Below are 55,172 nucleotides of genomic sequence, written 5' to 3' on the forward strand. Positions count from 1 at the left end.
ATCGACATCGCGCGCGAGCGCGGCATCGGTGTAGTCGTCCAGGACATCCCGCGCGATCGCCGCGAGGTCGACTTCACGCATCTCCAGCGCCACCTCGGCGGAAGCCTCGGAGCGGTTGAGCATGAGGATCTGGTGGGTCACGTGGCGCAGCCGGGTCACCCCGTCGAGGACATGGGCGAGCGCCGCGTCGCGCGCATGGCCCTCGGGTTCGCGCATGCTGCGTTCGAGCTGCACCTGCAGGGCGGCCAGCGGCGTGCGCAGCTGGTGCGCGGCGTTCGCGACGAAACGCTGCTGCGCATCCTGTGCGGCCGCCAGACGTGCGACGAGATCATTAAGCGCGTGCGCGAGCGGCCACAGCTCGCGCGGGCTGTCGCCGAGCACGTCCACCGGAACCAGCCGACTCGCGTCGTGCTCGGCCAGGCGGCGCGCGGCGCGGTTCGCCGCACGCACGCCGGCGCCGACACCGGACCACACGAGCGCGCCGGCGATCACGAGCACGAGCAGCTGCAGCGGGATGCTCGACACGAGCAGTTGCCCGGCGAGCGCCTCGCGCTTGCGCAGGGTCTCGGCCACGCGCACGGTCACCGCTTCCTGCGCCGCATCGCCACGCGCCACGGCGACCTGCACGATGCGCGCACGCTCGCCGTCGACGACCGCGTCGTAGAACACGCGCGCGTCCTCGTCCGCGTCGACGCGCGTGGGCGGCGGTATCTCCACGCTGCCGAACAGCGTCCCGCCCGCGGATTCCACCGTGCCGTGGATGCGGTCGATCGTGTCCCATTCGAACATGCGCAGGGTCGGCGGCGCGATCTCGAGATGGGCGCGTCCCGCATCGTCGTGGTGCACGAGCGTGGCCAGCGACATCGCCGAGTCCCACAGCCAGCGGTCGTAGACCTTCTCGGCGTAGTGGCGTGCGAGCGCGTAGGATGCGATCGCGCTCGCCACCATCAACAGCAGCAGCGGCAACCACAGCCGCCGCAGCAGCAGGCCGCGCAGGCTCGGTACGCGCTCAGGCGTCATCGCGAGCCTCGATGCGGTAGCCGAGGCCACGCAGCGCGCGCACGCCTACGCCGGCGCGAAGCCCCTCGAGCTTGCGCCGCAAGCGGCTGACGTGCACCTCGATCACCGACAGGTTGGCGCCGGCCTCCCAGGTGTAGACGGCATCGAACAGCTGCTGCTTGGAGACGATGCGCCCTGGCCGGCGCAGCAGCGCCTCGAGCAGCGCGAGTTCGCGCGCGGTGAGTTCGAGGACCTCCCCGTCGACGCTGGCCGTGCGCGTCGCCACGTCGAACGCGAGCCTGCCGATCTGCAACGCGTCGCCACCCGAGCCGGCGCGACGCAGCAACGCGCGGATGCGCGCCTCGAGTTCGCCGAGCGCGAAAGGCTTGGCGAGGTAGTCGTCGCCGCCGCTGTCGAGGCCGCGGATGCGGTCACCGACACCGTCACGCGCGGTCAGGATCAGAACGGGCGCGGTACAGCGCGCGCGTCGCAACGCCGCGAGCAGGTCGAGGCCGTCGACATCGGGGAGGCCGAGATCGAGCACGACGAGATCGTAGGACGTCGCCGCGACGGCAGCCAGCGCCGCACGGCCGTCGGCAGCGTGATCGCAGGCGTGCCCCGACTGGGCGAGTGCGTGCACGAGGCCGTCGGCGAGTTCGCTGTCGTCTTCGATGAGCAGGAGGCGCATGGCAAGGTTCGCGCAAGCTTCGGGCAAGTGAACGGCAAGCCGGGCACCATAACGTGCCGCGCATGGAACTGTCTCGCACGGCGCCCTCGCGCGCGCACCTCGTCATCGTCCTCGGCCTGCTCGTTGTCGGCGCCTCGCCCGCCCTGCACGCCCTAACGCTGGCCGAGGCGGAACACGCGCTCGCGCTGCGCGATCCCGACATCATCGCCGCGGCGATCGAGGTGCGCGGCAGCGCTGGCGACGCACTCGCCGCGACGCGACGCACACCGGTCGAACTCGGCCTCAGCGCATCGAAGATCAGCACGCGCGAAGGCATCGGTTCCGGCCCGCTGACCGGCAAGCGCATCGACGCGACGCTCGGCGCGACCTGGACCTGGGAGCGCGGCGGCAAACGTCGCGCACGCATGCGCCAGGCCGACGATCTCGCGCGCGCCTCGCGACTCGACCTCGAAGACGCGCTGCGCGTGCGCGGTGTCGCGTTGCACGAAGCCTATTACGGCCTCAAGGCCGCGCAGGAGCACGTCGCCGTCGCGCAGGCGATGCACGACCTCGCCGGGCAAGGCCTCGCCGCGGCCGACCGTCTGGTCGCACTCGGCCAGCTCGCGAAGATCGAGCGCGAACGCCTCGCGGTCGAAGCCTTGCGTGTCGAGGAACATCTGCGCGACGCCGAGCTCGAACACCTCGACGCCCGGCACCATCTCGCACGCCTGATCGGGCGCGACGAGGATGCCGAAAGCCTCGATGCCGACGACGACTGGCCGGCACGCGACATCACCGTCCCCAGCCTGCCGAGCGATGCCTCGGCACGTCCCGACCAGCGCGCCGCCACGGCACGCGTGGACGCCGCCGACGCCGCACGCGACCTCGCGCATGCACTGCGCCGACGCGACATCGGCCTCGGTCTGGAGGTCGAGCGCGAACCGACCGATATCGCCGGCGTGACCTGGGGCGTCTCGGTCAGCGTGCCGCTGACGGGTCCGCGCCATCATGACGGTGCGATCGCGCGCGCCGAAGCCGATTACGACGCCGCCGTCCTCGCACGCGAGCGCGCACGCACGGAAGCACGCCTCGAGATGGCCCGCGCACGCGCCTGGCTCGATGCGGCCCGGCACCGCCGCAGGGCACTCGAGGACGAGCTCGCACCGGCCGCACGGCGCGCCCTCGACGGCGTCGAACTCGCCTATCGGCGCGGCGCAGCCGGGCTTACCGACCTGCTCGATGCGCGCCGCAGCTGGCGCGACGTCGAGTCCGACCTCATCGACGCGCGTGCCGCGCACGCGACCGCGCTCGCCGCGTGGCGTGCCGCGACGCCAGCCGACACCTCTCCCGACCGGATGCCGACGCCATGATCACGACGCGCCCCGACGCGCCCCGCCGAACCCGTTCGACCGCTTCAGGACACGTGCTGCTCGCGCTCGCACTCGCTGCCACGCTCGCCGCGTGCGCGCCGACCGCAGCCGTCGATGCGCCGCCGTCGGCGGGTGTCGACGGCATGACCATCCGCTTCCCTTCCGGCAGCCGCCAGCTCGACGTGCTGCGCAGCGTGGCGGTCGAGGCCGCGGTCGACGACGTCCTGAGCCTGCCGGCGCGCCTGGACTGGGACGCCACGCGTACCGGGCGCGTGCGTGCGCCGGTGGCCGGCCAGGTCACGGCGATCCGCGCCGACGTCGGCCATCGCGTCGCGGCAGGCGACACTCTCGCCTTCGTCGACTCGCCGGCGTTCGGGGAACTGCAGGCGGAACGCCGCAAGAGCACGATCGCGTTGCAGCAGGCGCAACGCCAGCTCGAGCGCAACCGCGAGCTGCACGAAGCCGGTGTCGTCTCGGCGCGTGACTTCGAGGACGCCCTCGCGATGCGTGATGCCGCCGCATCCGACGACGCGCGCATGCGCGCGAGTGCACGCCTCTACGGCGGTTCGGACACGGTCGACCAGCGCCTGCCGCTGCGCGCACCGCTCGACGGCGTCGTGGTCGAGCGGCGCATCGGTCCGGGCCAGAGCGTGGGGCCTGACCAGGACGACGGTGCGCTCTTCACGATCAGCGATCCCGCGAACCTGTGGCTTCTCGTCGACGTGCCCGAGCACCTCGCGGGCCGCATCGAGGCCGGCCTCCGTGTCGAGGTCGAGCTGCCCGGCGGCACACGCCTCGGGAGCCGCATCGACCATGTCGCCGACTTCGTCGCACCCGACACGCGCGTCGTCGCCGCGCGTGCGCGCATCGACAACACCTCGCGCACGCTCAAGGCCGGTGCCTACGTGCGCGCGGCCGTGCACGCGACGTCCTCGCCGGGCGTCGACGTGCCGGATTCCGGCGTCCTGCTGATCGACCACGAGCGCCACGTGTTCGTCGACGAGGGCGACGGCGTCTACTCGCGCCGGCGCGTGTCGGGCGAGGACCTCGGCAATCGCCACGTGCGCGTACGCGAAGGGATCGATCCCGGCACGCGCGTGGTCGTCGCGGGCGCGCTGTTCCTGCAGCAGCTCGTCGACAACGCCTCGACCGCCGCGCAGGTGGCCGCGCGATGATCGAGCGCCTCGTCGGCTACAGCCTGCGCCAGCCGCTCATGGTGATCATGGGCCTCGTGCTCTTCATCGGCGCGGCGGCGATCGCATTCCGGCAGTTGCCGGTCGAAGCGTTCCCCGACGTCTCCGACACCCAGGTCACGGTGGTCACGCTGCATCCCGGACGTGCGGCCGAGGAAGTCGAACGCAAGGTCACCATGCCGCTCGAGATCGCATTGTCGGGCATCCCGCATGCGGTGCGCGTGTTCTCGCACACGCAGTTCGGACTCTCGATGGTCATCGTGACATTCGACGACCGCGCCGACGACTACTTCGCGCGTGCCCAGGTGCTCGAGCGCCTGCAGGACGTCGACCTTCCCGACGGCGTGACGCCCGGACTCGAGGCGATGAGTTCGGCGATCAGCGAGATCTACCGCTACGTGCTGCGCGGCAGCGGCCATTCGCCGACCGAACTGCGCACGCTGCAGGAATGGATCATGGAGAAGCGCCTGCGCACGGTGCCGGGCGTGGCGAACGTGGTGAGCTTCGGCGGCCACCTGCGCACGTGGCAGGTCGAACCCGATCTCGACAAACTGCGCGACCGCGGCGTCAGCCTCGACATGTTCGCCGACGCGCTCGAACGCGGCAGTGCGAACGCCGGCGGCGGCTACGTCGAGCAAGGCCAGCAGCAGTACCTGATCCGCGGCGTCGGCCTCATGCGCTCGGCGGACGACATCGGCAAGGTCGTGGTCGACGTCCGCGACGGCACACCGATCCTCGTCGGCGATCTCGCGCGTGTCACCGAGACCGGCCTGCCGCGTCAGGGCCTCGTCGGGCAGGACGACGACGACGACGTGGTGTTCGGCCTCGTGCTCATGCGCAAGGGCGAGAACCCCTCGGACGTGCTCGCGGCGCTGCACGAGCGCCTCGACGAGGTGCAGGCCAAGCACCTGCCGGCCGGCGTCACCATCGAACCGTTCTACGACCGCTCCTGGCTCGTCGCGACGACCCTGCGCACGGTGTTCACGAACCTGCTCGAGGGTGCGGTGCTCGTGCTCGCCGTGCTGTGGCTGTTCCTCTACAACCTGCGCGCGGCGCTGATCGTCGCGGCGATGATGCCGCTCGCACTATTGGCGACGTTCCTCGGCCTGCACCTGTGGGGCGTGCCGGCGAACCTGCTGTCCCTCGGCGCGATGGACTTCGGCATCATCATCGACGGTGCCGTCATCGTGACCGAGCACATCGTCGCGCGGCTCGCACGCCTGCCCGCCGACGCCAGCCGCGCCGAACGCCGCGCCACCGTGCTGTCGGCCACGCTCGAGGTCGGGCGGCCGACGTTCTTCTCGATGCTCATCATCATCGCCGCGCACATCCCGATCTTCACGCTGCAGCGGCACGAGGGGCGCATTTTCGCGCCGATGGCCTACTCGGTGACCTCGGCCCTGACCGGCGCGCTGATCCTCGCGCTCACCCTCGTCCCGCTGCTGTGCCTGTGGTGCCTGCGCCGCACCGGGCGCTCCGAGCGCAACCCGCTCATGGAGGCGTTGCAGCGCCGCTACCGGCCCGTGCTCGAGCGCGTCATCGCGCGGCCGCGCATGGTCGTGCTCGGCGCCGTCGGCGTGCTCGCGGTGACGCTGGCGATGGGGTCGCGACTCGGCACCGAATTCCTCCCCGAGCTCGACGAAGGCTCGATCTGGCTGACCGCGACGCTCGATCCGAGCGTGAGCCTCGGCGAGGCGCAGGCACAGTCCAGGCGCATCCGCGACCTCGTGCGCAGCCTGCCCGAAGTGTCGACGATCGTGGCCAAGCTCGGCCGGCCCGAGGACGGCTCGGACGCCAAGGGCGCGAACCAGATCGAATCGCTGGTCGCGCTGCGGCCCGAGCGCGAGTGGACGCGCGGCCTCGGCAAGCGCGCCATCATCGCCGAGATGCAGGCGCTGCTCGAGTCGCGCATCCCGGGCACCGAGTTCTCGGTGTCGCAACCCGTGCGCGACAACATCCTCGAGAGCATCTCGCAGATCAAGGGCCAGATCGTGGTCAAGGTCGCCGGTGACGACCTCGACGAGCTCAACCGCACGGCGCAGGCGATCCTCGCGCAGGTGCGTGGCGTCGAGGGCGTCGAGAGCGCGTTCATCGACCGCGACGGCAGCCTGCCCCAGTTGCGCATCGACATCGACCGCGAACGCGCGGCGCGGCACGGCCTCAACGTGCGCGACATCGACGACGTCATCGAGACAGCGATCGGCGGTCGCGAGGTCGGCGAGATCTGGGAGGGCGAACGCCGCTTCCCGGTGACGCTGCGGCTGGCCGAGCCCGATCGCGAGCTGCATCGCCTGCGCAACGTCCCGATGGCCACGCCGACCGGCGCGACCGTCACGCTCGGCGACCTCGCGACGTTCTCGATGGCGAGCGGCGCGATCAACATCTCGCGCGAGGACGCACGACGCGTCAAGGCGATCAGCGTGTTCATCGCCGGTCGCGACATGGGCAGCATCGTCGCCGACATGCGCGAGCGCGTCGGCGCCAACGTGACCCTCGCACCGGGCTACGAGCTCGCCTGGTCCGGCGAGTTCGAGAACCAGGAGCGCGCGATGAACCGCCTCGCGTGGGTCGTGCCGCTGTCGGTGCTGATCATCTTCGTGCTGCTGTTCGACGCGTTCAAGAACGTCGGCAATGCCGTGCTCATCATCGCCAACGTGCCGTTCGCGCTGATCGGCGGCATCCTCGCGCTGCTGCTCACCGGCATTCCGCTGTCGGTCTCGGCGGCGATCGGCTTCATCGCGCTGTTCGGCCAGGCCGTGCTCAATGGCGTGGTCATGCTGAGCTGCTTCGCGCAGCTGCGCGAACGCGGCGCCAGCCTGTACGAAGCGGTCGTGGAAGGTTCGCTGCAGCGCCTGCGCACGGTGCTCATGACCGCGCTGCTCGCGATGCTCGGCCTGCTGCCGATGGCCTTGTCGAAGGCGATCGGCGCGGAGGCGCAGAAGCCGCTCGCCGTGGTCGTGATCGGCGGCCTGATCTCGGCGACCGTGCTGACGCTGATCGTGCTGCCGTCGCTCTACGTGTGGATGCACCGCCGGCGCGAGGCTGTCACGCCCGCGATGCCAGGCAAGGCTTGAGCGGTTCCAGTGCGTGGGCGGCCGTGCAGCCGTGCAGACGCTTCACTCGCCCGCGGCGGGCTCGCGCATCCACTCGAGGATCCGCGCGTAGACGCGGGCGTCCCAGAGCAGGCCGAGATGGCCCGTGCCGTAGGCGATCCATTGGCGCGAGGCCGGGATGCGCAGGGCGCGCGAGCGCTCGGACACGTAGCCGAGTGCGCTGTCGAGCGGTACGAGGCCATCACCGAGCACGCGCCCACCGAGGCTGTCCGGACGGCGCGCTAGCGAGCCTGCGATCGCGTAGCAGCGCACCGTGCGCGGCATCGACACGCGCGGGCGCCGGCCGTTGCCGCGCGATGCACGGTCGCTGGCCATCCAGTCGGTATCGAGCAAGGCCGCATCGCGCAAGTCGGTGATGCCGACGCTGCGCACGCGGCCGATGCGCGACAGCGCCGAGGTGTAGGGACTCGCGGCGAGCATCGCATCGAGGCGGCTGCCGCTGCGTTCGAGCGGCGAACCCGCGTGCGGCGTGCCGAGGAACACGATGCGGCGCAGGTGCGCCAGCCACGGGCGACGCGCACGACGCGCGTGCTCGCAGGCGCTGCGTGCGACGAGGCCGCCCATGCTGTAGCCGATGATCGCGAGCTCCTCGACCGGCACAGGCCACGCCGCCACGAGTTCGTCGAGCATCTCGGCGAGGCGCGCGCCGTTGCTCGAGATATGCAGGCCGCTGTTGTAATGCAGATAGACCGGTGTGAAGCCCGCGTCGGCCGCGAGCGCGGCGCCGTGGTCGTGATCGCCGCGGCGCCATTGCAGGTCGTTCATGCACAGGCCGTGCGCGAGCAGCACGATGCGCCCGCTCGGCGCGACGAGGTCGCGCGCGAGCGACGCGCGATCGAGCACGAGGCTGCGCCCTTCGCGACGCAGCGCCATGTCGATCTGCAGCGGATTGGCCGTGGAGGCGAGATGGTCGCCGATGACGCCGTTGATCGCGCCGACCAGCGCCTCGCGGCTCTGCGAGAGCGGCACTTCGCCATCGGCCGGCAGGTGGGCGAGCACGCGATCGACGCCGAAACCGACGCCGCGCGTCACGCGGCGGATGCTCCGATAGACGAACCCGGTCACTCCGCGCGCCGGCTCCTCGACCGGCGTGCCGAGCACGCGTGGAAGGCGCGACACGTTGTGCTGCATGTTCTCGCAGAGGTCGGCGAAGCCGAGCGTCGCATCGACGGCGAGGCGGCCGTAGGCACGCAGGTCGCCGAATCGGAACGGCAGCCGGGCCATCGGCAGGCGCGGGCGCAGGGATCGCAGTCTGAGCATCCGTGACAACTACCATCGCGGCGTCGAGTCCTTGCTCTAAACCGGCGATCCGGCAGGTGGATTCGAGGCCGACATGCGACGACTACTCTGGCCACGGCGGATTCCGCTGCGCGGGATCCGCCCTACGCGAAGCCCGCTCCGGCAGGGCGGAACCACCGCAGGCGATTCCGCCGACGACGTCCGATCGCACCCTACTGCAAGCACACGACCGGCGGACGGTCGCCACGGGCCACGGTGGATTCCGCTGCGCGGTATCCGCCCTACGCGAAGCCCGCTCACGTAGGGCGGAACCGCCGAAGGCGATTCCGCCGCCATGACTCACAGCGCCGCGGCGAGCTCCGCCGGCGTGTCGACGACAACGTCCGCGCCGGCCGCGACGAGTTCGTCGCGCGAGCCGAAGCCCCAGGTCACACCGATCGCGCGTACGCCGTTGGCACGCGCACCGTCGATGTCGAAATGACGGTCGCCGATCATCGTGGTCTCGGCCCGCGTCGCGCCGAAATCGGCGAGCGCCTGCGCGATCATGCCGGCCTTCTCGCTGACGCGGCTGCCGGGTTCGGGACCGTAGAGCCGCGTGAACGCGCTCCCGAACGGCAGCGCCGCGACGATGCGGCGTGCCTGCACGGCGACCTTGGTCGTGACGACGGCGAGGCGCTCCCCGCGCGCCGCGAGCGCCTCGACGAGCGCGGCCATGCCCGGGTAGACCTCGTGCTCGGCCCAGCCGGTCGAATCGAAACGCTCGCGGTAGTGGCCGACCGCACGCTCGATGCGCTCCGGATCGTCGCCGAGCACCTGCGGGAACGACGCGCGCAGCGGCGGACCGATCCAGCCGCGCAGCACCTCGCGCGGCGGCAGTGGTTCGCCGAGCTGCGCGAACACGTGCTCGAGCGAGCCGACGATGCCCTTCTCGGAATCGATCAGCGTGCCGTCGAGGTCGAACAGGATCAGCGCCATGCGCGAGCGTCCGCGTCGTGGTCCACGATCAGCCTCGTGCCTCGAGCGCGGCCACGGCCGGCAGCGTCTTGCCTTCGAGGAACTCGAGGAACGCTCCGCCGCCGGTCGAGATGTAGGACACCTCGTCGGCGATGCCGTACTTGTCGACCGCCGCGAGCGTGTCGCCGCCGCCCGCGATCGAGAAGCCGGGCGATGCCGCGATCGCACGCGCGAGCGCCTCGGTGCCCTTGCCGAACGCATCGAACTCGAACACACCGACCGGGCCGTTCCAGACGATGGTGCCGGCACCCGCGAGCAGCGCCGCGTAGCGCGCAGCCGTGTCCGGGCCGATGTCGAGGATCATGTCGCCCTCGGCGACGTCAGCGACCGCCTTGACCGTCGCCGGCGCATCGGCCGAGAACGCGGGCGCGACGACCACGTCGGTCGGCAGCGGCACGTCGGCGCCACGCGCCTTCGCGGCCGCGGCGATGCGCGTGGCGGTCTCGACGAGATCGGCCTCGTGCAGCGACTTGCCGACCGGGTGCCCGGCCGCGGCGAGGAATGTGTTGGCGATGCCGCCTCCGACGATGAGCTGGTCGACCTTGTCGACGAGGCTTTCGAGCAGGGCGAGCTTGGTCGACACCTTGGAACCCGCGACGATCGCGACCAGCGGGCGCGCCGGCGCGCCGAGCGCGCGCGCGAGCGCGTCGAGCTCGGCCATGAGCAGCGGACCGCCCACGGCGACCGGTGCGAAGCGGATCACGCCGTGCGTCGAGGCCTGCGCGCGGTGCGCGGTGCCGAACGCGTCCATGACGAACACGTCGCACAGCGCCGCGTACTTGCGCGCGAGCGCCTCGTCGTCCTTGCCCTCGCCGACATTCATGCGGCAGTTCTCGAGCAGCACGATGCCGCCGGCCGGCACCTCGACGCCGTCGACCCAGTCGCGCACGAGCGGCACGTCGCGGCCGAGCAGCTCGCCGAGGCGCGCGGCGACGGGCGCCAGCGAATCCTCGGCGCTCCACTGGCCTTCCTTCGGACGGCCCAGGTGCGAGGTGACGAGCACCGTGGCGCCCTTGTCGAGTGCGAGCTTCAGCGTCGGCAGCGACGCCGTGATGCGCTGCTCGGAGGTGATGCGGCCGTCCTCGATCGGCACGTTGAGGTCCTGGCGGATCAGGACGCGCTTGCCGGCGAGATCGAGGTCGCTCATGCGAATGACGGGCATCGGGGGTTTCCTCGCGAAGGATGGGAAGGTCGGCGGCCGCGGCGGCGGCGCGAGCGCGCGGTTGTAGTCGTTTGGTTGACCAGGATCAAGTCGCGCCGCGGCGGGCACCGGCACGATGCCGCCATGCCCGTGACCCGCCTGCCCGCTTCGCTCATCGACCGCTCGGCGATCTTCGACCCCGACCTCGTCGCGCGTCACGACGTCTCCGGGCCGCGCTACACCTCGTACCCGACCGCCCCGCAGTTCCGCACGGACTTCGGCGCCGCCGAGCTGCGCCGCATGGCACACGCCTCCAACGGGGACCCGATCCCGCGGGCGCTGTCGATCTACGTGCACGTGCCGTTCTGCTTCAGTCCGTGCTTCTACTGTGGCTGCAACCGCGTCATCACGCGCGACACGCGCCGCGCCGACGTCTACCTCGAACACCTCGCGCACGAGATCGCGCTGACCGCACCGCTGTTCGACCGCGACCGCGAGGTCGTGCAGCTGCACCTCGGCGGCGGTACGCCGAACTTCCTCGACGCGCGACAAATGACCGCACTGATGGACGCGCTGCGATCGGGCTTCGCGCTCGGTGGCGGCGACGGCCGCGAGTTCGGCATCGAGGTGGATCCGCGCTACGCCGACGCGGCGACGATCCGCATGCTCGCCGGGCTCGGCTTCAACCGCCTGTCGGTCGGCATCCAGGATTTCGACCCGCGCGTGCAGCAGGCCGTCAATCGGGTTCAGAGCGAGGAACAGACGCGCATCGTCATCGACGCGGCGCGCGAGCACGGCTTCCGCTCGGTCAGCGTCGACCTCATCCTCGGCCTGCCGCGGCAGACCACCGAACGCTTCGCACGCACGCTCGATGCGGTGCTCGCGCTCGCGCCGGACCGCATCGCCACCTACGCCTACGCCCACCTTCCGGAACGCTTCCGCGCGCAGCGCCAGATCGACGCGACCGAACTGCCCGATGCAGCCGCGCGCCTCGCCCTGCTCGGCCAGTGCACGCGCGCGCTCGGCGACGCGGGCTACCGCTACATCGGCATGGACCATTTCGCCCTGCCCGGCGACGACCTCGCCGTCGCGCAGCGCGCAGGCACCCTTCACCGCAACTTCCAGGGCTACTCGACGCATGCCGACTGCGACCTCGTCGGCCTCGGCGTGAGCTCGATCGGCCATGTCGGCCGCAGCTTCCACCAGAACGCGCGCGAGCTGCCCGACTACTACGCCGCCCTCGATGCCGGCCTGCTGCCCGTGCAGCGCGGCCTCGTGCTCGCCGACGAGGACCTCGTGCGCGGCGACGCGATCCAGCGCCTCATGTGCCACGGGCGCCTCGACATCGCCGCCTTCGAGCACCACCACGGCATCGACTTCGCGCGCAGCTTCCCGGTCGAACTCGATCGCCTGCGCGCGCTCGCCGACGACGGCCTCGTCGATGTCGCCGACGACGCGATCCGCGTCACCGCGCGCGGCCGCTACCTGCTGCGCATCGTCGCGATGTGCTTCGACGCCTACCTCGACGCGCCGGACGCCGCGTCACCACGCTATTCGAGGGCCTTGTGAGCACACCGATCCCGCTGCGCCGCCCGGACGCGTCCGTGCGCGAGGCCACGACCGACACGGCATGCGACAATCCTCGCGTGAGCAAGCCGTCGACCATCGTCAACCTGCGCGAGCTTCGCCAGTCCTGCGCCGATTGCGCACTGAGCCAGCTCTGCCTGCCCGCCTCGATCGGCGGTGCCGACCTCGAACGCCTCGACGACATCGTGCGCCAGCGCATGCCGCTCGATCGCGGCGGCGTGCTGTTCCGCGAAGGCAGCGCGCATCCGTCGCTGTTCGTCGTGCGCTCGGGCTCGCTAAAGACCTTCGTCTCGCTGCCCGAAGGCGACACCCAGATCCTCGGCTTCCACATCGCCGGCGAACTGGTCGGCCTCGACGGCCTCGCCGGCAACGGCCACCAGTGCACCGCCGAAGCGCTCGAACGCTCGAGCCTCTGCGAGGTGCCGTTCGCCTCGCTCAGCGAGGTCGCCGCGAAGGTGCCTGGCCTGCAGCACCAGCTGTTCCGCGTCATGAGCCGCGAGTTCGTGCGCGAGCAGCAGCACCCGGTCATGATGGGCCGCAAGCAGGCCATGTCGCGCCTCGCGATCTTCCTGCGCAGCCTGTCCGAACGCCTGCGCGGCATCGGCCACGATCCGCTGGAGCTCAACCTCAGCATGTCGCGCCAGGAGCTCGCCAACTACCTCGGCCTCGTCATCGAGACGGTCAGCCGCCTGTTCTCGCGACTGCAGGCACAAGGCGTGCTCGCCGTCGATCGACGCATCGTGCGCATCCTCCAGCCTGCGGCCCTCGCCGCGCTCGCCGAGAAGTCGGACGACGAGGGGAAGTAGTAAGAGGTTGCTCCTGCGCCCCAACTTCGCCTCGGTCCGAGGGCTTCGAGCACATCGTCATGCGCGCACGAGGGCGTGCGCATCGATCCCGGCGACATGAAGCTTCATTCCCGGCATGAAAGCTTGCCGGGGGCGTCACGGCCACCGACACTGTTTCTACCGCACTGTTCCGCACGGGCTCCTGTTCACCCCGTCACCTGCGATACGGCGCCAACCCGGCAGCGAAGGAACGCCATGAGCCAAGCTCTCGTCCTCAACCTCCTGCTCTTGCTGGGAGGCTTCTACTTCGGCATCCGGAACGTCATCCTGTTGCGCAGCGAGGAGGCTCTTCGCGATTACATGAAGCGGAGCCACAAAGCCGTAGCCTGGGTCGACAAGTACGGCATCGATCGCGCGACCAGCATGGCGAGAGAATCACTGATCCCATTGGGACTCGTGATGGCAGCGGCCATGACCGGTGTCGGAGGATGGAATCTCTGGCGCATCTTCGCTTGAGGAACAAGAACGTGATGTGCGGTGCTCTCCAGCGGTGCACGACATGCATCTGCTCATCAGAGGAGTGCCAGACGCATGAGAATCCCCAGGAGTTCGAGCGGAAGCGATGCCGACGATGAAGCGCCCGTTGGGAGATCGCATCCTCAAGGTCAATCATGCTGGTGAACACGGCGCGATCTGCATCTACAGTGGCCAGATCGCGATGGCCCGATGGACTGCACCGGACGTCGTCGGTCAACTCCGCGAGTTCCGCGAGCACGAGCAGCGTCACCATGCGATCTTCGCCGCGGAGCTTGAACGTCGAGGATGTCGTCGATGTCGAAGCTACATGCTCTGCGGTTTCGGCGGCTGGTTTCTCGGGCTCGCGACGGGAATGCTTGGCCGCAAGGCGATCGCCGCGACGACCGCTGCGGTGGAAGAGGTCGTACTCAGGCATCTCGAACAGCAGATTCGCGATCTGGGCACGTCGGATCCACCCGCCGTCGAGGCGATCGAAAGCATCATCGACGAAGAACAGGCACACCACGATCACGGCGCTGCGCAACTGAACCACGGGGATGCGTGGCAGAAGATCCTCAAACCGATCGTCTCCTCGGCAACGGAAACCGTTATCTGGCTCGGCATGCGACTCTGACGTCGATCATGAGGCAACGGCGATGAGCTCATCAGGTTACAAAGGTTCCGCCACGCGATTGATCATGTGGCTCATCGCGGTACCGTCGCTTGCGTCGGCCGGCTCGTCCACACCCGGGCAAGCCGTCTCGGTACTGTGGAGAGCCATGTCCCACGAAGCAGGTGCCGCCGCGGACACCATCACGCTGCGTCGCCTCTTCCACGACGATGCCGTGATCTTCGGCGGCGTCTACAAGGACGGCGCACCGGCGCTGCGCGCGTCGAGCGCCGCCGAGTTCATCGCCTCGCAGGGCGCCGTCAGCGGCAAGGCCTTCCACGAATGCGAGATCGCTCGCGACGTGAAGGCCTACGACCGCTTCGCGACGGTCACGAGCGTGGTCGAGTCGCGGCGCGACAAGGCCTCCACGAAACCCGATTTCACGGGCATCAACAGCGTGCAGCTCTACCGCCTCGGCGACGACTGGAAGATCGTGTCGCTGTACTACCACGTCGAGAAGGACGGGTTGCCGATCCCGCCGGCCGGTGGCGTATCGGGGACGTGCCTGCCCTGACGGCGAGACACGAAGCGGCTGGACGCGCGTCGCGCGACGTTCGCCCGATGTGCGAGGACACCCGAAGCATTCCCGACAGATCGCCGGATGCCCCTGCATCTTTCAGCCGGCCGGCACGAGCCTCAGATGGTTGTCCCACGCGAGCGCCTCGGCGCCTTCGCGCAATGCACGCAGGCTCGACTCCGGGCCGGCCTCGACGATCGCGCCGTGGCCGTCGCTGACGAGGAAGGCGCCCTGCCCGTGCGCCGCGACGCCGCAGCCGTCGGGACGGATGATGCGTCCGAGGCTGCGGCCGCTCGCGGCATCCCAGAACGCGACCTGGCCACCGACCGGGCTCGAGGTCGCGATGACGTCGCCGCGCGTGTTCGCGGCGACCGATCCGACGTAGTTGCGCAGGTCGCGCAGCAGCTCGTCGGGGCCGGCGAACAGTTCGGGCGCGTGACCGCGGCGATGGCGTCCGACCAGTGCGGGACGGTCGGCGGCCGGGCCGGAGTATTGGCAGCCGAACCAGACCGCGCCGTCGCCCGCGAGTGCGAGGTGGCGGATCGACAGCTGGTGCAGGGATGGCGCGAGCGCGACCTGTGCGAGCAGGCGGCCGTCACGCGCATCGAGGTAAGCCAGCGACGGTGCCATCGTGTCGAGGTTGAGCTCGAGCTTGCCGTAGTCGGGATGGGTGAGGATGCCGCCGTTGGCGACGCACAGCGTGCGGCGGTCGGGCATGAGCAGGAGTTCGTGCGCACCGATGCCACCGCAGTCGAATTCGCCGACGCGGCGCCAGCCGGTACCGGCTGCGGCATCGTAGACGCCGACGACGGCGCGCTCGCCTTCGAAATCGTTCTCGGTCGCGTAGAGCAGGCGTCCGTCGGCCGAGAACGCGCCATGGCCGAAGAAATGACGCCCGTCGGGCAGCGGCAGGCGCTGCGGCGGCGTGCGGCCGTCGAGGTCGAACGCGAGCGCGAAGAAGCCGGGCTGGCGACCGAACGCGACGGCACGTCCGCGCGGCGCGTCGATCGCGAAACTGTGGCCGCGATCCGGCAACGCGAACGCGTGCAGGTCGTGACCGTCGCCGTCGACGATGGCGACCTCGTGGCGGCCGTCGCGCTGGCGCGCGGCGACATAGCGCGTCGGCGTCGCGACGCTCGCGGCACGCGCGAGCCACGGCGCGGCGAGCAGCGCGCCGCCGATCGCCGTGACGAAGCCGCGCCGGTCAATCGCCATCGAACGCGTTGAAGCCGATGTTGACGCCGAGCGCCGCGGCGAGGAACTCGTCGGTGATGCTCTTCATGTTCTTGAGCACGAACAGCGCGTGCACGAGGCGCTCGCGTGCGTCGGCATCGATCACGGCGCGATCGAACGGCAACGTGACCGCGTCGATGTCCTCGAGCACGCGGCCGGCCTCGTCGCGCAGCGAGGCCGCGATCCAGCGCTGGTCGGCCGCGACGACCTCGTCGAAGCGTGCGGCGACGACGAGATCGCGCACGCCGGCGACGTTGCCGCGCAGCAGCGCCCGCGTCGCGCCGCTGCGCCACAGCGGGGCACGATGGCCACGTGCGGTTTCGTTCGTGTCGCCGATCGCCGGAGCGAGCTTGATGTCGCGCACGTACTGCAGGCTGCCCGAGATCGCCTTGAGCGTCTCGGCGGCGACTTCCTGCGGCGTGCGGTAGAACGCGCTCGCGGCATCGGGCTTCGCGAACGCACGCGCGAGCGCGCTCGCGTCCGACCATCCCGCGTCGATCTCGCGCGCGGTGGTGCCGAGCTGTGCGGCGACCGCGGTCGCGTAGGCGCAGCGGTAACGTCCAGGCTCGTCGGCTGCGGCGATCTGCGTGGCGGCCTCGCCCGCGAACAGCGCGTGTTCGAGCGCGGGGATGCCTTGCACGCCGACGCTGCGCGAGGCGAGCGCGCCGGCTTCGAGCACGGCCGGATCGGCCGCGGCGAGCAGCGCCGACACCTGGCGCTGCACGAGGCCGCGCGGATCGGGGAAGAAGAACACGCGCTCGAAGCGGTTGGCCTCGACCAGCGGGCCGAAGCGCAGCACCTCGACGTGACCCCAGGCTTCGGCGAGCGCGTCGAAGCGCGTCGCGACCGTGGCGCGCGTCGCCTCGCCGGGCTTGGCGCAGTACGCGCGCAAGGCCTCGTGGGTGGCGTCGGCGGCCTTGACGAAACCGGCCGTCGCGGGGCGGAACGTGTCGTCGCGCCAGCGCTGGCCGAGCGCCGAGAGGTCGGCAGCGTGCACGGCGGTGCCGGCGGCGGCGAGGACGAGCGCGAGGATCGCGTGCGGCAGGCGCATCAGAGGGACTCCACGAAACGGATCAGGTCGGCGCGTTGCGCCGGGGTCATGCCGACGACGCGATCGCGCGCGGCCTGCGCCTCGCCGCCGTGCCAGAGGATCGCCTCGAGCACGGTGCGTGCGCGGCCGTCGTGCAGGAAGGTGGCGCGCGCGTCGACGGTCGTGGCGAGGCCGACGCCCCACAGCGGCTGGGTGCGCCATTCGCGGCCGTTCGCGTCGCCTTCGGGGCGGTCGTCAGCGAGGCCTTCGCCCATGTCGTGCAGCAGGAAATCGCTGTACGGCCAGATCAGCTGGAAGCGGTGCGCGGGATCGGCGGCGTCGCGCCGCGTCACGTACTTGGGCACGTGGCAGCTCGCGCAACGCGCCTCGTAGAACAGCTGCTTGCCGGCGAGCACCTGCGCATCGTCGCTGCCGCGCCGCGCGGGCACGCCGAGGTGGGTCGAGTAGAACGCGACGAAATCGAGCAGGTCGCCGGGCACTTCCTCGGGCCCGAACGCGGGCTGCGCGCCGTGCGGTGCAGCGCGGCAGGCCTTCTGCTTCGTCGTGCAGTCGCCCCAGTGGTCGGGCAGCAGCGGCGTCGACAAGCCCATGTCGCCCGAGAATGCGTGCGCGGCCTGCGGCTTCACGGCGGGCTGGCCGGCCTTCCAGCCGAAGCGGCCGAGCACGAGCGCGCCGGACGCGGGATCGCGCACGTAGGACGGCTTGCCGACGATGCCGTCGGGATCGTCCTTGCGCGCAGCGTGGGCCAGGATGTCGTCCTCATGGATCGCTTCGACGAGGCCGAGGCCGATCATCGGCGCGGCGATGCGCGGCGACAGCATGACGTCCTTGCGCATCGCGCCGTAGCCGAGGTCCTCGACGCGGTAGCTCGGGCGACGCAGCGTGGCGGTCTCGCCGCCGGCGAGCGCGACCGACACCTCGGTCCAGTCGATGCGCATATGCCCCTCGGCGGCGACACCGGGCACGGCGAAGTTCTGCAGCTGCGTTCCGTAGGTCGGCTCGGGGATCGCGGCGAGGCGGCGCTCGGCGAGCGCGCGTTTCTCGGCACGCGAGCGCGGCGGCACCGACAGGCGCAGGAACAGCGACACCGCGGGCTCGTCGGCCTCGGGCACCACGCCGCGACCGTCCTTGATGTGGCAGCCCTGGCAGGAGCGCGCGTTGAACAGCGGGCCGAGGCCGTCGGAGGCCTGCGTCGACGACGGCGCCGAGACCCAGTCCTTGCGGAACAGGCCGTTGCCGACCGCGAAACGCTGGCGTGCCTCGAAATCGAGGTTCGCCGACGGGAACGAGAAGATGTCGCGCGTGACGAGCTTCTCGCGCACGGTCGAGCCGCCGCCCGGCAGCGTCTCGAACGGTTCGGGCGCGTCGAACGTGATCGCCGGCGCGGTGATGCGGCGCACGCGCGCGCGGTCCTCGTCGGTGAGGTCGGCGCGCGTGGCGTCCGTGGCGTGCACGGACACCGCGGCGAACAGGCCGGCGAGTACGAGCGAACGACGCATCGGGGCCGGCCGCGTTGTCGATTACTGGAACACGGCCTCGGGCTTGTCGAGGCTGTCGGATCCTTCGATCTCGATCGCGCCGAGCCCGAGGGCGGTGACGACGCGCTCGATCGAGCGCGTCTGCTCGATGAGGCGATCGATCGCGGCCTGCACGACCGCGTTGCCCGCGGCATTGCCCTGCCCGATCATCTGGTCGTAGGCCTCGCCGCCTTCGGCGCGCTTGACCATCGCGGTCATCGCCGCGGTGGTCGCGTCGAGCTTGGCGCGCATCTCGGCATCGAGCGCGGGATCCTTGGCCTTGACGAGATCCGACAGTGACGGGCCTTCGACGGCCTTGCCGTCGGTGCGCACGTAGCGGCCGAGGTAGGCGTTGCGGATGCCGGCCTGGTTGTAGGCGTGCGAATGGTGCGTGTTGTCGGAGAAGCAGTCGTGCTCCTCCTCGGGGTCGTGCAGGATCAGGCCGAGCTTCATGCGCTCGCCGGCGAGTTCGCCGTAGGACAGGCTGCCCATGCCGGTCAGCATCACCGACAGCCCCGCCTTGGCGCCGCCCGCGAGCACGTGCGCGCGTGCCTTGCCTCCGGGCTTCCAGTCGGCCACGGCTTCGACGAGATCGTCGACGAGCAGCGAGGTCACCGTGGTCAGGTAGGCGACGCGGCGATCGCAATGACCGCCCGTGCAGGCCTTGGTGTCGAAATCGGTCGCGGGGCGGTTGCCGGCGCCCTTGCCGGTGCCGTTGAGATCCTGGCCCCACAGCAGGAACTCGACCGCGTGATAGCCCGTGGCGACATTGGCCTCGATGCCGCCGATCTCGTGCAGCGTGTCCGAGAGCAGCTCCTTCGTGATGGTGGTCGCGTCGACGTCGCGGCCGCCGACCCTGGTCTTCGGGTTCGCGATGAGGTTGGCGGTGAACCACGCGTTGGCGTCGGATTCGCTGCCGTACGAGGCATCGACGTAGTCGATGAGGCCTTCGTCGAGCGGCCAGGCGTTGACGCGGCCTTCCCAGGCGTCGACGACCGGATTGCCGAAGCGCAGCACTTCGGTCTGCATGTACGGCACGCGGGCGTCGATCCAGGCCTTGCGCGCGGCGGCGAGCGTCGTCGCACCGGGCTTGGCGACGAGCGCGTCGACGGCCTTCTGCAGTGCCTTCGCACTCGAGAGCGCATCTTCGTAGCCGGCCAGCGCGATGTCCGCGTAGGTGGTCACGACGGCCGCCTCGGAGACGGGCTTGGCCTTGGGGTCCGCTTCGGCGGCGACGGCATCGGCCGCACCGAACACGGCGGCAAACGGGAACAGGAGCGCAAACGGCATCCGCATGGGTCATCCTCGACAGGCGATGGCGTGCGGGGCGACGGCGGCACGCGGGAAAGGGCCGCCGATTGTAGACGATCGCCCGTGTCGACCGCATGCGCGCAGGGTGGCGCGCGTGGAGCGGGACGGCTGGACGACATCGCGTGAGATCGACTGCTTGTCCCGCGCCCGCCCCCTCTCCCCAACCCCTCTCCCGCGAGGGGAGAGGGGCAGCTCGCTTACGTTCGAAGGTACGACGCCGACGAGGGGTGGCCATCGTGACAGGGTGATTTGCGCGGCAGCCCGAGTCGTGCGCGAGCGTTCATGCCGCGACCGCACACGAACACCGCGGACGGCCCGGCTATCATGGCGGCCCCTTCGCAAGGTGGCGCGCGCATGACCGGACCGGTCCATATCGAACACCGCGGCAGCACGGCATGGCTCACGCTCGATCGGGCCGACGTGCACAACGCCTTCGACGCGGCGCTGATCGCCGAACTCACGGCGATGCTTGAGCGCGTCGACAGCGACGCGAGCGTGCGCGCAGTCGTGCTGACGGGCCGTGGCAGTACGTTCTCGGCCGGCGCGGACCTGAACTGGATGCGCGGCATGGCCGCGGCCGGCGAGGACGAGAACCGCGAGGACTCGCTGCGCCTCGCGCGCCTCATGCACACGCTCAACTTCCTGTCCAAGCCGACCGTCGCGCGCGTCAACGGCTCGGCCTACGGCGGCGGTGTCGGCCTCGTCGCGTGCTGCGACATCGCGATCGGCGTCGACGGCGCCAAGTTCTCGCTGTCCGAGGCCAAGCTCGGCCTCGTGCCCGCGGTGATCTCGCCCTACGTCGTCGCCGCGATCGGGCTGCGCCAGGCGCGCCGCTATTTCGTCAGCGCCGAGGTGTTCGATGCCGCCGAGGCGCGCCGCATCGGCCTGCTGCACGACGCCGTCGCCGGCGACGCGCTCGACTAGCAGGTCGATCGCGTGCTGCACATGCTCGGCAAGTGCGGTCCGGTCGCACAGGACGAGGCCAAGCGCCTCGCACTGCGCGCGGCCGGCATCGACGCCGAAGGCGCGCACCAGCTCGACCGGGAGAACGCCGCACTGATCGCGCGGCTGCGCGTATCGCCCGAGGGCCAGGAAGGCCTCGGCGCGTTCCTCGACAAGCGTGCCCCGTCCTGGGTGCGCGCCTCGTGAGCGGGCTCGACCACGTGGGTTTCGCGGTCGTCGATGTCGCACGCAGCACCGCGTTCTATACGCAGGCGCTCGCACCGCTCGGCCTCGCCGTGGTCATGCAGGTGACGCCCGAGCAGAGCGGCGCGGGCGCGCACGTCGGCTTCGGCACCGCGCAGAAGCCGTTTTTCTGGATCGGCGACGGCGAGGCGCGCCACGGCGGCGTGCACGTCGCGTTCACGGCGCCGACGCGCGCGGCCGTCGACGCGTTCCACGCCGCGGCCCTCGCCGCGGGCGGGCGCGACAACGGTGCACCGGGCCTGCGCCCACACTACCACCCCGACTACTACGGCGCCTTCGTGCTCGATCCCGACGGGCACAACGTCGAAGCCGTCTGCCACCTTGCGGAAGGATGACGCGATGCTCTTGTTCGACACGGTCCTGATCGCCAACCGCGGCGAGATCGCCTGCCGCGTGATCCGCACCTGCCGCCGCCTCGGCATCCGCACGGTGGCGGTGTATTCCGATGCCGATGCCGACGCGCAGCACGTACGCCTCGCCGACGACGCACGCCACATCGGCGGACCGCGACCGGCCGAATCGTACCTGCGTGGCGACGCGATCCTCGACGCCGCGCGCGCCGCCGGCGCGCAGGCGATCCATCCGGGCTACGGCTTCCTTTCGGAGAACGCCGACTTCGCCGATGCGGTCGAAGCGGCCGGGCTGTGCTTCATCGGCCCGTCCGGCGCCTCGATGCGCCGCATGGGATCGAAGGCCGGCGCCAAGGACCTCATGGCCTCGCACGGCGTGCCCGTCGTGCCGGGTTACACGGGCGACGACCAGGATCCCGCACTGCTCGCGCGCGAGGCCGGGCGCATCGGCTTCCCGCTCATGATCAAGGCCGCCTACGGCGGTGGCGGCAAGGGCATGCGCATCGTGCGCGCAGCAGAGGAGTTCGGCGCCGCGCTCGAATCCTGCCAGCGCGAGGCGCGCAACGCGTTCGGCCGCGACCGCGTGCTGCTCGAACGCTACGTCGAGCGCCCGCGCCACATCGAGTTCCAGATCTTCGGCGACGCGCACGGGCATGTCGTCCACCTCAACGAGCGCGAGTGCTCCGCGCAGCGCCGCTATCAGAAGGTGCTCGAGGAAACGCCCTCGCCGTTCGTCACGCCGGAGCTGCGCGCGCGCATGGGCGAGGCCGCGATCGCTGCGGGGCGCGCGCTCGACTACGTCAACGCGGGCACGGTCGAGTTCATCGTCGGCCAGCAAGGCGATTTCTACTTCATGGAGATCAACACGCGCCTGCAGGTCGAGCATCCCGTGACCGAGCTCGTGACCGGGCTCGACCTCGTCGAACTGCAGCTGCGCGTCGCCGCGGGCGAAGCGCTGCCGCCGGCCTTGCTCGACGGCCCGGTCGCCTCGCGTGGCCACGCGATCGAGCTGCGCCTCTACGCCGAGGATCCCGACCAGGGCTTCCTGCCCGGCTCGGGCGTGCTCGAGACGCTGCGCCTGCCGCCGCCGTCCACCCACGTGCGCATCGACTCGGGCGTGGTCGAGGGCGACGCGGTGACGATCTTCTACGACCCGATGATCGCCAAGCTCATCGTGCACGACATCGACCGCGCCGCCGCGCTGCAGCGCATGCGCGACGCGCTCGCCGAGGTCGACGTGGTCGGCCCGAAATCGAACGTCGCGTTCCTCGAACGCCTCGTGCGTCACGCCGCGGTCGTCGACGGCACGATCGACACGGGCTACCTCGACCGCCATCTCGACGCGTTCGTCGGGGCCAGCGGCGACGCCGCATCCGCGTTGCCGCTCGACCTCGCCGCGGCCGTCGTCGCCACGCTGCTCGACGGCGAACGCGCCGCGATCGACGCCGCGCGCACGGGCACCGATCCGCACTCGCCGTGGGCACGCGCCGACGGCTGGCGTCTCGGCCACGCCGGCAAGCGCATCGTCGCGCTGCTGCGCGACGGCGAGCGCCTCGAAGTCGCCGCGCACGGCGCCGACGGCCGCTACCGGCTCGACCTCGGCGACGCGCACGTCGAGGTCGATGGCGCACGCCTCGTCGACGGCGGCCTCTCCGCGCGCTACGACGGTGTCGGTGCGCGCCACCGCGTGTTCGCCGATGCCAGGCGCGTCGTCGTGCACGACGGCACGCGCCGCCACGCGTTCGAACACGCGCCCGCCTTCGTGTTCGCGGCCACGTCGACGACGCAGTCCGACCGCATCGTCGCGCCGATGCCGGGCCGCATCGTCGTCGTCAAGGCCACGCCGGGCGACGTCGTCGCCGAGAACCAGGAAGTGCTCGTCATGGAAGCGATGAAGATGGAACTCACGCTGCGCGCCCCGCGCGCCGGCACGATCGCCGCGGTACAGGCCGCCGTCGGCGACTTCGTCGAAGCCGACGCGGTGCTCGTGCGGTTCGAGGCGGTAGAAGGCGCGTGAGGCTCGTTCTCGCTGCGCTGCTGTTCGTCGGGCTTGCGGCATGCCAGAGGACGCTGTTCGAGTCGTTGCCGGCAGCCGATACCCGATCGTGCGACGCGCGATGGGTCGGCACATGGCACATGGATTTGCAGGACTCACACGAGAGTGGTCGCTCCGACGACTCGATGCATGCCGTCATCCACGAGGGCTGCTCTCGAATCGACTACTTCGAGAATGGCGTGGAGCAGCACCGTTTCTCGATGGCGCTGCACGCCGCACGCATCGCCGGGTTCGATGTCGTCGCCGTCGAACTGTTCGACGACGAGGGTGAATCCATGTTCGCCGAACACGAGGCGTATCCGTTCGTGTATCTGCGCCTTGCGACGAAGCACGACCGCATCGAGCTTCATTTTGTCGACGACGAAGCCGTCTCGCGCATGCTTCGCAACGGCGAGATCGAGGGGACGGCAGTCGTCCCGCCACGTGACCGACGGTCACCGAGAAACCATCACGGCTTCGTGCAAAACGTGGTGAAGGGTGATACATCGGCCATGGCGAGGCTGGTACTGCGACCCGACATGTTCGCCGCGGATCCCGCGATCGTCCTGACCCGAGTGGACTCGATCCCGAAGTCGGATGACGGTGTCGACACGAGTGACGCGCCATGACGCCAAGCTCCCGATCCTCGCTTCATTCGGCCCAGGTCCATCGAACATCCCAAAGTGCTGAACGCCATCCCGATCAGCATGATCATGTTTCTGCACGTCAAGGCCACCCGATGACCCTTCGCCTCGCCGCGCTCGCCCTCGCCTTCCTGCTGCTCGGCGGCTGCGTCGAGACGCGTTTCGCGTCGACGCCCGGCACCGCGATCGACGCCTGCGATGCGCGATGGAAAGGCCTCTGGCTCGACGTCGATCCGGCCTCGCGCCAGGACGAGGCCGCGCCGGGCTTCCTCGTCGACAAGGACTGTCGCTTCCTGCTGCTCGAGGAACCCGAGCGCGGCGGGCCGCTCAAGCCCGTGCACATCCCGCTCAACTTCGTGCACGACCGCGGCACCGACTACGTCGTCGTCGCCGACGACCAGCTGCGCGGCGTCGCGAGCATCAAGCCGGTCGGGCACGGGCTCGCCAAGGCGTTCTTCGTCGCGCGCTATCGCATTGACGGTGCGCGGCTCGAGATCGATCTCGTAGACACCGCGCGTGTCGCGCGCCTGATCGGCGACGGCCGCCTGTCGGGCAGCGTCGACCGCGACGGCAACGAGGTGCACGCGCTCGTGCGCGGCGATCCGCAACGCGTACTGGAGATCCTGCGCAGCGAACCCATCTTCGCCGAGGGCAAGCCGCTCGTGCTCGCGCGCGATCCGCGCGACCTGCCCACCTACGAACGCGAGCGCCTCGGCGCGAAGAGGTCCCGATGAGCCAGCCTGCCAGCGTCCGCATCGTCGAGGTCGGTCCGCGCGACGGCCTGCAGAACGAGAAGGCGATCATTCCCGCGGCGACCAAGATCGAGCTGATCGATCGGCTCTCGCGCACGGGCCTGCGCACGATCGAGGCGACGAGCTTCGTGAGCCCGAAGTGGATCCCGCAGCTCGCCGACGCGGCCGAGGTGTTCGCCGGCATCACGCGCGATCCTGCGATCGCCTACCCCGTGCTCGTGCCGAACGAGAAGGGCTACGAGCGCGCACGCGAGGTCGGCGCGCAGGAAGTCGCCGTGTTCACGGCCGCCTCCGAGGCGTTCAACCGCCGCAACACGAACGCCGGCATCGACGAGTCGATCGAACGTTTTCGCCCCGTGCTCGAGCGTGCGCGCGCCGACGGCGTCAAGGTGCGCGGCTACGTCTCCACGGTGCTGGGCTGCCCTTATCAGGGCGAGGTGCCGGTCGCCGATGTCGTGCGCGTCGCGCAGCGCCTGCACGCGCTCGGCTGCTACGAGATCTCGCTCGGCGACACGATCGGCATCGGCACGCCGGCCAGGGCGCGCGCGATGCTGCACGCGGTCGCGCTCGAGGTGCCGATCGCAGCGCTCGCGGTGCATTTCCACGACACGCGCGGCCAGGCGCTCGCGAACATCCTCGCCTGCCTCGAGGAGGGCGTCGCCGTGGTCGACAGCGCGGTATCGGGCACGGGCGGCTGCCCGTACGCGAACGGCGCCACCGGCAATGTCGCCAGCGAGGACGTCGTCTACATGCTCGAAGGCCTCGGCATCGCGACCGGCGTGGACCTTCCGAAGCTCGTCGAGACCGGCCTGTGGCTGTCGGCGCAGCTCGGCCGCGAGACCTCGAGCAAGGTCGCGCGCGCCGGCGTCTGAGACGCGCCACCGCACGCTGCTAAGATCGCGAACCCCGACGGAGAGCCCGCGTGCCCGCCAAACTCGCCCCCGAACGCACCCGTGGCGCCATCATCGCCTGCGGTGAACTGCCGGCCAACCAGCGCACGCCTCCGCTGCTCGCGCGCGTCGTCGCGCCGCTCGGCGACGCGCCGCGCATCGTGCTCGTGTCCGCACCCGACACCGCCGAGGACGACGACATCGAGCTCGAGACGCTGCTGCTCGGCGCCGGCTGCACGGCGGTCAACCGCTACGTGCTCGCGACACGCGCGAACGCCGAGCAGCGCGAGCTGCTCGACGTCGTCGAGCAGGCCGATCTCGTCATGCTGCAGGCCAGCCAGCCGCTGCGCCTGAGCACGCTGATCGGCGGCACCACGCTCGCGCGCCTGCTGCGCCGTCGCAACGCCGACGGCATGGCCGTATGCGGCATCGGCGCCGCCGCCGCGGTGCTGTGCGAGCACATGCTCGCGGCCGGTGCACCGGGTCCGACCCCGCACATGGGCGGCGCCTCTCTCGCGCCGGGCCTCGGCCTGACCAACCGCGTCGTGATCGACCAGGGCGGCCACGCCAGCGACCGCCTCGGCCGCCTGCTCGCCGCGCTCGCGCTCAATCCGTTCGCGCTCGGCCTCGGCATCGACGCGGCGACGTTCGCGGTGATCGGCCCCGACAACGTGCTCGACGTGATCGGCGCAGGCGGCATCACGGTGATCGACCCGAGCGAGATGGCCGACTCCAATGCGGCCGAGCTCGACCACGGCGCGCCGATCCGCATCACCAACCTGCGCCTGCACTCGCTGACCGGCGGCGGCCGCTACGACCTCGATTTCCGCCGTCCGATCGGCTGACGCCTCAGCGCCGGCTGCGGAAGAACGCGCGCAGCATGTCGCCGCTTTCGTCGGCGCAGAGGCCCGACTCGACGATCACGCGGTGGTTGTGGCGCGTCGACACCAGCGTGTCAAACACGCTGCCGGCGGCGCCGGTCTTGGGATCGGTCGCCGCGTAGACGACGCGTGCGACGCGTGCATGCACGATCGCCATCGCGCACATCGCGCACGGCTCCAGCGTCGCGTACAGCGTCGCACCGGGAAACCGGTAGTTCGACACGCGCGCGCCGGCCTCGCGCATCGCGAGGATCTCGGCGTGCGCGCTCGGATCGTGCAGCGTGATGTTGCGGTTGCAGCCTTCGCCGAGGAGCTCCCCATCGCGCACGAGCACGGCGCCGACGGGCACCTCATCGTGGAGGTCACGCGCCTGCCCGGCGAGCGCGAGCGCACGCTGCATCCAGTGCCGGTCCGCGTCGTCGAACACAGAGGCCGGTACGGCAGGCGGGATTTCGGACTCGAACTCGGACATCGGCGCAGCGGGCGTTCGCGGGGCGCCGATGGTGCCACAGCACGCGGCAAGGATCAGGCCGTGACGTTCGCCGGCGAAGGGCGCGAGCGCGCCGGCCAGGCCGCGACCGCGGCGAGCATGACGCCGACGACGAGGTACGGCAGCGACGGCGACAGCCCGTAGAGCGACGCGCCCGCGAGCGGACCGACGACGACGCCGAGCCCCTGCGCGGCGCCGAGCGAACCCGCCGCGGCGCCCTGCTCGTGCGGCTCGACCGCATTCGCGGCGAGCGCCGAGAACGCCGGGAACACCCAGCCCATGCCGGCCGCGGCGACGAAATAGCTCGCCCACAGCATGATCGGCGAGGTCGCGAGTGCGGTGCTCGCGAATCCTAGCGCAGCGACCGCGCCACCGATGCGCACGAGCCGCGCGGGCGGCCATCCGAGCCGGCGCACGACAAGCTGCGACAGGATCAGCGCGACGCCGACCACGGTCAGCGCGATGCCGGCAATGCGCGCACCGTCGCCGGGTTCGAGGCCGAAACGATCGAGCACGAAGAAGCCGACCGTGATCTGCGCGATCGCGACACAGGCCATCGCGACGAACGCGACGACGAGCGCGTGCCTCAGACGCGGTTCGCCGAGCGGCAGCGTCGCGGGCGCGCGCGTCGACGCCGGCCGATCGCGCGGCAGGAAACGCCATGTCGCGACGAGCGCGATGATCGGCAGCACGGCCATCGCGTACAGCGGCACATGCAGACCGAACGGCGCGAGCAGCGCGGCGATGCCGGGGCCCACAACCATGCCGACCGCATTGGCGGCGCCGAGCGTGGCCATCGCGCCGGCGCGGCGTGCGGGAGCGACATGATCGGCGACGAGTGCGGTCCCCGCGGTCGGGATCGCCGCGTAGAACACGCCGATCGCGCCGCGCGCGAGCATCAGCGCCGCGAACGCGACGAGCGCGCCGGGCTGCAGCATGAGCGACACGTCGATGACCGCGGTGAGCACGAGGTAGCTGACCGCGAACCCCGCCGTGCCGGCGAGCAGCACGGCGCGCCGGCCGTGGCGATCACAGGCGCGTCCCCACGGCCGCGCGAGCAGCATCCACAGCACGCCGGCCACGGTCACGGTCGCACCGGCCTGCCACGGCGCGAGGCCGAGCATGCGCACGACCGGACCGATCATCGCGACGAACGCCATCATCGCCATCGTGCACGCCATGTAGGCGACGACCAGCGGACGCAGCGGCAAGGTGTCGATCGTCTCGGGGGATGCGGCGGCGGGCGCCGGCATGTCGGCCATGGGTCGAGCTCTGGGAAACGGATTGTCGACTCTAATGCGAATGATTCTTATTTGCTATCAATCGGATCGACGAGCAGCACGAGGTCGTCGCGATGCACGACGCTCTCGCCATAGTGGTAGCCGAGCAGCGCGTCGATCTCGTGCGAGCGACGCCCGGCGATGCGGCGTACGTCGGCGGCCGAGTACTGCGTGACGCCACGTGCGACCGTGGTGTCGCCGTTTGCGATCTCGATCATGTCGCCGCGCGCGAAATCGCCCTCGATGCCGGCGACGCCGCCGGGCAGCAGCGAGGCGCCCCTGTCGCGCAGCGCGCGCAGCGCACCGTCGTCGACGACGAGCCGGCCCGGCACCGGCGGCACGTGGCGCAGCCAGTACTTGCGCGCGGCGAGGCGCGTGCGCGAGGCCAGCAGGCGCGTACCGACGAGCCGGCCCTGCGCGAGCGCGCCGACCGTGTCGCCGCGCGTGCCGTTGAACAGCACGGTCTCGATGCCCGCAGAGGCGGCTTTCGCGGCGGCCTCGAGCTTGGTGCGCATGCCGCCCGTGCCGACCGCGCTGCCGGTGCCGCCGGCCATCGCGAACGCTTCCTGCGTGACCGCGGCGACCTCGTGCACGGGGTGCGCGGTCGGATCCGTGCGCGGATTGGCCGTGTACAGGCCGTCGATGTCGGTCGCGATGAACAGCACCTCGGCGTCGACCAGCGCGGCGACGATCGCGGCGAGGTTGTCGTTGTCGCCGAGCTTGAGCTCGTCGACCGAGACCGTGTCGTTCTCGTTGACGACCGGCAGCGTGCCGAGGCGCAGCAGCTCGTTGAGCGTCGCGCGCGCATTGAGGTAACGGCGTCGGTTGCGCAGGTCGTCGTGAGTCAGCAGCACCTGTGCGACGGGCCGCTCGAAGAAGCGCTGCCAGAGCCCGATGAGCTGGGCCTGGCCGAGCGCAGCGAGCGCCTGGCGCGCGGCCATCGGCGCGCCGGCCTCGACGACCTTCGGCACGATCGCGCGTCCCGCGGCCACCGCGCCCGACGACACGATGACGACTTCGCGCCCCGCGGCGAGGCTCGCCGAGACGAACTGCGCGAGGCCCAGCGCGTGGCGCGGACTCAGACCACCGCCGTCGGCCGCGAGCAGGCTGCTGCCGACCTTGAGCACGGCGCGCCGCCACGTCGGCAAGGCCTGCTCGGTGAACGCGGTGGTGGCGACGGGCGGCGTCATCGGATCATCCAGAGATCAGTGCGTGTGCCAGGCGTGAACGGTGAGCTCGGAGGCGTCCTCGAGCACGAGCGGATCGCGCGCGACGATCGCACGCGCGGCCTCGAGGTCGGCGACGTTGTGCAGGATGTAGGCGCCGCCGCTGCCGTCGCCGAAGCCGCCGCTGCGCTCGAGCAGGCCACGCTCGCGCAGGTCGGCGATGAAGGCGCGGTGCGGCGCGATCACCGATTCCGGGAAGTCCGGCTTGCGCATCGCGAGCACGAGGTACACGGTCACGAGGACAGGCCTTCGAGACGCGCGCGCAGCACGTCGAGCTGCAGGTCGGCCGCGGCACCGGGCGACACGCGTGCGGCGAGGCTGCCTTCCGGCGTCCTGCCCTGCCCGGCCGTGTCGGCACCGGCCGCAGCGGCCTTGTAGGCCTCGCGGAACGGCACGCCGGCGACCGCGGCCTCGACCGCGACGTCGGTCGCGTACATGCCCGAATCGATCGCCGCGCGCATGCGCTCGCTGCGCCATTCGAGGCTCGCGAGCAGCGCCGGCAGCAGTTCCAGCGCGGCGAGACCGCGGCCGAAGCCGTGGAAGATCGCGCCCTTGCTGGCCTGCAGGTCGCGGTGGTAACCCGACGGCAGCGACAGCAGCTGCTCGATCTCGATGCGCGCGGCGGCGACGCTCGCGTGCGTGGCGCGCATGAGTTCGATCACGTCGGGATTGCGCTTGTTCGGCATGATCGAACTGCCGGTCGTGTACTGCGCGGGTAGCGACACGAAACCGAACTCGGCGGCCGTGAACAGCGAGAGATCCCAGGCGAGGCGGCGCAGGTCGAGCGTCGCGCTGCCGAGTGCCTCGAGCGCGGCGAGCTCGAACTTGCCGCGCGAAAGCTGGGCGTAGATCGGCGACACCTGCAAGCGCGCGAAGCCGAGTTCGGCGGTGACATGCTCGCGCGCGAGCGGCAGGTTGACGCCGTAGCCCGCGGCGGTGCCGAGCGGATTCGCGTCGACGAGGCGCAGCGTGTCGTCGGCGCGCATCGCGTCGTCGAGGAAGGCCTCGGCCCAGCCGGCCCACCACATGCCGGCCGACGACACGACGGCGCGCTGCAGGTGCGTGTAGCCGGGGATCGGAAGGTCCTTCTCGGCCTCGGCACGTCCGAGCGCGATGCCGGCGACGATGCGCGAGAGTTCGCCGACGCGCGCGAGCTTCTCCTTGAGCCACAGGCGCGTCGCGACGAGGATCTGGTCGTTGCGGCTGCGCCCGGTGTGGATCTTGCGGCCGGCATCGCCGAGGCGCTCGGTCAGGCGCGCCTCGATCGCCGAGTGGCCGTCCTCGTAGCGCGCGTCGAGCACGAAGCTGCCGGCGCGGAAATCCTCGGCGAGCAGGTCGAGTTCGTGCGAAAGGCCCGAGAGCTCGTCGAACGAGAGGATGCCGATCTGCTGCAAGCCCTGCGCATGCGCCTTGCTCGCGGCGATGTCGTGCAGGAAGAACTCGCGGTCGAGGATGACGTCGTCACCCGCGAGGAAGGCCTGGATGCCCGCGTCGACCTCGACGCCGGGTTTCTGCCATAACAGCTCTGCCATGTCGGTTGCTCCGCGGGCCTGCCCGCGCATCGAGTGAAAGTAGGGAACGGCCCGATCAGGCCGGAATCGCGTTCAGCTCGTCGAAGCCGAATGCGAGGTTGAGGTTCTGCATCGCCTGCGTCGCCGCGCCCTTGAGCAGGTTGTCGAGCGTCGCGACGACGACGACGCGGCGGTTGCCCGGCGCCATCGTGAAAGCGCCGATCTGCACGCCGTGGCGGTTCGCGATGCGGCTGACCCACGGCACCTCGTCGATCACCTCGACGAGGCGTTCACCCGCGTAGCGCTCGCGGTAGCGCGCGATCACGGCGTCGCGCGTGATGGGCTGGCTCAGCCACAGGTTGACCGTCATCGTGATGCCGCGGAAATGCGGCGCGACATGCGGCATGAACTCGACCGGCACGCCGAGCTGCGCAGAGACCTCGCGCTCGTGCATGTGGTCGGTCAGCGCATACGGCATGAGGTTGTCGCGCAGCAGCTCCGGATCGTTCTTGTCCGACGGCGTGGTGCCCGCACCCGAGTAGCCCGACACGCCGAAACACTGCGGCGGTCCCGCGAGCACATCGAGCAGCGGCGCGATCGCGAGCTGCATCGCGGTCGCGTAGCAGCCCGGGTTGCTGATGCGCGCCTGGCCCGCGTAGCGGCCGCGCGTGAGCTCGGGCAGGCCGTAGTACCAGCGGCTGTCGAAGCGGTAGTCGGCCGAGAGGTCGACGATGCGCGTCGAGGGAGCGGCCGCGTCGAGCGCCTCGACGTACGGCGCGGCCTTGCCGTTCGGCAGCGCGAGCACGACCGCGTCGACGCCTTTGGCAGCGACTGCGGTGGCATCGAGGTTCTCGTAACGCAGCTCGCCCGCGTAGGCATCGCTGTGATCGGCGACGCGCTGGCCGTCGAGCTCGCGCGAGGACACAAAGGCGAGCGTGAACTGCGGATGCGCGGCGACGAGGCGGATCAGCTCCGCGCCCGTGTGGCCGCGTGCGCCGACGATGCCAAGGGTCGGAGAAGTGCTCATGCGTGGCGCTCCAGCAAGGCGTGCAGATGGCGGCGCACGGCCGGCCATTCGGCATCGAGGATCGAGAACACGACGGTATCGCGCAGCGATCCGTCGGCGTGGCGCTTGTGGTGGCGCAGGACGCCGTCCTGCTTCGCACCGAGGCGCGCGAGCGCGTTGCGCGAGGCGTGGTTGAACCAGCTCGTCTCGAACGACACGCTCGCACAGCCGAGCACCTCGAACGCATGGCCGAGCAGCAGGCGCTTGGCCTCGGTGTTGAGGCCGGTGCGCTGCGCACGCGCCGCGTAGAACGTGTAGCCGATCTTGAGGTTCGGCACCGACGGTTCGAGGTCGTAGCAGCGCGTACTTCCGACCACCTCGCCGCGGGCATCGCGCACGGCGAACGCGAGCGCCTCGCCACGCGCCTGCGCGGCGAGTGCCTTGTCGATGTAGGCGGCGACGTCGCCCGGCGCCGGCACGTTCGTGTACCAGGCCTCGTGCAGCGCGCCGTCCGCGCTCGCACGTGCCAGCGCTTCGGCGTGCTCGGGCGTGAGCGGCTCGAGCGAGGCGTGGCGGCCGCGCAGCGTCGGCACCTCGCGCCAGCGGGCATCGGTGTCGTGCACGTCAGCCGACCAGCGTCGCGGGACGCGTCGAGCAGTGCGCGACGCAGTGGCTGATCTGCTCGAAATCGTCCATGCCGTACCAGAACACCTTCCACTTCTCCTGCTTGAAGCAGCCATCGGATTCGGCGTAGTAGAAGATGTTGACCTGGTTGTGGTGGCGCGAGCGCCAGAACAGCTGCGGCGTCTCCTCGCGCATGACGTTCCACACGGCGCGGCCGAGGCCTTCGCCCTGCGCGTCGTCGGAGACCGCGAACTTGTCGAGGTAGGTCATGCCGTCGCCGTCGGTGAGGATCACCGCGGTGCGGTAGTTCTCGCTGACGTAGGCGCGCAGCAGCGTCGTGCGCTCGAAGTAGTCGTCGAGGAGCGTGCGGCCGAAGCTCGACTCGATCAGCGCTCGCAGGCGCACGAGGTCGAGCTCGTCCCAGCGCGTCGCGCGCAGCACGCGCTCGCCGCGGCGCACGAGCGTGCCCGAGCCCTTGTGCGTGAACAGCTCCTTGGCGAGATCGGCCGGGCGCGTGATCGACACCGACGACTCGAGCGGCAGCTTGTCGAGAAGATTCTTGATCTGCTCGATCTTGACCTTCATGCCGCCGTGGATCCACGGCTGCGCGACGAGGTGCTCGTACTCGGTCGAGAGGTTGATCGAATCGATGACCTTGCCGTCGGCATCGAGCAGGCCGCCCGTGCCGGTCAGGAACACGATCTTGTAGGGCTGCAGTTCGCGCACGAGTTCGTTCGCGGCGAAGTCGGCGTTGATGTTGAGGATCTGCCCGGCCGGCGTCTCGCCGAGGCTCGTGATGACCGGGATCGAGCCGGCCTGCAGGCTCGCCTCGATCGGCGCGAGGTTGACCGCCTTGACCTCGCCGACGAGGCCGTAGGTGTCGCGGTCGAGGTAGTCGGCCTCGAACACGCCGCCGGTGATCGAGGTCGCGCGCACGCCGTTCTGCTGCAGCGCCTCGACGAGCTTGAGGTTGGACGACTGGAACACCTTGCGCACGATCGCGAGCGCCTCGGGCGAGGTCACGCGCAGGCCGTTGACGGTGTGCTTCTCGATGCCTGCGGCCGACAGTTCCGCATCGAGCTGCGGACCCGCACCGTGCAGCACGATCGGCGTGAGGCCGACCTCCTGCAGGAACGCGAGCGACGAGGTGAGGTCGTCGAGTTCGTCGCGCAGCACCGCACCGCCGACCTTGACGACGGCGAAGCGCTTCGCGTCGAGCTGCGAGAAGCGCTTGAGGTACTGGCTGATCTCCTTCGCGCTGGCCATGCTCGAAAGCAGGCGCACGATGGTCTGGCGGGTCTGGAGGTGGGTGGCGGGAACGTTCACGGGCGTCGGGTCATCGAAGGGAAATCGGCCGGCGCGGACGCCGGATGCGGAAGGGCGCGCGGCGTCACACGCCGTTGATGATGCGGTGCACGGTGGCGGCGTAACGCTCGAGCTGCTCGAGCATCACGAACTCGTCGGCGGTGTGCGCCTGCGCGATGTCGCCTGGCCCGTAGACGAGCGCGGTGTAGCCGCCGGCCGAGAACAGCGAGGCCTCGGTCCAGAAGTCGACCGCGTTGCCGATCGGCAGGTCGAAGGCGTCGGCGACATCGCGTGCGGCAAGACGGCGCTCCTCGGCGCGCGCGATATCGCCCGACGGCAGGCTCGGTCCGCGGAAGGTCTCGGCAAACGACGCGGCGGCCGGATCGGCGAAGCCGGCGAACGTCGCGAGCAGCTCGTCGATGTCCATCGACGGCAGCGGCCGGAAACCGAAGCGCAGCTCGGCGGCCGGCGCGATCATGTTGGCCTTGATGCCGCCTTCGACACGGCCGATGTTGAAGCGCAGGCCAGTCAGGCCGCCGAAGCGCGCGTGCGCAAGCGAGTCCACGTGATCGAGCGCCTTGCCGCCCCAACGCATGGTCTGGTGCAGCGCGCTCGCCGACGGATCCTGCTTGCCGGAGGCGTGTCCGGCGCGGCCCGCGAACGTCATGAGTACCGAGCTGATGCCGCGGTGCGCGAGCACGGCTTCGCAGCGCGTCGGCTCGGCGACGAGCACGGCTTCGTACGGGATGCCGCGCGCGAGGAACGCCGCGATGCAACGCGGATCGTTGGCTTCCTCGTCGGTCGAGAACAGGAACGCCGCGTCGCCGCTGCCGGCCTGTGCGGCCGCGACGAGCGCGGCGGCTGCGCCCTTGATGTCGCAGACGCCGAGGCCGACGACGCGGTCGTCGAGACGACGCATGACATGCGGGTCGGCGCTCCAGTGCGGCGAGTCGGGCACGGTGTCGAGATGCACGTTGAACAGTATCGTCGGCGTGCCGCGCACGGCGTAAAAGCTCACGGCGCCGGCGCCGTGGTCGATCACCTCGATCGCGAAATCGGGCAGCTGCGCGCGCAGGTAGTCGAAGATGCCGCCGGTCGTGATCGCACGCGGCGGGTTGCGCGTGTCGTACGACACGAGGCGTTCGAGGTGGGCGAGCGTGCTGTCGAGCAGGGTCGTCATGGGCGGTCCGGTTTCGTACTTCAGTCCACGATCGCGCGGGTGTAGAGATCCATGTCGAGCTTTTCCATGAGGCGATCCGGGCGTGCCGGCGCGGCGAAGCCGTGGCGCGCGTAGACGCCGTGCGCGTCGAACGTGGCGAGCATGAAGCGACGCAGGCCCTGCAGCTGCGGATGCGCCATGATGGCGTGCATCAGCTGCGTGCTGTAGCCGCGCCCGCGATGCGCTTCGAGCACGAACACGTCGGCGAGGTAGGCGAACGTCGCGAAGTCCGACACCACGCGCGCGAACGCGACCTGCCCCGCACCGTCGACGTGACCGCCGAAGCACAGCGAGCCGTCGATCGCGCGCGCGACCGTGTCGCGCGGGATGCCGCGCGACCAGTAGGCCTCGACCAGGAAGCCGTGGATCACGTCGAGGTCGAGGCGCGCCTTGTCGGTGGAGATGTCGAGCGTCGTCATGGTCCGGCCTTCGCCTGTCCCTACTCCCCGCTGCAGATCGTTCGCGATCAACGCCCGCCGTTGACCTGCGCGTACAGCGTCGAACTCATGCCGAACAGCTTGATGAAGCCCTCGGCCTCCTCGACGCCCCAGTCGGCCGACTGCGCGTACGTCGCGCCCTTCGCGTTGAGCAGGTGCGGCGAACGCACGGCCACCGCGTCGACACGGCCGCCGCGCGTCTCGAGCACGACCTCGCCGTTGACCTTGGCCTGAGACGACTTCAGGAACGCCTCGAGATCGCTCTTGAGCGGATCGTGGAAGAAGCCTTCGTAGACGAGCTCGACCCATTTGCGCGCGACATCGGGCTTGAAGCGGTTCTGCTGCTTGGTCAGCACCGCGTCCTCGAGCGCGCGATGCGCGGCGAGCAGCGAGACGAGACCCGGCGCCTCGAACACGATGCGGCCCTTGAGGCCGATCACGGTATCGCCCGTGTAGACGCCGCGGCCGACGCCGTAGGGCGCGAACAGCGCATTGAGCTTCGCGAGGATCTTCTCGCCGGCGAGCTTCTCGCCGTCCAGCGCGACGGCCTCGCCCTCGACGAACGCGAGCGTCACCGACAACGGTGCCTCGGGCCACTCGGCGCGCGGCGCGCACCAGCCGCGCGCACCTTCGCCGGGCGCTTCCCAGCGGTCGATCTCGCCGCCCGACATGGTCAGGCCGAGCAGGTTCTCGTTGATCGTGTAGGCCTGCTGCTTGGCGCGCACGCCGAAGCCGCGCTCCTCGAGGTACTTCTGCTCGTAGGCGCGCGTCTGCGTGTGTTCCTTCTGGATCTCGCGGATCGGCGCGACGATGGTGTAGTCGCCGAGCGCCTTGACGGCGAGGTCGAAGCGCACCTGGTCGTTGCCCATGCCGGTGCAGCCGTGCGCGATCGCCTTCGTGCCGAGTTCGGCCGCACGCGCGAGCGCGGCGTCGACGATGAGGTAACGATCCGAGACGAGCAGCGGGTACTGGCCCTGGTAGCCCTCGCCGGCCCACACGAACGGCTTGACGAAGCCGTTCCAGATCGACGGACCGCCGTCGACGGTGCGATGGCTGGCGACGCCGAGTTCGGCGGCGCGCTTTTCGATGAAGTCGCGCTCGGCGTCGTCGACGCCGCCGGTGTCGGCGAACACCGTGTGGACCGCGTAGCCTTTCTCCTTGAGGTAGGGCACGCAGAAGCTCGTGTCGAGGCCGCCCGAGAAGGCGAGGACGATGTCTTGGCTCATGATGGGGTCCTGGAAATCGATCAAGCGAAAAAAGTGGGAGAGAACGTATCGGAGCGGGCAGTCCCGGTCATGCACGCGCCTCGAGTGCCTGTCGGGTCAATGCGGCGAGCGCGGCATCGGACCGGCCATCCCGGCGCTCGAGCGCCTCGGCCACGCGACGCACGGTCTCGACGGGCTTGTTCTGGCCGAGCTTGAACTTGCCCTCGATGCGGGACGGCTCGATCCGGATGCCGACGATCGCGCGAAGCAATGCCTGCACGTAATCCTCGGGAGCATCGTCGATCGACCAGGGCTGCGGTTCGCCGGCCTCGTGGACATCGGTCAGCTCACCGAGCACATCCCGCAGCCAGGCCGCGTCGTCCACGACACGCAGGACGCCATGTACGTGCACGACCGCGTAGTTCCACGTCGGCACCTCGCGTCCCGTCGCGGCCTTGCCCGGGTACCAGTTCGGGCTGACGTAGCCCTCCGGTCCGTGGAACATCGCGAGCACCGGCGTTCCGTCGAGGTCCGCTATCGCGTTGGCACGCGCGACATGTCCACGCAGCACGCCATCCGCCCACACGAGCGGCACGTGTTCTGCCGAGAGTCCGTCGAGCCCAAGGCTCACGAGGGTCGCGAGAGGGTGCGCGCGTGCGAGGTCCTCGAGCACAGGCTCGCGGGACTCGCGGAAGGCGGCGGGCAGGTACATCGCGCGGGGGCTCGGAATCCGGATCAGCCCTGCCCGGCCAGCGTGGCCATGATGGCCTTCTGCACGTGCAGGCGGTTCTCGGCCTCGTCGATCGCGATGCACGCGGGCGAGTCCATGACGGCGTCGGTCGCCTTGACGTTGCGGCGCAGCGGCAGGCAGTGGCTGAACAGGCCGTTGTTCGTGAGGCCCATCTTGGCCTCGTCGACGATGAAGTGCTTGCTCGCCTCGCGCACGGGCTTTTCCTGCTCCCAACGGCCGAAGAACGGAAGCGCGCCCCAGCTCTTGGCGTAGACGACGTCGGCGTCGCGATAGGCGTCCTCGATGTCGTGGCTGACCTTGAGCGAGCCCCCATTCTGCGCGGCGTTGTCGCGGCCGTGCTCCATGTAGCGCGGATCGAGCAGGTAGTCCGGGTTCGGGCACAGCAGCGTCACGTCCATGCCGAAGCGCGTCGCGATGAGCAGCGACGAGTTGGCGACCGCCGTGTTGAGCGGCTTCGGGTGGTAGGTCCAGGTCAGCACGTACTTGCGGCCGCGCAGGTCCTTCGTGCCGAGGTGCTCCTGCAGCGCGAGGATGTGGGCGAGCTCTTGGCAGGGATGGGTGATCGTCTCCATGTTGATGACGGGCACCGTGGCGTAGCGCGCGAACGCGTGGATCACGCGGTCCTCGCGGTCGACCGACCAGTCCTGGAACTTCGGGAACGCGCGCACCGCGATCAGGTCGACGTAGCGGCTCAGCACGCGCGCGACTTCGGCGATGTGCTCCTCGGTGTCGCCGTCCATCACGGTGCCGACGTCGAACTCGATCGGCCACGCATCCTTGCCCGGTGCGAGCACGATGGCCTTGCCGCCGAGCTGGTGCGCGCCGAGCTCGAAGCTCGTGCGCGTGCGCATGGACGGATTGAAGAACAGCAGCGCAATCGCCTTGCCCTCGAGGGCCTTGCCCTGCTTCGACTGCTTGAAGCGCGCGGCCTGTTCGAGGAGGTCGTCGAGTTCGGCGCGGCTCCAGTCCTGCGTGGTCAGGAAATGTCGAGGCATCGTGGGTCCCATGGGTTGGCGGTGGGTGGATCGGAGCACAAAAAAACCCGGCTCGCGGGCCGGGTTTCGGATCATCTGCACGGTTGCGCGTGCGCGACAGCCTACCCGACCGGTATGACGGCCTGCGGTCGGCGCGCGCGCGACGTCATGCCCGCTGCGAGGTGCGCGCTGGACTGGAAGTCGCCGTCGGAAAGGTGGTGCTGCATGGGCGCGACGTTACCGTGATTCATGTTGCCGCGCAACAGGACGCGCGGAACCCGCGGCCGTATGGACGGCCGCGGGTCGGGAGCCAGACCCGACCTTACTCGGCCGGGGCGACGCTGACGCGGACGCGCATGCGCTCGCCCGGGTCGTAGTTGAGGTGCGACATGTAGACGTCGCCACGATAGCGGTACTGCACGTCGTAGCCGATCACGCGGCGTTCGCGCGCGTAATCGTTGACGCTGCGGCAACGCGTCTCGGTGCTCGTGTAGTAACGGTCGTCGCGACGCGAGGCATTGTTGCCGATCGCACCGCCCACGACGGCGCCGGCGACGGTGGCAGCCTTGCGGCCGTCGCCCTTGCCCACCGTGTTGCCGAGCGCGCCGCCGACGATGGCGCCGATCACGGTGCCGGCGGCATTGTTGCCGCGCGTGTCGCGGTGCTCGACCTCGGTGTCGTAGCACTCCTCGCGCGGACGCGAGGTCTCGACATAGTCGTAGACCGGATCGACGCTGAGCACGTCGGCCCAGGCCACCTTCGAGGATTCGGACACGCGGTCGTCGTAGCGGTCGCGGTCCTGCGCATGAGCCGTCGCGGCGAAGGTGGCGACCACGGCAGCGGCCAGTGCGTACTTCAACATCACAACAACCTCCAGCATCGGGGAAGCGGACGGTCTGCCGGGTTCGATGCGCTCCGGTCGCGTGTCCCTGGACACGCTGCGCCCACATTGCGTAAGCCCGGATTACATCATCATTTCACTGAATGCTAACTAAGGCCTGCTGGCCTTAACATCTGGCGGCCGGGCGTGCCGGCACGCCTGCTATCATCCGCGACCCCCGACGTCCCGCCGATGCCATGACGACGCTGCGCCTGCACAACTCCCTGACCCGCAAGGTCGAAGACTTCGTACCCGCCGACCCGGCGCGCGTGACGATGTATGTGTGCGGTCCGACCGTCTACAACTACGTGCACATCGGCAACGCGCGACCGGCCGTCGTGTTCGGCCTGCTGGCACGTCTGTTGCGCCGCCGCCACCCGAACGTCGTGTTCGCGCGCAACATCACCGACGTCGACGACAAGATCAACGCCGCCGCCGCGCAGGCCGGCGTGCCGATCGGCACGATCACCGAGCGCTACACCCGGGCCTATGTCGAGGACATGGCGCGGCTGGGCGTCGACGCGCCCGACGTGGTGCCGTTCGCGACCGCCCACATCGCCGAGATCGTCGCGCTGTGCGAACGCCTCATCGAGGCCGGCCATGCCTACGCAGCCGAAGGCCACGTGCTCTTCGATGTCGCCAGCTACGCCGACTACGGCCACCTCTCGGGCCGCTCGGTCGACGACATGATCGCCGGCGCGCGCGTCGAGGTCGCTCCCTACAAGAAGAATCCGGCCGATTTCGTGCTGTGGAAGCCATCGACCGACGATCTCCCGGGCTGGGGCAGCCCGTGGGGCCGCGGCCGCCCGGGCTGGCACATCGAGTGCTCGGCGATGGCGGCGACCCACCTCGGCGAGACGATCGACATCCACGCCGGCGGCAACGACCTCATGTTCCCGCACCACGAGAACGAGATCGCGCAGAGCACCTGCGCGCACGGCGGCAAGGTGTTCGCGCGCTACTGGCTGCACAACGGCATGCTGACGTTCGACGGGCGCAAGATGTCCAAGTCGATCGGCAATGTGCTCGTGCTGCACGAACTGCTCGATCGCCACCCACCCGAGGTGCTGCGCTTCCTGCTGCTCAAGGCGCATTACCGCCAGCCGCTGGACTGGTCCGACAGCGCGCTCGCGCAGGCGCGCGCGACGCTCGACGGCTGGTATGGCGTGCTGCGCGACCGCGCGGACGTCGTCGTCGACGAGTCCGCGCTCGACGTCCCGGCCGATCTCGAACAGGCCCTCTGCGACGACCTCAACACGCCCGAAGCCTTCGCGGTCATTGCTCGGCTCGCCGACGAGGCACGCAAGGCCGACGGCGACGCGCGCCCGGCCGCCAAAATGGCCCTGCTCGGCGCCGCACGCTTCCTCGGCCTGCTCGTGCAGGACCCCGAAACCTGGTTTCAGCAGACCGTCGGCGGCGACGCGATCGACGCCGCCTGGGTGCAAGGCCTGCTCGACGAGCGCCTCGCCGCGCGCGCCGCCAAGGACTACGCGCGCGCCGACGCGATCCGCGTCGAGCTCGCCGCGCGCAACATCGTCATCGAGGACAGCCCGCAAGGCGCCCGCTGGAAGGTGGTGGGGAACGATGACCGTGCCGCCTGACGTCGTGCCGCCGGCCGAGGCGACGGCCGAACTCGCCCAGCAGGCGATCGCCGAGGAATTCGGATTCTTCAGCGACTGGACCGAGCGTTACCAGTACCTGATCGACCTCGGCCGCAAGCTGCCGCCGTTTCCCGACGCGCTGCGCACCGAGGAGCACAAGGTCACCGGCTGCCAGTCGCAGGTGTGGCTGGTCGGCGAAGGCGATGCCTCCGCCCTGCACTTCCGCGCGATCAGCGATTCGTCGATCGTGTCGGGCCTGATCGCGTTGCTGCTGCGCGTCTATTCGGGCCGGCCGGCCGCGGAGATCGCCGCGACCGAACCGCGCTTCATCGAGGCGATCGGCCTCGCCAAGCACCTCTCCCCGACACGCTCGAACGGCCTCGCCGCGATGCTCGCGACGATCCGCCGCCACGCCGCCGAGACGCTCGCCGCCTGAGCCTCAGTCGCCCGCCACGCGCACGAGCAGGTGCTTGGCGATCTGCCCGTGCAGCTGGCCGATCGCCTTGGCCAGGTGCAGCATCAGGAAGAATCCGATCACGCCCGTGATCGTGAGCAGCGGCAGCATCCAGAACGGCGCGGTCCAGCTCGGCTCGCCGTCGTACATGACGATCATGCCGTGGTCGATGAACAGGTAGGCGAACGGCGCGATCGCGAAGCTGATCGATATCGCGAGCCCGGTCGTGACGATGGTGAAGTAGACCACCCCGAGCGGCAGCATCAGCATCATGTAGAGCATCGTGCTCCACGTGCGCGGATCGGTGAACATTTCGCCGATGCGCGCCCAGATCGACAGCCCGCGATCGACGTAGAGCGGCCGCCGCGGCATGCGCACGCCGAGCATGGCCTCGACGATCTTGCCCTCGACGAACGACAGCGCGCGCACCGTGCCGAAAAACAGCACGATGAACGGCACGCCTATGATGAGGACCGCGAAGCCGGCCGACAGGCCCAGTCCGGTCACGACCCATGTGAAGTAGAAGATGCCGGTCGCGAGCGACAGCGCCATGTAGAACAGCGCGGCGTAGGCACGCGGATCGAGCGCGATGCCGAAGAACGCCGCGAGCGCGGAACGCTTCTGCGCCGTCGGCGCAGCCGGACGCGGCCGCGGGCGCAGCGCACGCTCGACCTCGCCCTCCTTGACGCGATAGATCTCGGCGACCTCGTCGGGCGCGCCATAGCTCGTGACGATCTTCGCGAGCAGCGCCGCCTCGTCGAGTTCGGGGTGCTCGGCCATCTCGGCGCGCAGATGCTCTTCGGCGTCGTAGAGCGCGTCCTGGATCATCGCGGGGTCGGCGCCCTGCAGGGCCTGGCGCAGCTGGTCGAGGTACTCGCGGATCGTGCGCGGAATCGGCGTGTTCATGCCTGGGCCCCTTGTGGCGTGGACGGATCGAGGACGGTGTCGACGAAGTCGCGCGTGGCGGTCCACGACGCGACCCACTGCGCGAGCACGATGCGCCCGAGCGTGGTGATGCGGTAATAGCGGCGCGGCGGACCGGACACCGACGGTTCGACCTCGCTGTCGAGCAATCCGGCCGCGCTGAGGTTGCGCAGCACCGGATACAGCGCGCTCTGCTTGCCGGCGACCACGCCCGCGCCGTCGTCGAGGCGCTTGGCGATCTGGTAGCCGTACATCGGCTCGGTCGCCTGCGCGAGCACGGCCAGCAGCACGAGCGATACCGTGCCGGCCGAGAGCTCCTTCTGGAATTTCCTGAGGTGGAGGTCTTCGTCACCCATGCCTGCCGTCCTATCAATCACGTGACGATGTGCATGTTAGTGTGAAGTTCGTACTAGCTCATGCGTCGGAAGTCATGCCAGGCCGGCCCACCTGCCTGCGCTACGCTTGACGGCCCATCCTGCGCGAGGCTCCGGCATGACCCGCCCCCTTTTCCTGCCGTCGTCCCTCGTCGCCGCGCTCGCCCTGCTCGCTGCCATGCCGGAGCTGGCCGCGGCGGCCCCCGACGCGAAACCGGCCAAGCCGCTCACGATGCAGGACGTGATCGCCGCCTCGAAGCCCTCGGACTGGCGTGCGCTCGATCCCGAACGCACGCTCTACATGGACCTGCCTTCGGGCCGTGTCGTGATCGAGCTGGCCGAGCGCTTCACGCCGCTGCACGCGGCCAACATCCGCACGCTCGCGCGCGAGCACTACTTCGACGGTCTCGCCGTGCTGCGCGTACAGGACAATTTCGTCACCCAGTGGGGCGACCCGAACGCCGGCGAGGACAAGGCGCGTCCGCTCGGCAAGGCCAGCAAGACCCTCGCGCCCGAATTCACGCGGTCGTCGAAGGACGTGCCGTTCACGAAACTCGCCGACGGCGACGTCTACGCCGCCGAGGTCGGGTTCTCGGAAGGTTTCCCGGTCGGGCGCGACCCGAAGACCGGCGAAACCTGGGTCGCGCACTGCTACGGCGTGGTCGGTGCCGGGCGTGACAACGCTGTCGACTCGGGCAGCGGCGCCGAGCTCTACGCCGTGATCGGCCACGCGCCGCGTCAGCTCGAGCGCAACATCGCCGCGGTTGGTCGCGTCGTGAAGGGCATGGAGCTGCTCGCCGCGCTGCCGCGCGGACCCGCGCCGATGGGCTTCTACGACGATCCCGCGAAGCGCACGCCGATCACCTCGGTACGCGTCGCCGCGGACGTGCCGCAGGCCGAGCGCACGCCGCTCGAGGTCATGCGCACCGAGACCGCGACGTTCGCGTCACTCGTCGAATCACGCCGCAACCGACGCGACGACTGGTACCACGTGCCGGCAGGCCACATCGACCTGTGCAACGTGCCGATCCCCGTGCGCGAGCCGCCGGCACGCTGATCCCGACGCGGAGTTCGCGCGTACCTGCGAGGCATCGGCGGAGTCGCCTGCAGCAGTTGCGCCTTGCGCGCGATGAGTAGGGTGGAACCCGCACAGCGGATTCCACCGTGGCCGCAGGAGGCGCGTCGCGCCTCGATCCCTGCTGCCGCGTGCGCGTGAAGCCGGGGATGCGCGCATCCCCGCGCCGTCACGCGGCGTCACTCAGTGGTGATGACCACCTTCGCCGTGCACGTGGCCGTGCAGGACTTCCTCGACGCTGGCCTCGCGCACCTCGACGATCTCGATCGCGAAATGCAGCGTCTCGCCGGCGAGCGCGTGGTTGCCGTCGACGGTGACGTCGTCGCCGTTGATCTCGGTGATCATGACCGGCAGCATGCCGCCCGGCGTCTGCGCCTGGAACTGCATGCCGACCTCGAGATCGTCCACGCCGGCGAAGGCCTTGCGCGGCACGACCTGCACGAGTTCCTCGATGTAGTCGCCGTAGCCTTCGGCGGCCGGCACGTCGACATTGAACACGTCGCCCGCGACGTGACCTTCCATCGCCTTCTCGAGGCCCGGCACGATGTTGCCGGCGCCCTGCAGGTAGGTCAGCGGCTCGCGGCCGGCCGAGCTGTCGACGACGTCGCCGGCATCGTTGGTCAGGGTGTAGTGGAAGGACGCGACGGTGCGGTCGGCGATCTGCATGGCTGTTTTCCCTCGATACAAATGAAAAGCCCCGGACGCGAACGTCCAGGGCCGGTGACACGTACCGGAAGACCGGTTACTCGGCGCGGACGGCCTCGGCCTGCGGACCCTTCGGGCCCTGCGTGACCGTGAAGCTGACCTTCTGGCCTTCGGCGAGCGACTTGAAGCCGCTGCCTTCGATCGAGCGGAAGTGGACGAACACGTCCGGGCCCGACTCACGCGTGATGAAGCCGAAACCCTTGGCGTCGTTGAACCACTTGACCGTGCCGTTTTCGCGATTGGACATGACTGAATCCTTGGACAAACAAAATGTGGGAACGCGCGGACCGTTCGATCCGTCGCGGGTACTGGGTGTGCAAGGAGGAAGTGCGGGACGCGGCAGACAGGCAGATCAACGATCGGCATGTACCAATGTCACGATTCATTGTGACTCCGGCATACACAGTGGCGCGGAGTGTACGCCAGCCTTTTGACAATTGCGAACAATTCGTTAACCGGTTAGGCCCATCCAAGGGTAAGCCCCAGGGGGAAGCCTCAGGCGGGGGGGCGCCCCTTCCCGGACACGCCCCGGCACGCTAGTGTCACGCGCTTTCGTGTCAGGGGATCCTCGCGTGTTCAGACCCTTCCTGGCCGGCGTCCTCGCCTTGGCCACGATGGAGTGTTTCGCCACGGAGTGGTACGTCGAAGCCCGTTACGACGATCCCGCCGCGCTGCGGCGCGTCGGCGGCCTGTTCACCCATGTCACGGTCGACGAGAAGGCGCGCGTGCTGCGCGTCGACACCGACGACGACGGCATTCGCCTGCTCGAGCAGGCCGGCATGCACGTCTCGGTCGACATGGTGAGGACGGCTGAGCTGCGCGCGCTCGCCGCTCCCCCCGGGGACCTGCGCAGCATCCCGCAGTTCGCCTGCTACCGCACCGTCGAGGAGACGCGCACGGACGCCGAGGCCCTCGTCGCGGCCTACCCGGAACTCGCCTCGATCGAGTCGCTCGGCCCGACCTGGGAGCGCGACAACGGCCCCGGCGCGGGTTACGACATGTACGCGCTTCGCATCACGCGCCACGACACGCTCGCCGATAACCCGGAGCGTCCGCGCATGGTCGTGCTCGCCTCGATCCATGCGCGCGAGTACGCGCCGGCCGAACTCGTCACGCGCTTCGCGGAAGGACTCCTCGACGGATACGGCCGCGACCCGCAGGCGACCTGGCTGGTCGATCACGTCGATTTCCGCCTCGTGCTGCACGCCAATCCGGATGGTCGCAAGAAGGCCGAGGCCGGCGTGCTCTGGCGCAAGAACACCAACACGACGAACGGCACCTCCTGCGGTACCCCCTCGTCGAACAACCATGCCGGCATCGACCTCAACCGCAACTGGCCATTCCACTGGAACACGGCGCCCGGCGGCTCGAGCGGCGCAGCGTGCAACGCGGTCTACCGCGGGCCCACGCCGGCATCGGAACCCGAGACGCAGAACCTGATCCGTTACGTCGCCGGCACGCCAGGGCCCGACGGTGCCTTCGTCGGCGGCGCCCTGCCCGACCGCAAGGACGACGCCGTCACGGTCGCGGCGCCGGACGATTACAAGGGCCTCTTCTTCGACATCCACAGCTACGCCGGCCTCGTGCTGTGGCCGTGGGGCGACACGCTGACCGTATCCCCGAACGGCGAGGCGCTGCAGACACTCGGCCGTCGCATCGCCTGGTTCAACGGCTACACGCCACAGCGCGCCTCGCAGCTGTACGCCACCGACGGCGGCACGATCGACCTCGTCTACGGACAACTCGGCGCACCGGCCTACGTCATGGAGATCGGCACCGAGTTCTTCCAGCCGTGCAGCTCGTTCGAGAACACGATCCTGCCCGTGAACCTGCAGGCGCTGCGCTTCGCGGCGCGCACGGCCGAGGCACCGTACCGCCTCGGCAAGGGCCCCGACGTGCATTCGCTCGCAGTGGAGTACGCGGTGGAGCCGGGCGAGGATGCCGTCATCCGCGCGACGATCGACGACACGCGCTTCCGCCAGACCAGCGCCGCGCAACCGACCTTCGCGATCACCTCGGCGCATGCCTATGTCGGCAGGTTGCCGTGGCAGACCGACGGCGGCGTGACCGCATTCGAACCGGTCGACGGCGCCTACAACAGCACGCAGGAACGCGTCATGGCACGTGTGCCGATGAACGGCCTCGCGCCGGGACGCCATCTCGTGTACGTGCAAGGCGTGAATGCCTCGGGAGGCGGCACCGCAGGAGCACCGGACGCCGTCTACGTGCAGGTCCTCGAATCCGGTGACCGCATCTTCCGTGACGGTCTGGAGATCGCGCCGGACTGAGCTCAGCCCGGCGCGCGGTGGCGCGCCTCGAGCACGCGCACGAGATCGTCGAGACCCAGGCCGCGCGCGCGCAACAACACGAGCAGGTGGAACACGAGGTCGGCCGACTCGGCGAGCAGCGCGTCCTCGTCCTGCGCGACTGCGGCGAGCGCCGTCTCGACGCCCTCCTCGCCGACCTTCTGCGCAATGCGCCGCAGGCCCGACTCGAACAGGCGCGTCGTGTAGCTGCCCTCGGGACGATCGCGTTCACGCGTCGCCACCAGCGCATCGAGTTCGGCAAGGAACGCGACCGGCGGAGGCGGCGCGTCGACGAAGCAGGTGCGTGCGCCCGTGTGGCAGGTCGGACCCTGCGGCTCGGCACGCACGAGCCAGGTGTCGCGATCGCAGTCCAGGTGCATCGACACGACGCGCAGCACGTGACCGGACTGCTCGCCCTTGGTCCACAGGCGCTGCTTGCTGCGGCTGAAGAACGTCACGTGGCCGCTCGCGCGCGTCGCCTCGAGCGACTCGCGCGACACGTAGCCGAGCATGAGCACCTCGCCCGTGTGCGCATGCTGCACGATCGCAGGCAGCAGGCCCTCGCCCTTGTCCCAGTCCGCGTCGTCGCTCATGGCCTCACCTTGACGCCGCGTGCGGCGAGTTCACGCTTGAGATCGGGAATCGTGATCGCACCGGAATGGAACACGCTCGCGGCCAATGCGGCGTCGACATCGGCCTCCTCGAACGCGGCGACGAAGTGCGCAGGCTCGCCGGCGCCGCCCGATGCCACGAGCGGCACGTCGCAGCACGCGCGCACCGCGCGCAACTGCGCGATGTCGTAACCCGTGCGCACACCGTCGGTGTCCATGCAGTTGAGCACGATCTCGCCGGCGCCGCGGCGCTGCACCTCGACGACCCAGTCGAGCGTGCGCCTCGCGAGCGCACGCGTCTTCGACGGATCGCCCGTGTACTGGCGCACGCGCCACTCGCCGTCGTCGTCGCGCATGCTGTCGATGCCGACGACCACGCATTGCACGCCGAACGCAGCCGCGAGTTCGTCGATCAGCTCCGGACGCTCGAGCGCGGGCGAGTTGACCGAGATCTTGTCCGCACCGGCGTGCAGCACCTCGCGCGCGACCTCGACGTCGCGGATGCCGCCGGCGACGCAGAACGGGATGTCGATGACACGTGCGACACGCTCGACCCAGTCGCGGTCGACGCTGCGCCCGTCCGGGCTCGCGGTGATGTCGTAGAACACGAGTTCGTCGGCACCTTCGTCGCGGTAGCGCAACGCGAGGTCGACGATGTCGCCGACCACGACGTGGTCGCGGAAGCGCACGCCCTTGACGACCTGCCCGTCGCGCACGTCAAGGCACGGGATGAGGCGACGCGTCAGCATGCGAGTGCCCCGGCCACGTCGAGCGTGCCCTCGAGCAGGCTGCGGCCGAGCACGACGCCGGCGACGCCCGAGGCGCGCAGGGCGACCACGTCGGCGATGTCGCGCACGCCACCCGATGCCTGCACGGCGAGCGCGGGCGCGATCGCGCGCACGTGCGCATAGAGATCGAGATTGGGCCCCGCGAGCATGCCGTCGCGCGCGATGTCGGTGCACAGCAGGTGGCGGGCGCCCGCGGCGGCAAATCGCGGTGCGAGCGTATCGAGCGTGTCGGGCGCGGCTTCGGTCCAGCCGGCCGACGACAATGTCCACGCCGAACCGTCGTGGCGCGTATCGAGTGCGATCACGAGGCAGTCCGCGCCGTGCGTGCCGATCCATCCGACGACACGGTCGGGCTCGCGTACGGCCACGCTGCCGACCACGACGCGCGCCACGCCGGCGTCGAACAGACGCTTCACGTCGTCTTCGCCGCGCACGCCGCCGCCGGCCTGCACGCGCAGACCGAGCGTGCACAGGCCTTCGAGAACGCGCAGGTTCTCGAAGCGGCCTTCGCGTGCACCGTCGAGATCGACGACGTGCAGGTCGGTCGCGCCGGCGTCGCGGTAGGCACGTGCCTGCTCGAGCGGATCGACCGCGTAGCCGGTCTCGCGCGCGTAGTCACCTTGGCGCAGGCGCACGACGCGACCGCCACGCAGGTCGAGGGCGGGAAGGACGACGAAGCTCATGAGGCGAGGAAATTCCCGAGAAGGCGGGCGCCGACTGCGGCCGAGCGCTCAGGGTGGAACTGCATGCCGGTGAAGTTGCGCGAACGCACGACCGCCGACAATGGCGCACCGTAATCGACCGACGCGAGCGTCGCGGGGCCACGCGCGACGGCGTAGCCGTGCACGAAGTACGCATACGCCTCGTCGCCGAGGCCGTGCAACAGGGGATCGTCGCGATCGACGACGAGGCGGTTCCATCCCATGTGCGGGACGCGCCGCTGGCCGCCCGGCGCGATGCGCGACACGCGCCCTCCGATGACACCGAGGCACGGCGTATCGCCCTCCTCGGAATGCTCGAACAGCAGCTGCATGCCGAGGCAGACGCCGAGAACAGGTTGCTCGAGTGCACGCAGCACCTCGGTGAGACCGGCCTCGTGAAGGCGCGCCATGCCGGGCCCGGCCGCGCCGACACCGGGCAGGATCACGTGCGATGCCGCGCGGATACGCGAGGCGTCGCGTGTCAGAGAGGCCTCCACGCCGAGTCGCTGCAGCGCGTATCGCACCGAACCGATGTTGGTGCCGCCCGCATCGACGAGTACCACGTCGTGCGCGGTCACAGCGTTCCCTTCGTGCTCGGAAGGTCGTCGCCATGGCGGCGGATCGCCTGCCCCAGCGTGCGCGCGAACACCTTGAAGCAGGCCTCGACCATGTGATGCGCGTTGTCGCCGCGCACCGTGATGTGCAGGTTCGCGCCGAGCGTCTCGCACAGCGAGCGGAAGAAATGCGGCACGAGTTCGGTCGGCACCTCGCCGACGCGCTCGCGCGGGAACGTGCCTTCGAAGACGAGATACGGCCGGCCCGAAAGATCGAGCGCGGCGCTCGCGAGCGTCTCGTCCATCGGCAACGTGAAGCCGTAGCGGCCGATGCCGCGCTTGTCGCCGAGCGCCTCGCGCAAGGCCTGGCCGAGCGCGAGCGCGCAATCCTCGATCGTGTGGTGTTCGTCGACCTCGACATCGCCGTGGCAATCGAGGTCGAGCGAGAACGCCGCGTGCTTGGCGATCTGGTCGAGCATGTGGTCGAAGAAACCGAGGCCGGTACGCACGCTCGACCGCGCACCGGCGTCGAGGTCGACACGCACGGCGATGCGCGTCTCGCGCGTTTCGCGCACGACGCTGGCGACACGCGGCGTGTCGCACAGCTGGTGCGCGATCTCGCGCCACGCCTGTCCCGCCGGGCCGACGCGCAGGCCACGCACGCCGAGATTGGCCGCGAACTGCAGGTCGGTGTCGCGATCACCGACCATCGCCGAAGCCTTGCGCGACCAGTCGTCGCGCGCGAGCCAGTGGCGCACGAGGCCGATGCCGGGCTTGCGCGTGTCGAGGCCTTCATGAGGAAAGCTGCGGTCGATCAGCACCTCGCGGAACGTGATGCCCTGCGATCCGAGGATCTGCAGCAGCAGCGCGTGCGGCCCTTCGAAGTCGGCCTCGGGAAAGCTCGATGTGCCGAGGCCGTCCTGGTTGGTGACCATGACGAGCTCGTAGCCTGCGGCGACACAGCGCAGCAGCGCGGGAATGACGCCCGGCAGCAGCGCTAGCTTGTCGAAGCGATCGATCTGGAAGTCCGCAGGCTCCTCGATCAGGCAGCCGTCCCGGTCGACGAACAGGATGCGCCGTCGACTCATGCGGCGGCCTGCTGCCGGATCAGCTGCTCGAGCAGCCGCGCATTCTCCTCGCGCGAACCGACCGTGATGCGCAGGTGGCCTTCGAGGCGCGGATAGCGGCCGACGTCGCGCACGACGATGCCCGCGCGCAGCAGGGCGCGATAGACCGCCGGCGCATCCTCGAACTGCACGCACAGGAAATTCGCACGCGATGGCAGCACCTCGATCACGCCGGGAAGGCGCGACAGCGCATTCGCGAGACGCTCGCGCTCGGATGTGATCAACGCGACGCGCTGGTGTGTCTGTGCGTGCCCTTCGGCCGTCAATGCGGCGAGTGCCGCCGATACGCTCGAAGTCGGCAGCGGATAAGGCGCCATGATCCGGCGCAGCAGCGAGACGATCTCGGGCATGGCGAGCAGACAGCCGACACGTGCACCGGCGAGCGCCCAGGCCTTGGACAGCGTGCGCAGCACGCCGAGGTTCTCGTTCGCGCGCAGCAGCGTGGCTGCGCTCGGCAGGTCGGCGAACTCGATGTAGGCCTCGTCGACGATCAGCAACGCTCGACCGCGCAGTGCGCCGGCGAGCCGCGCGATGTCGGCGAGCGGCGTGGTGCCGCCGGTCGGGTTGTTGGGCGAGCACAGGAACACGAGCTTGGTGTCGACCGGAAGATCGGCGACGAGGGCATCGACGTCGAACGCGAAGCCGTCACCGAGCGGCGCCTCGACGACGCGCGCGCCCTGCACCGCCGCGCTCACCGCGTACATGCCGAACGTCGGCGGCGACACGACCACGGCATCGCGACCGGGTCGACAGAACGCGCGCATGAGCAGGTCGATCGCCTCGTCGCTGCCGCGGCCGACGAGCACCTGGCCCGGATCGACGCCGTAGAGATCCGCGAGGCGCTCGACGAGGATGCGCGGCTGCGGATCCGGATAGCGGTTGAGCGGGCGTCCGCGCAATTCGGGCTGCGCGCCGGTCGGTCCCCACGGCGATTCGTTCGCGTTGAGCATGACGTCGGCGGTGCCGGCTTCGTTGCGCGCCGACGAGTACGGCGTCAAGGCGAGGACTTCGGGACGGGCGAGATCGAGGATGCTCATGGCGCGGTCTCCAGTACGTCGAGGCGCACACCGACGGCGCGCGCATGCGCGTCGAGCCGTTCGGCGCGCGCCAGCGTCATCGCGCACGGCCCGATCGCGCGCAGGCCGTCCGGCGTGAGTTCCTGCACGGTGACCTGCTTGACGAAGCTTGCCACCGATAGCCCGCTCCATGCACGCGCGTGGCCGTAGGTCGGCAGCACATGGTTGGTGCCGCTGCAGTAGTCGCCGACCGATTCGGGCGTGTAGGCGCCGAGGAACACAGAGCCCGCGCTCTCGATGGATTCGAGCAGCGTGCGCGGCTCGCGCACGTTGAGGATGAGGTGCTCGGGTGCATAGAGGTTGCTCGCCGCGGCGGCGTCCTCGAGCGAGTCGACGAGCAAGAAGCGCGCGTGCGCCAGCGCTCGCGCCGCCACCTCGGCACGCGGCAGCAGCGCGCACTGGCGCTCGACCTCGGCCACGACGGCATCGACGATCGCCTCGTCGGGCGACACGAGCACGACCTGCGAGTCCTCGCCGTGCTCGGCCTGCGCGAGCAGGTCGGAGGCGACGAAGCGCGGATCGGCCTCCGCATCGGCGATCACGAGCACCTCGGACGGACCCGCCGGCATGTCGACGGCCGGACCGCCGGGCTCGGCGGCGACCTGCAGCTTGGCCTCGGTCACCCAGACATTGCCGGGCCCGAACAGCTTGTCGCATCGCGGCACCGACTCGGTGCCGTAGGCCATCGCGGCGATCGCCTGTGCACCGCCGAGCTTGAACACGCGTGTGATGCCGCACAGACGCGCGGCCACCAGCACGGCCGGATCGCAGCGTCCGTCAGGGCGTGCCGGCGTGCACAGCACGATCTCGCGACAGCCGGCGATGCGTGCCGGCACGCCGAGCATGAGCGCGGTCGACGGCAGTGGCGCACCACCGGCCGGCACATACAGGCCGACCCGCGCGATCGGGCGCGACACGCGCTCGCAGACGACGCCGGGCGCGGTCTCGAGGCGCACGGGCTGCGGCATCGTCGCGCGATGGAACGCCTCGATGCGTGCCGCGGCTTCGCGTATCGCGGACCGCAGCGCGTCGTCGAGCGACGCTTCGGCGGCTTCGAACTCCTCCTCGCCCACGGCGATGCTCGCGAGCTCGCAGCCGTCGTAGCGGCGCGTGAACGCGAGCAGCGCGTGGTCGCCGTCGGCACGCACGATGGCCAGGATGCGGCGCACGCCGTCACGCGTGTCGGCGGCACTCGCCTGCGGCGGCCGCGCGAGCGCCTCGCGGCGGCCAGCCTCGTCGAGATCGTTCCAGTCCACGCGCCTCATGCGAGCATCTGCTCCACGGGCAAGACGAGCATCTGGCGCGCGCCGGCACGCTTCATGTCCTCGAGGTGCTGCCAGGTGATCGCGTCGGTGCAGACGGCCTGCAGCGCGATGTCGTCGACGCTGCCCTCGATCGGCATGATCGTCGGCGGCTGGCCCTGCGGCAGCAGACGCGTGATCGCATCGAGCGCCGCGCGCGGCGCGTGCAGCATGACGAGCTTGGACACGCGCACCTGGATCACGCCGTCGATGCGGCGCATGAGCATCTGCGCGAGGCCGGCACGCTCGTCGTTCGGCAATGCGGCGCCGCCCGCGAGCACGGCCTCGGACTCGAGCACGGTCGCGACTTCGCGAAGCTGGTTCGCGGCCAGCGTCGCGCCGCTCGAAACCAGGTCGCAGATGACATCGGCCGTGCCGAGGCGAGGCGCGATCTCGACCGAGCCCGACAGCGTCACGATCTTCGCCTCGACCTCGTGACGACGCAGCCAGTCGGCGAGCAGGTTCGGATACGTCGTCGCGATGCGCTGGCTGGCGATCCCGGCGGGGCCTTCCCAGGTCGACTCCTGCGGCACTGCCAGCGAGAGTCGGCACTGGCCGAATCCGAGCGCACGCAGCTCGCGGAATGCCGGCTCCGGCCCTGCACCGAGCGCCTGCTCGGCGAGCACGTTGCGTCCGACGATGCCAAGGTCGCAGACGCCGTCGGCGATCATGCCGGGCACGTCGTCGTCGCGCACGAGCAGCAGGTCGACCGGCAGCGACTCGCCGAAGCAGAACAGCTTGTCGCGGCTGCGCCTGAAGGTGAGGCCGCAGCGCGCGAGCAGGTCCTGCGAGGCGTCGCTGAGGCGACCCGACTTCTGGATCGCGATGCGCAGGCGGTCACGCGCGCTCATGCACGTGCTCCGCTCGAAGCCGTTCGCCGCCGCGCAGGCTGGGCCGACTTGCGTGCCGCCGCTCCACCCGCGAGCGCGGCGAGGTAACCGCCGTTGCCCTGGTTGATGAAGCGCGCGACGCGGCCGATCGTCGTGATGCTGACTGCGGTGCGCTCGTGGATCTCGCGATACGGCATGCCGTCGAGCAGGTACGGCACGACCCGCCAGCGGTCGACCAGCGCCTCGAGCTCGGCCGGCGTGCACAGGTCGCGCAGGAAGGCGCGCATGTCCGCGACGCTGCCGAGTGACAGCAAGGCCTTGCACAGGCTCTCCTCGGCGCGTGCATCGGGAGTCTCGGCCTGCAGGGATCGACGCTTCATGATGTATTAGCGCATTAATACGATGGGGCGCGGACGATACCGTGGCTCACCGCCATGCGCAAGGCCGGAAGGTCGCGGCACGGCGCCGCACGGCGTCATCGCGAAAGTTTCGGGATCGTCGATGAACGGGCCGCGCGGAGACTCCCTCGGCATCGGTCGTTGCGGCTGGACGCGTTGCGGTCCCTGCCCTACGCGGGCCTGGCCCGCGACACGAGCAGGACGCCCGACAGCACGAGCAGCGTGCCGGCGACCTGCCAGGGCCCCATGGGCTCGCCGAGCACCAGCAGGCTCAGCACGATCGTCGACACCGGACCGAGCATGCCGACCTGCGCCGCGAGCCCCGAGCCGATGCGCTCGATCGCCATCATGACTGCGAGCACCGGCACGACCGTGCACAGCGTGCCGTTGAGCAGGCTCAGCCACCACACCGCTGCGGGGATCGCGGTGACCGCATCGAGCGGGCGCAGCAGCAGGTACTGGCCCAGGCACAGCACGCAGGCAACCGTACTCGCGTACGCGGTGAGCCGCATCGCACCGACGCGCGCGACGAGTTCGCCGCTGCCGACCAGGTAGATCGCGTAGCTCAGTGCGCTCGCGAAGACGAGTGCGCTGCCGAGTGCGATGTCGCTTCCGCCGACCTCGAGGTCGTGGGCGAAGGCGAGCACGACACCGGCATAGCTCAGCGCGAGCGCGCCGAGCTGCACGCGCGTCGGCCGGCGCCGGAACACGAGCACGCCGATCGCGAGCACGATCGTCGGCGTCAGGTAGAGGATCAG

Annotated in this window: 55 protein-coding genes and 1 pseudogene (2 of these 56 running past the window's edge); 19 read left to right on the plus strand and 37 right to left on the minus strand. The window is 70.1% G+C overall.

Annotated elements, in window-relative coordinates; translation table 11 throughout:
* Positions 1 to 1,020 carry the 5' portion of a sensor histidine kinase gene (locus tag ACQQ2N_RS19450; RefSeq protein ID WP_440223231.1) on the minus strand. 363 nt of this gene lie to the left of the window's left edge, so the window shows 1,020 of its 1,383 coding nt (coding positions 1-1,020); the start codon lies at positions 1,018 to 1,020; the stop codon falls past the left edge of the window.
* Positions 1,010 to 1,687, minus strand: a complete 678-nt coding sequence (locus ACQQ2N_RS19455; RefSeq protein WP_440223232.1) for a response regulator — start codon at positions 1,685 to 1,687, stop codon at positions 1,010 to 1,012. Before ACQQ2N_RS19455 ends, ACQQ2N_RS19450 begins: the two co-directional genes overlap by 11 nt.
* A gap of 62 nt (positions 1,688 to 1,749) precedes the next feature.
* On the opposite strand from ACQQ2N_RS19455, the gene ACQQ2N_RS19460 reads away from it, so the two are divergent.
* The 3 genes from ACQQ2N_RS19460 to ACQQ2N_RS19470 are packed head-to-tail and all read left to right on the plus strand — an operon-like array spanning position 1,750 to position 7,303.
* Positions 1,750 to 3,036, plus strand: coding sequence for a TolC family protein (locus ACQQ2N_RS19460; RefSeq protein WP_440223233.1), 1,287 nt, complete (start codon positions 1,750 to 1,752; stop codon positions 3,034 to 3,036).
* Positions 3,033 to 4,211, plus strand: a complete 1,179-nt coding sequence (locus ACQQ2N_RS19465; RefSeq protein ID WP_440223234.1) for an efflux RND transporter periplasmic adaptor subunit — start codon at positions 3,033 to 3,035, stop codon at positions 4,209 to 4,211. The genes ACQQ2N_RS19460 and ACQQ2N_RS19465 overlap by 4 nt, the downstream gene beginning before the upstream one ends.
* On the plus strand, positions 4,208 to 7,303 hold the full coding sequence (locus ACQQ2N_RS19470; RefSeq protein WP_440223235.1) for an efflux RND transporter permease subunit: 3,096 nt from the start codon (positions 4,208 to 4,210) through the stop codon (positions 7,301 to 7,303). Before ACQQ2N_RS19465 ends, ACQQ2N_RS19470 begins: the two co-directional genes overlap by 4 nt.
* A 42-nt stretch (positions 7,304 to 7,345) precedes the next feature.
* On the opposite strand, the gene ACQQ2N_RS19475 is transcribed toward ACQQ2N_RS19470, so the two are convergent.
* The 3 genes from ACQQ2N_RS19475 to ACQQ2N_RS19485 form a co-directional block, all read right to left on the minus strand.
* Positions 7,346 to 8,602: a lipase family alpha/beta hydrolase gene (locus ACQQ2N_RS19475; RefSeq protein ID WP_440223236.1), complete on the minus strand. Its 1,257-nt coding sequence runs from the start codon at positions 8,600 to 8,602 to the stop codon at positions 7,346 to 7,348.
* A gap of 318 nt (positions 8,603 to 8,920) precedes the next feature.
* Entirely contained in the window at positions 8,921 to 9,556 is a 636-nt protein-coding gene (locus tag ACQQ2N_RS19480) for an HAD hydrolase-like protein (protein ID WP_440223237.1), read from the minus strand.
* Between the two features lie 28 nt (positions 9,557 to 9,584).
* Positions 9,585 to 10,757: a phosphoglycerate kinase gene (locus tag ACQQ2N_RS19485; protein ID WP_440223238.1), complete on the minus strand. Its 1,173-nt coding sequence runs from the start codon at positions 10,755 to 10,757 to the stop codon at positions 9,585 to 9,587.
* A 123-nt stretch (positions 10,758 to 10,880) separates the two neighbouring features.
* Here ACQQ2N_RS19485 and hemN point away from each other — a divergent pair, with 123 nt between their 5' ends.
* The 5 genes from hemN (at position 10,881) to ACQQ2N_RS19510 (ending at position 14,808) form a co-directional block, all read left to right on the plus strand.
* A complete protein-coding gene (gene hemN, locus ACQQ2N_RS19490; RefSeq protein ID WP_440223239.1) occupies positions 10,881 to 12,305 on the plus strand; it encodes an oxygen-independent coproporphyrinogen III oxidase in 1,425 nt (474 codons plus the stop codon).
* Positions 12,302 to 13,129 carry a helix-turn-helix domain-containing protein gene (locus ACQQ2N_RS19495; RefSeq protein WP_440223240.1) on the plus strand — a complete coding sequence of 276 codons (828 nt, stop codon included), beginning with the start codon at positions 12,302 to 12,304 and terminating at the stop codon, positions 13,127 to 13,129. The genes hemN and ACQQ2N_RS19495 overlap by 4 nt, the downstream gene beginning before the upstream one ends.
* 234 nt (positions 13,130 to 13,363) lie before the next feature.
* On the plus strand, positions 13,364 to 13,624 hold the full coding sequence (locus ACQQ2N_RS19500) for a hypothetical protein (protein ID WP_440223241.1): 261 nt from the start codon (positions 13,364 to 13,366) through the stop codon (positions 13,622 to 13,624).
* A 115-nt stretch (positions 13,625 to 13,739) separates the two neighbouring features.
* Positions 13,740 to 14,258 carry a demethoxyubiquinone hydroxylase family protein gene (locus ACQQ2N_RS19505; protein WP_440223242.1) on the plus strand — a complete coding sequence of 173 codons (519 nt, stop codon included), beginning with the start codon at positions 13,740 to 13,742 and terminating at the stop codon, positions 14,256 to 14,258.
* Positions 14,259 to 14,403: 145 nt separating this feature from the next.
* Positions 14,404 to 14,808 carry a hypothetical protein gene (locus ACQQ2N_RS19510; protein WP_440223243.1) on the plus strand — a complete coding sequence of 135 codons (405 nt, stop codon included), beginning with the start codon at positions 14,404 to 14,406 and terminating at the stop codon, positions 14,806 to 14,808.
* A gap of 102 nt (positions 14,809 to 14,910) precedes the next feature.
* On the opposite strand, the gene ACQQ2N_RS19515 is transcribed toward ACQQ2N_RS19510, so the two are convergent.
* The 4 genes from ACQQ2N_RS19515 to ACQQ2N_RS19530 are packed head-to-tail and all read right to left on the minus strand — an operon-like array spanning position 14,911 to position 19,902.
* The gene (locus tag ACQQ2N_RS19515) at positions 14,911 to 16,026 is read right to left on the minus strand and encodes a DUF1513 domain-containing protein (protein ID WP_440223244.1); all 1,116 of its coding nucleotides are present in this window, start codon (positions 16,024 to 16,026) and stop codon (positions 14,911 to 14,913) included.
* Positions 16,016 to 17,095 (minus strand): imelysin family protein, encoded by a 1,080-nt coding sequence (locus ACQQ2N_RS19520; RefSeq protein ID WP_440223245.1) that lies wholly within the window; start codon positions 17,093 to 17,095, stop codon positions 16,016 to 16,018. The genes ACQQ2N_RS19515 and ACQQ2N_RS19520 overlap by 11 nt, the downstream gene beginning before the upstream one ends.
* Complete coding sequence (locus ACQQ2N_RS19525) at positions 17,095 to 18,594, minus strand: di-heme oxidoreductase family protein (RefSeq protein ID WP_440223246.1); 1,500 nt, start codon at positions 18,592 to 18,594, stop codon at positions 17,095 to 17,097. Before ACQQ2N_RS19525 ends, ACQQ2N_RS19520 begins: the two co-directional genes overlap by 1 nt.
* Before the next feature lie 21 nt (positions 18,595 to 18,615).
* Positions 18,616 to 19,902, minus strand: coding sequence for an imelysin family protein (locus tag ACQQ2N_RS19530; protein WP_440223247.1), 1,287 nt, complete (start codon positions 19,900 to 19,902; stop codon positions 18,616 to 18,618).
* Positions 19,903 to 20,277: 375 nt separating this feature from the next.
* On the opposite strand from ACQQ2N_RS19530, the pseudogene ACQQ2N_RS19535 reads away from it, so the two are divergent.
* The 7 genes and pseudogenes from ACQQ2N_RS19535 (at position 20,278) to ACQQ2N_RS19565 (ending at position 26,645) form a co-directional block, all read left to right on the plus strand.
* A pseudogene (locus ACQQ2N_RS19535) lies at positions 20,278 to 21,072 on the plus strand (enoyl-CoA hydratase-related protein).
* Positions 21,069 to 21,464: a VOC family protein gene (locus ACQQ2N_RS19540; protein ID WP_440223248.1), complete on the plus strand. Its 396-nt coding sequence runs from the start codon at positions 21,069 to 21,071 to the stop codon at positions 21,462 to 21,464. The pseudogene ACQQ2N_RS19535 and the gene ACQQ2N_RS19540 overlap by 4 nt, the downstream one beginning before the upstream one ends.
* A gap of 10 nt (positions 21,465 to 21,474) precedes the next feature.
* The gene (locus ACQQ2N_RS19545) at positions 21,475 to 23,496 is read left to right on the plus strand and encodes an acetyl/propionyl/methylcrotonyl-CoA carboxylase subunit alpha (protein ID WP_440225805.1); all 2,022 of its coding nucleotides are present in this window, start codon (positions 21,475 to 21,477) and stop codon (positions 23,494 to 23,496) included.
* On the plus strand, positions 23,493 to 24,143 hold the full coding sequence (locus tag ACQQ2N_RS19550) for a hypothetical protein (RefSeq protein WP_440223249.1): 651 nt from the start codon (positions 23,493 to 23,495) through the stop codon (positions 24,141 to 24,143). The genes ACQQ2N_RS19545 and ACQQ2N_RS19550 overlap by 4 nt, the downstream gene beginning before the upstream one ends.
* Before the next feature lie 110 nt (positions 24,144 to 24,253).
* Positions 24,254 to 24,892: a hypothetical protein gene (locus ACQQ2N_RS19555; RefSeq protein WP_440223250.1), complete on the plus strand. Its 639-nt coding sequence runs from the start codon at positions 24,254 to 24,256 to the stop codon at positions 24,890 to 24,892.
* On the plus strand, positions 24,889 to 25,782 hold the full coding sequence (locus ACQQ2N_RS19560; RefSeq protein ID WP_440223251.1) for a hydroxymethylglutaryl-CoA lyase: 894 nt from the start codon (positions 24,889 to 24,891) through the stop codon (positions 25,780 to 25,782). Before ACQQ2N_RS19555 ends, ACQQ2N_RS19560 begins: the two co-directional genes overlap by 4 nt.
* A 50-nt stretch (positions 25,783 to 25,832) precedes the next feature.
* Positions 25,833 to 26,645 (plus strand): cyanophycinase, encoded by an 813-nt coding sequence (locus ACQQ2N_RS19565; protein ID WP_440223252.1) that lies wholly within the window; start codon positions 25,833 to 25,835, stop codon positions 26,643 to 26,645.
* A 4-nt stretch (positions 26,646 to 26,649) separates the two neighbouring features.
* On the opposite strand, the gene tadA is transcribed toward ACQQ2N_RS19565, so the two are convergent.
* The 14 genes from tadA to ACQQ2N_RS19635 form a co-directional block, all read right to left on the minus strand.
* The gene (gene tadA, locus ACQQ2N_RS19570; RefSeq protein WP_440223254.1) at positions 26,650 to 27,153 is read right to left on the minus strand and encodes a tRNA adenosine(34) deaminase TadA; all 504 of its coding nucleotides are present in this window, start codon (positions 27,151 to 27,153) and stop codon (positions 26,650 to 26,652) included.
* A 53-nt stretch (positions 27,154 to 27,206) separates the two neighbouring features.
* Entirely contained in the window at positions 27,207 to 28,433 is a 1,227-nt protein-coding gene (locus tag ACQQ2N_RS19575) for an MFS transporter (RefSeq protein ID WP_440223255.1), read from the minus strand.
* Positions 28,434 to 28,480: 47 nt separating this feature from the next.
* Positions 28,481 to 29,641, minus strand: coding sequence for a glutamate 5-kinase (proB, locus tag ACQQ2N_RS19580; RefSeq protein ID WP_440223256.1), 1,161 nt, complete (start codon positions 29,639 to 29,641; stop codon positions 28,481 to 28,483).
* Positions 29,642 to 29,656: 15 nt separating this feature from the next.
* Positions 29,657 to 29,890 carry a hypothetical protein gene (locus tag ACQQ2N_RS19585; protein ID WP_440225806.1) on the minus strand — a complete coding sequence of 78 codons (234 nt, stop codon included), beginning with the start codon at positions 29,888 to 29,890 and terminating at the stop codon, positions 29,657 to 29,659.
* A gap of 20 nt (positions 29,891 to 29,910) precedes the next feature.
* A complete protein-coding gene (gene argH / locus ACQQ2N_RS19590; RefSeq protein WP_440223257.1) occupies positions 29,911 to 31,209 on the minus strand; it encodes an argininosuccinate lyase in 1,299 nt (432 codons plus the stop codon).
* 55 nt (positions 31,210 to 31,264) lie between these two features.
* Positions 31,265 to 32,215 (minus strand): N-acetyl-gamma-glutamyl-phosphate reductase, encoded by a 951-nt coding sequence (gene argC / locus ACQQ2N_RS19595; protein WP_440223258.1) that lies wholly within the window; start codon positions 32,213 to 32,215, stop codon positions 31,265 to 31,267.
* Entirely contained in the window at positions 32,212 to 32,817 is a 606-nt protein-coding gene (locus tag ACQQ2N_RS19600; RefSeq protein WP_440223259.1) for a GNAT family N-acetyltransferase, read from the minus strand. The genes argC and ACQQ2N_RS19600 overlap by 4 nt, the downstream gene beginning before the upstream one ends.
* Before the next feature lies 1 nt (position 32,818).
* Entirely contained in the window at positions 32,819 to 34,084 is a 1,266-nt protein-coding gene (locus ACQQ2N_RS19605) for an acetylglutamate kinase (protein ID WP_440225807.1), read from the minus strand.
* 124 nt (positions 34,085 to 34,208) lie between these two features.
* The gene (locus ACQQ2N_RS19610; RefSeq protein ID WP_440223260.1) at positions 34,209 to 35,303 is read right to left on the minus strand and encodes an acetylornithine deacetylase; all 1,095 of its coding nucleotides are present in this window, start codon (positions 35,301 to 35,303) and stop codon (positions 34,209 to 34,211) included.
* Positions 35,304 to 35,323: 20 nt separating this feature from the next.
* Entirely contained in the window at positions 35,324 to 35,761 is a 438-nt protein-coding gene (locus tag ACQQ2N_RS19615) for a GNAT family N-acetyltransferase (RefSeq protein ID WP_440223261.1), read from the minus strand.
* Between the two features lie 47 nt (positions 35,762 to 35,808).
* Positions 35,809 to 37,005, minus strand: coding sequence for an argininosuccinate synthase (locus tag ACQQ2N_RS19620; protein ID WP_440223262.1), 1,197 nt, complete (start codon positions 37,003 to 37,005; stop codon positions 35,809 to 35,811).
* A gap of 67 nt (positions 37,006 to 37,072) precedes the next feature.
* Complete coding sequence (locus ACQQ2N_RS19625; protein WP_440223263.1) at positions 37,073 to 37,696, minus strand: FMN-binding negative transcriptional regulator; 624 nt, start codon at positions 37,694 to 37,696, stop codon at positions 37,073 to 37,075.
* Between the two features lie 23 nt (positions 37,697 to 37,719).
* On the minus strand, positions 37,720 to 38,730 hold the full coding sequence (locus ACQQ2N_RS19630; RefSeq protein ID WP_440223264.1) for an N-acetylornithine carbamoyltransferase: 1,011 nt from the start codon (positions 38,728 to 38,730) through the stop codon (positions 37,720 to 37,722).
* 301 nt (positions 38,731 to 39,031) lie between these two features.
* A complete protein-coding gene (locus ACQQ2N_RS19635; protein WP_440223265.1) occupies positions 39,032 to 39,571 on the minus strand; it encodes a glycine zipper 2TM domain-containing protein in 540 nt (179 codons plus the stop codon).
* A 215-nt stretch (positions 39,572 to 39,786) separates the two neighbouring features.
* On the opposite strand from ACQQ2N_RS19635, the gene cysS reads away from it, so the two are divergent.
* Both cysS and ACQQ2N_RS19645 read left to right on the plus strand, forming a co-directional pair.
* Positions 39,787 to 41,190 carry a cysteine--tRNA ligase gene (cysS, locus tag ACQQ2N_RS19640; protein ID WP_440223266.1) on the plus strand — a complete coding sequence of 468 codons (1,404 nt, stop codon included), beginning with the start codon at positions 39,787 to 39,789 and terminating at the stop codon, positions 41,188 to 41,190.
* Positions 41,174 to 41,626 carry a SufE family protein gene (locus ACQQ2N_RS19645; RefSeq protein WP_440223267.1) on the plus strand — a complete coding sequence of 151 codons (453 nt, stop codon included), beginning with the start codon at positions 41,174 to 41,176 and terminating at the stop codon, positions 41,624 to 41,626. The genes cysS and ACQQ2N_RS19645 overlap by 17 nt, the downstream gene beginning before the upstream one ends.
* Before the next feature lie 3 nt (positions 41,627 to 41,629).
* Here ACQQ2N_RS19645 and ACQQ2N_RS19650 read toward each other — a convergent pair whose 3' ends face one another.
* A complete protein-coding gene (locus ACQQ2N_RS19650; RefSeq protein WP_440223268.1) occupies positions 41,630 to 42,550 on the minus strand; it encodes a sensor domain-containing protein in 921 nt (306 codons plus the stop codon).
* Positions 42,547 to 42,924: a PadR family transcriptional regulator gene (locus ACQQ2N_RS19655; RefSeq protein ID WP_440223269.1), complete on the minus strand. Its 378-nt coding sequence runs from the start codon at positions 42,922 to 42,924 to the stop codon at positions 42,547 to 42,549. The genes ACQQ2N_RS19650 and ACQQ2N_RS19655 overlap by 4 nt, the downstream gene beginning before the upstream one ends.
* Positions 42,925 to 43,015: 91 nt before the next feature.
* Here ACQQ2N_RS19655 and ACQQ2N_RS19660 point away from each other — a divergent pair, with 91 nt between their 5' ends.
* On the plus strand, positions 43,016 to 43,999 hold the full coding sequence (locus tag ACQQ2N_RS19660; protein WP_440225808.1) for a peptidylprolyl isomerase: 984 nt from the start codon (positions 43,016 to 43,018) through the stop codon (positions 43,997 to 43,999).
* A 201-nt stretch (positions 44,000 to 44,200) separates the two neighbouring features.
* On the opposite strand, the gene ACQQ2N_RS19665 is transcribed toward ACQQ2N_RS19660, so the two are convergent.
* Entirely contained in the window at positions 44,201 to 44,683 is a 483-nt protein-coding gene (locus tag ACQQ2N_RS19665; protein ID WP_440223270.1) for an FKBP-type peptidyl-prolyl cis-trans isomerase, read from the minus strand.
* Between the two features lie 76 nt (positions 44,684 to 44,759).
* Positions 44,760 to 44,969 carry a cold-shock protein gene (locus ACQQ2N_RS19670; RefSeq protein WP_440223271.1) on the minus strand — a complete coding sequence of 70 codons (210 nt, stop codon included), beginning with the start codon at positions 44,967 to 44,969 and terminating at the stop codon, positions 44,760 to 44,762.
* 325 nt (positions 44,970 to 45,294) lie between these two features.
* Between ACQQ2N_RS19670 and ACQQ2N_RS19675 the strand changes: the two genes are divergently transcribed.
* On the plus strand, positions 45,295 to 47,010 hold the full coding sequence (locus ACQQ2N_RS19675; RefSeq protein ID WP_440223272.1) for a M14 family zinc carboxypeptidase: 1,716 nt from the start codon (positions 45,295 to 45,297) through the stop codon (positions 47,008 to 47,010).
* Between the two features lie 2 nt (positions 47,011 to 47,012).
* Here the strand turns inward: ACQQ2N_RS19675 and hisIE are convergent, their stop codons facing one another.
* The 10 genes from hisIE to ACQQ2N_RS19725 form a co-directional block, all read right to left on the minus strand.
* The gene (gene hisIE, locus ACQQ2N_RS19680; RefSeq protein ID WP_440223273.1) at positions 47,013 to 47,621 is read right to left on the minus strand and encodes a bifunctional phosphoribosyl-AMP cyclohydrolase/phosphoribosyl-ATP diphosphatase HisIE; all 609 of its coding nucleotides are present in this window, start codon (positions 47,619 to 47,621) and stop codon (positions 47,013 to 47,015) included.
* Entirely contained in the window at positions 47,618 to 48,388 is a 771-nt protein-coding gene (gene hisF, locus ACQQ2N_RS19685) for an imidazole glycerol phosphate synthase subunit HisF (RefSeq protein ID WP_440223274.1), read from the minus strand. The genes hisIE and hisF overlap by 4 nt, the downstream gene beginning before the upstream one ends.
* Positions 48,382 to 49,110 carry a HisA/HisF-related TIM barrel protein gene (locus tag ACQQ2N_RS19690; protein WP_440223275.1) on the minus strand — a complete coding sequence of 243 codons (729 nt, stop codon included), beginning with the start codon at positions 49,108 to 49,110 and terminating at the stop codon, positions 48,382 to 48,384. Before ACQQ2N_RS19690 ends, hisF begins: the two co-directional genes overlap by 7 nt.
* A complete protein-coding gene (gene hisH, locus ACQQ2N_RS19695) occupies positions 49,107 to 49,706 on the minus strand; it encodes an imidazole glycerol phosphate synthase subunit HisH (protein WP_440223276.1) in 600 nt (199 codons plus the stop codon). Before hisH ends, ACQQ2N_RS19690 begins: the two co-directional genes overlap by 4 nt.
* On the minus strand, positions 49,703 to 50,770 hold the full coding sequence (hisB, locus tag ACQQ2N_RS19700; RefSeq protein WP_440223277.1) for a bifunctional histidinol-phosphatase/imidazoleglycerol-phosphate dehydratase HisB: 1,068 nt from the start codon (positions 50,768 to 50,770) through the stop codon (positions 49,703 to 49,705). The genes hisH and hisB overlap by 4 nt, the downstream gene beginning before the upstream one ends.
* A complete protein-coding gene (hisC, locus tag ACQQ2N_RS19705) occupies positions 50,767 to 51,846 on the minus strand; it encodes a histidinol-phosphate transaminase (RefSeq protein WP_440223278.1) in 1,080 nt (359 codons plus the stop codon). Before hisC ends, hisB begins: the two co-directional genes overlap by 4 nt.
* Complete coding sequence (gene hisD, locus ACQQ2N_RS19710; protein ID WP_440223279.1) at positions 51,843 to 53,150, minus strand: histidinol dehydrogenase; 1,308 nt, start codon at positions 53,148 to 53,150, stop codon at positions 51,843 to 51,845. The genes hisC and hisD overlap by 4 nt, the downstream gene beginning before the upstream one ends.
* Entirely contained in the window at positions 53,147 to 54,037 is an 891-nt protein-coding gene (hisG, locus tag ACQQ2N_RS19715; protein ID WP_440223280.1) for an ATP phosphoribosyltransferase, read from the minus strand. Before hisG ends, hisD begins: the two co-directional genes overlap by 4 nt.
* The gene (locus ACQQ2N_RS19720) at positions 54,034 to 54,396 is read right to left on the minus strand and encodes a YerC/YecD family TrpR-related protein (protein ID WP_440223281.1); all 363 of its coding nucleotides are present in this window, start codon (positions 54,394 to 54,396) and stop codon (positions 54,034 to 54,036) included. Before ACQQ2N_RS19720 ends, hisG begins: the two co-directional genes overlap by 4 nt.
* A 188-nt stretch (positions 54,397 to 54,584) precedes the next feature.
* A protein-coding gene (locus ACQQ2N_RS19725; protein ID WP_440223282.1) for a DMT family transporter crosses the window boundary here: on the minus strand, positions 54,585 to 55,172 show its 3' portion. Its footprint extends 330 nt past the window's final position; only the last 588 of its 918 coding nucleotides appear in the window; the start codon falls outside the window, past its right edge; the stop codon is at positions 54,585 to 54,587.

It is taken from the genome of Dokdonella aquatica (assembly GCF_051987395.1).
In the GTDB taxonomy this organism is placed as follows: Bacteria; Pseudomonadota; Gammaproteobacteria; order Xanthomonadales; family Rhodanobacteraceae; genus Dokdonella.

Excerpts from the sequence above, each read along its gene's own strand:
- ACQQ2N_RS19455 (WP_440223232.1), bottom strand. The coding sequence starts at position 1,687 with ATGCGCCTCCTGCTCATCGAAGACGACAGCGAACTCGCCGACGGCCTC.
- ACQQ2N_RS19460 (WP_440223233.1), top strand. The coding sequence starts at position 1,750 with ATGGAACTGTCTCGCACGGCGCCCTCGCGCGCGCACCTCGTCATCGTC.
- ACQQ2N_RS19465 (WP_440223234.1), top strand. The coding sequence starts at position 3,033 with ATGATCACGACGCGCCCCGACGCGCCCCGCCGAACCCGTTCGACCGCT.
- ACQQ2N_RS19470 (WP_440223235.1), top strand. The coding sequence starts at position 4,208 with ATGATCGAGCGCCTCGTCGGCTACAGCCTGCGCCAGCCGCTCATGGTG.
- ACQQ2N_RS19475 (WP_440223236.1), bottom strand. The coding sequence starts at position 8,602 with ATGCTCAGACTGCGATCCCTGCGCCCGCGCCTGCCGATGGCCCGGCTG.
- ACQQ2N_RS19480 (WP_440223237.1), bottom strand. The coding sequence starts at position 9,556 with ATGGCGCTGATCCTGTTCGACCTCGACGGCACGCTGATCGATTCCGAG.
- ACQQ2N_RS19485 (WP_440223238.1), bottom strand. The coding sequence starts at position 10,757 with ATGCCCGTCATTCGCATGAGCGACCTCGATCTCGCCGGCAAGCGCGTC.
- hemN (WP_440223239.1), top strand. The coding sequence starts at position 10,881 with ATGCCCGTGACCCGCCTGCCCGCTTCGCTCATCGACCGCTCGGCGATC.
- ACQQ2N_RS19500 (WP_440223241.1), top strand. The coding sequence starts at position 13,364 with ATGAGCCAAGCTCTCGTCCTCAACCTCCTGCTCTTGCTGGGAGGCTTC.
- ACQQ2N_RS19505 (WP_440223242.1), top strand. The coding sequence starts at position 13,740 with ATGAAGCGCCCGTTGGGAGATCGCATCCTCAAGGTCAATCATGCTGGT.
- ACQQ2N_RS19510 (WP_440223243.1), top strand. The coding sequence starts at position 14,404 with ATGTCCCACGAAGCAGGTGCCGCCGCGGACACCATCACGCTGCGTCGC.
- ACQQ2N_RS19515 (WP_440223244.1), bottom strand. The coding sequence starts at position 16,026 with ATGGCGATTGACCGGCGCGGCTTCGTCACGGCGATCGGCGGCGCGCTG.
- ACQQ2N_RS19520 (WP_440223245.1), bottom strand. The coding sequence starts at position 17,095 with ATGCGCCTGCCGCACGCGATCCTCGCGCTCGTCCTCGCCGCCGCCGGC.
- ACQQ2N_RS19525 (WP_440223246.1), bottom strand. The coding sequence starts at position 18,594 with ATGCGTCGTTCGCTCGTACTCGCCGGCCTGTTCGCCGCGGTGTCCGTG.
- ACQQ2N_RS19530 (WP_440223247.1), bottom strand. The coding sequence starts at position 19,902 with ATGCCGTTTGCGCTCCTGTTCCCGTTTGCCGCCGTGTTCGGTGCGGCC.
- ACQQ2N_RS19555 (WP_440223250.1), top strand. The coding sequence starts at position 24,254 with ATGACCCTTCGCCTCGCCGCGCTCGCCCTCGCCTTCCTGCTGCTCGGC.
- ACQQ2N_RS19560 (WP_440223251.1), top strand. The coding sequence starts at position 24,889 with ATGAGCCAGCCTGCCAGCGTCCGCATCGTCGAGGTCGGTCCGCGCGAC.
- tadA (WP_440223254.1), bottom strand. The coding sequence starts at position 27,153 with ATGTCCGAGTTCGAGTCCGAAATCCCGCCTGCCGTACCGGCCTCTGTG.
- ACQQ2N_RS19575 (WP_440223255.1), bottom strand. The coding sequence starts at position 28,433 with ATGGCCGACATGCCGGCGCCCGCCGCCGCATCCCCCGAGACGATCGAC.
- proB (WP_440223256.1), bottom strand. The coding sequence starts at position 29,641 with ATGACGCCGCCCGTCGCCACCACCGCGTTCACCGAGCAGGCCTTGCCG.
- ACQQ2N_RS19585 (WP_440225806.1), bottom strand. The coding sequence starts at position 29,890 with ATGCGCAAGCCGGACTTCCCGGAATCGGTGATCGCGCCGCACCGCGCC.
- argH (WP_440223257.1), bottom strand. The coding sequence starts at position 31,209 with ATGGCAGAGCTGTTATGGCAGAAACCCGGCGTCGAGGTCGACGCGGGC.
- argC (WP_440223258.1), bottom strand. The coding sequence starts at position 32,215 with ATGAGCACTTCTCCGACCCTTGGCATCGTCGGCGCACGCGGCCACACG.
- ACQQ2N_RS19605 (WP_440225807.1), bottom strand. The coding sequence starts at position 34,084 with ATGGCCAGCGCGAAGGAGATCAGCCAGTACCTCAAGCGCTTCTCGCAG.
- ACQQ2N_RS19610 (WP_440223260.1), bottom strand. The coding sequence starts at position 35,303 with ATGACGACCCTGCTCGACAGCACGCTCGCCCACCTCGAACGCCTCGTG.
- ACQQ2N_RS19615 (WP_440223261.1), bottom strand. The coding sequence starts at position 35,761 with ATGACGACGCTCGACATCTCCACCGACAAGGCGCGCCTCGACCTCGAC.
- ACQQ2N_RS19620 (WP_440223262.1), bottom strand. The coding sequence starts at position 37,005 with ATGAGCCAAGACATCGTCCTCGCCTTCTCGGGCGGCCTCGACACGAGC.
- ACQQ2N_RS19625 (WP_440223263.1), bottom strand. The coding sequence starts at position 37,696 with ATGTACCTGCCCGCCGCCTTCCGCGAGTCCCGCGAGCCTGTGCTCGAG.
- ACQQ2N_RS19630 (WP_440223264.1), bottom strand. The coding sequence starts at position 38,730 with ATGCCTCGACATTTCCTGACCACGCAGGACTGGAGCCGCGCCGAACTC.
- ACQQ2N_RS19635 (WP_440223265.1), bottom strand. The coding sequence starts at position 39,571 with ATGTTGAAGTACGCACTGGCCGCTGCCGTGGTCGCCACCTTCGCCGCG.
- cysS (WP_440223266.1), top strand. The coding sequence starts at position 39,787 with ATGACGACGCTGCGCCTGCACAACTCCCTGACCCGCAAGGTCGAAGAC.
- ACQQ2N_RS19645 (WP_440223267.1), top strand. The coding sequence starts at position 41,174 with ATGACCGTGCCGCCTGACGTCGTGCCGCCGGCCGAGGCGACGGCCGAA.
- ACQQ2N_RS19650 (WP_440223268.1), bottom strand. The coding sequence starts at position 42,550 with ATGAACACGCCGATTCCGCGCACGATCCGCGAGTACCTCGACCAGCTG.
- ACQQ2N_RS19655 (WP_440223269.1), bottom strand. The coding sequence starts at position 42,924 with ATGGGTGACGAAGACCTCCACCTCAGGAAATTCCAGAAGGAGCTCTCG.
- ACQQ2N_RS19665 (WP_440223270.1), bottom strand. The coding sequence starts at position 44,683 with ATGCAGATCGCCGACCGCACCGTCGCGTCCTTCCACTACACCCTGACC.
- ACQQ2N_RS19670 (WP_440223271.1), bottom strand. The coding sequence starts at position 44,969 with ATGTCCAATCGCGAAAACGGCACGGTCAAGTGGTTCAACGACGCCAAG.
- hisIE (WP_440223273.1), bottom strand. The coding sequence starts at position 47,621 with ATGAGCGACGACGCGGACTGGGACAAGGGCGAGGGCCTGCTGCCTGCG.
- hisF (WP_440223274.1), bottom strand. The coding sequence starts at position 48,388 with ATGCTGACGCGTCGCCTCATCCCGTGCCTTGACGTGCGCGACGGGCAG.
- ACQQ2N_RS19690 (WP_440223275.1), bottom strand. The coding sequence starts at position 49,110 with ATGAGCTTCGTCGTCCTTCCCGCCCTCGACCTGCGTGGCGGTCGCGTC.
- hisB (WP_440223277.1), bottom strand. The coding sequence starts at position 50,770 with ATGAGTCGACGGCGCATCCTGTTCGTCGACCGGGACGGCTGCCTGATC.
- hisC (WP_440223278.1), bottom strand. The coding sequence starts at position 51,846 with ATGAGCATCCTCGATCTCGCCCGTCCCGAAGTCCTCGCCTTGACGCCG.
- hisD (WP_440223279.1), bottom strand. The coding sequence starts at position 53,150 with ATGAGGCGCGTGGACTGGAACGATCTCGACGAGGCTGGCCGCCGCGAG.
- hisG (WP_440223280.1), bottom strand. The coding sequence starts at position 54,037 with ATGAGCGCGCGTGACCGCCTGCGCATCGCGATCCAGAAGTCGGGTCGC.
- ACQQ2N_RS19720 (WP_440223281.1), bottom strand. The coding sequence starts at position 54,396 with ATGAAGCGTCGATCCCTGCAGGCCGAGACTCCCGATGCACGCGCCGAG.